This window comes from Bacillus sp. RC51, assembly GCF_044908115.1.
Taxonomy (GTDB): domain Bacteria; phylum Bacillota; class Bacilli; order Bacillales; family Bacillaceae_G; genus Bacillus_A; species Bacillus_A mycoides.
In genome coordinates, this window is record NZ_JBIYCW010000006.1 from 228,669 (window position 1) to 286,339 (window position 57,671).

Sequence of the window (57,671 nt, forward strand, 5' to 3'; positions counted from 1 at the left end):
GTGCATACATTATTATAGTTGGAGGGAAAGAATAAATGTCTACAAAATGGGAAAAATTAGAAGGTAACGTTGGCGTTTTAACAATCGAAGTTGATGCTAAAGAAGTAAATAACTCTATCGACGCTGCATTCAAAAAAGTAGTAAAAACAATTAATGTACCAGGTTTCCGTAAAGGGAAAATGCCTCGTCCATTATTCGAACAACGCTTTGGTATTGAATCTTTATACCAAGATGCTTTAGATATCATCTTACCAAAAGCATACGGTGAAGCAATCGATGAAGCTGGTATCTTCCCAGTTGCTCATCCTGAGATTGACATCGAGAAATTCGAAAAAGGCCAAAACTTAATTTTCACTGCAAAAGTTACTGTAAAACCTGAAGTTAAATTAGGTGATTACAAAGGTTTAGCAGTAGAAAAAGTTGAAACAACTGTAACTGACGAGGATGTAGAGAACGAAGTAAAAGCTTTACAAGAGCGTCAAGCTGAACTAGTTGTTAAAGAAGAAGGAACTGCTGCAGATGGTGATACAGCTGTAATCGACTTCGAAGGTTTCGTTGATGGCGAAGCATTTGAAGGCGGAAAAGGCGAAAACTATTCTCTTGCAATCGGTTCTGGTACTTTCATCCCAGGTTTCGAAGAGCAAGTAATTGGTCTTAAATCTGGTGATTCTAAAGAAGTTGAAGTATCATTCCCAGAAGAGTACCATGCTGCTGAATTAGCTGGTAAACCAGCAACATTCAAAGTAACAATTCATGAAATCAAAACAAAAGAACTTCCTGAGTTAAACGACGAGTTCGCTAAAGATGCTGACGAAGAAGTTGCAACTCTTGATGAATTAAAAACAAAACTTCGTACAAACTTAGAAGAAGGCAAAAAGCACGAAGCTGAGCACAAAGTACGTGACGAAGTAGTAGAATTAGCTGCTGCTAACGCTGAAATCGACATTCCAGAAGCTATGATCGACACTGAGTTAGATCGTATGGTTCGTGAATTCGAGCAACGTTTAAGCCAACAAGGTATGAACCTTGAGCTTTACTACCAATTCACAGGTACTGACGCTGACAAATTAAAAGAGCAAATGAAAGAGGACGCACAAAAACGTGTAAGAATCAATCTTGTTCTTGAAGCTATCATTGAAGCTGAAAACATCGAAGTTACTGAAGAAGAAGTAACTGCAGAAGTTGAAAAAATGGCTGAAATGTACGGTATGCCAGTAGACGCTATCAAGCAAGCTCTTGGAAGCGTAGACGCTTTATCTGAAGACCTTAAAGTGCGTAAAGCTGTAGACTTCTTAGTAGACAACGCTGCATAATAAAATAACAAGGCGCGATTTTAATCGTGCCTTGTTTTATAAATATAGAAATATATTTATAAAACTTTTCGATGAAGAAGGAAAAGTGCCTTTGTAAGTCGAATATACATATTTCAAAAGTTTTAAAATTTTTTTATTTGTACATAACTAGTCATATTATTTGTATTTCTCGCTACGTAGTGACATAATATGTATTTACATACGATACATTTATCGTGTACATACGAAGGCAAGAGGTTAGCACTTTGTAAGGGGTGTGAAAATATGTTTAAATTTAATGATGAAAAAGGTCAATTAAAATGTTCTTTCTGTGGTAAAACACAAACGCAAGTTCGAAAGTTAGTTGCAGGTCCAGGTGTTTACATTTGTGACGAGTGTATCGAGCTTTGTACTGAAATTGTACAAGAGGAGCTTGCGAAGGACGAAGAAGTAGAATTCAAAGATGTACCGAAACCGGTAGAAATTCGTGAAATCTTAGATGAGTATGTCATCGGACAAGATAACGCGAAAAAAGCACTAGCGGTAGCGGTATATAACCATTACAAACGCATTAATTCTAACAGCAAAATTGATGATGTAGAATTAGCGAAGAGTAATATTTCACTTATTGGGCCAACTGGTAGTGGTAAAACATTATTGGCACAAACATTAGCGCGTATTTTAAATGTTCCATTTGCAATCGCGGACGCAACATCTTTAACAGAAGCTGGATACGTTGGGGAAGATGTAGAAAACATCTTACTAAAACTAATTCAAGCGGCTGATTACGATGTAGAAAAAGCGGAAAAAGGAATTATTTATATTGATGAGATTGATAAAGTGGCACGTAAGTCCGAAAATCCATCAATTACACGTGATGTATCTGGTGAAGGTGTACAGCAGGCACTTCTGAAAATTTTAGAAGGTACTGTAGCAAGCGTTCCACCTCAAGGTGGTCGTAAGCACCCGCATCAAGAGTTTATTCAAATTGATACAACGAACATCCTATTCATTTGTGGTGGAGCGTTTGATGGCATCGAGCCTATTATTAAACGTCGCCTTGGTGAGAAAGTAATTGGATTTGGTGCTGAGAAGAAAAATGCTGATGTAAATGAGAAGCATGTTTTATCTCACGTTTTACCAGAGGATCTTTTAAGATTCGGTTTAATTCCGGAGTTTATCGGTCGTCTTCCAGTTATTGCGAACCTAGAGCCGCTTGATGAAGATGCTCTTGTAGATATTTTAACTAAACCGAAAAATGCACTTGTTAAGCAATTCCAAAAATTATTGGAGCTTGACGATGTTGAGTTAGAGTTTGAAGAAGGTGCACTAGTTGAGATTGCGAAAAAAGCAATTGAACGTAAAACAGGTGCTCGTGGACTTCGTTCTATTATTGAAGGCTTGATGCTTGATGTAATGTTCGAACTTCCATCTCGCAAAGATATCGAGAAGTGTATTCTTACGAAAGAAACAGTAGCTGATAATGAACCACCGAAATTGGTGTTACAAGACGGTACTGTACTTGATACAAAAACATCTGCATAATGCGAAGAAGAAACAGCAATTTTTATAATTGCTGTTTTTCTTTATGTTTAGCACTATTCCTCCCAGGAAATACTAAAAGGTAAAACATAGCGGGAGGAAATGAATTATGAGCTGGACAAATATATTTTTACTTGTTCAACTTGTTTTTGGCGTAATTGTCGGATTGTATTTTTGGCATTTACTTCGAAATCAGCGAACACAAAAAGTTTCAATTGATCGAGAATCTAAAAAAGAATTAGAGCAGCTTCGTAAAATGCGTGAGGTTTCTTTAACAGAGCCGCTTGCGGAAAAGGTACGTCCTACATCCTTTATAGACATTGTAGGGCAAGAAGACGGGATTAAGTCGTTAAAAGCGGCTCTTTGTGGTCCTAATCCGCAACATGTGATCATATACGGTCCGCCAGGTGTCGGAAAGACAGCGGCAGCACGCCTGGTATTAGAAGAAGCGAAACGAAATCCGAAATCTCCATTTCGTACAAATGCAACATTTATCGAACTTGATGCGACGACAGCTAGGTTTGATGAGCGTGGTATTGCGGATCCATTAATTGGTTCAGTGCATGATCCTATTTATCAAGGAGCAGGTGCAATGGGACAAGCGGGTATCCCGCAACCGAAAAAAGGGGCTGTAACAGATGCGCATGGTGGTATTTTGTTCATTGATGAGATTGGTGAATTACATCCAATTCAAATGAATAAAATGCTAAAAGTGTTAGAAGATCGGAAAGTGTTTTTGGAAAGTGCGTATTATAGTGAAGAAAATTCGATGATTCCAACGTATATACATGATATTTTTCAAAAAGGTTTACCTGCAGATTTTCGCTTAGTTGGTGCAACGACACGTTCACCAGAGGAAATTCCTCCTGCAATTAGGTCGCGTTGTTTAGAAGTGTTCTTCCGTGAGTTAGATACAGAAGAAATTCAAAAAGTAGCGAAAAATGCAGCTGACAAAGTGGAGATGCAAGTAGGTGAGAACGGTATCGAAATGATTGGAATGTATGCAAGAAATGGGCGAGAAGCAATTAATCTCGTGCAAATTTCTGCTGGTATGGCGATAAATGAAGAACGACCTTTCATTAAAGATGAAGATATTGAATGGGTTGTTCATTCTAGTCAGCTTACACCAAAGTACGAAAAACGTATTTATCCAATCCCGAGAATCGGTCTTGTGAACGGGCTTGCTGTATATGGGCCGAATACAGGTGCGTTATTAGAAATTGAGGTAACAGCTATTCCTGCGAAAGATAAAGGATCAGTAAATGTCACTGGAATTGTAGAAGAGGAAAGTATTGGAAATCAAACGAAATCGATTCGTCGCAAAAGTATGGCGAAAGGCTCTGTTGATAATGTGTTAACAGTACTTCGTTCTCTAGATGTGTTGCCAGAAGGGTATGATATACATATTAATTTTCCTGGTGGTATCCCGATTGATGGTCCTTCAGCAGGTATTGCTATGGCAACAGGTGTCTATTCAGCAGTGCATCGTACGTATGTGAATAATGAAGTAGCGATGACAGGTGAGATAAGTATCCACGGAGAAGTGAAGCCTATTGGTGGTGTGTACGCAAAAATAAAAGCTGCGAAAAAAGCGGGAGCTAAGAAAGTCATCATTCCGGCTGAAAACATGCAACCATTTTTGTATACAATAAAGGGAATTGAGATCATTCCTGTTCGCAAATTAAAAGAAGTATTTGAATTAACATTTATGCAGGAAAATATGCATCGTGAGCTTGATGCACATAATGATTTGGACGAAACAGATGCACAATCAATGTGAGAATATACAATAATAAAAATTTGCCAGACTTCGTTTAAGTTTGTATGCTTAAGCGGAGTCTTTTTTCTTTTCGTGAGGCACAAAAAAACAGGGGATTAACAATTGCGAAGAATCTCTGCAATTGCATCTAGATGTATTGTAATATAAAATAGTTGAACAGGAGTTTAATTTATTATGGAGGTGCTATGTCTAGTATGAATACGAATGAAAGAATTGTGCCCCTCCTACCATTAAGAGGCATTCTCGTATATCCAACGATGGTTCTGCATCTTGATGTAGGACGTGATAAATCGATACAAGCACTAGAGCAGGCGGCAATGGATGAAAATATCATCTTTTTAGCAATGCAAAAAGAAATGAATATCGACGATCCGAAAGAAGATGACATATATAGTGTAGGTACAGTGGCGAAAGTGAAGCAAATGTTAAAATTGCCGAACGGTACGCTTCGTGTCCTTGTAGAAGGTTTACATAGAGCAGAAGTAGTAGAGTTTATCGAAGAAGAAAATATAGTGCAAGTTTCTATTAAAACGGTAACGGAAGAAGTAGAAGATGATTTAGAAGAGAAGGCTCTTATGCGTACGTTACTGGAGCATTTCGAACAATATATTAAAGTTTCGAAAAAAGTTTCAAATGAAACATTTGCAACGGTAGCTGATGTAGAAGAACCGGGAAGACTAGCTGATTTAATTGCTTCTCACTTACCAATTAAAACGAAGCAGAAACAAGAGATTTTAGAGATTGTATCTGTGAAAGAACGACTACATACACTTATTTCAATTATTCAAGATGAACAAGAGTTACTTAGCCTAGAAAAGAAAATTGGACAAAAAGTGAAACGTTCAATGGAGCGCACGCAAAAAGAATATTTCTTACGTGAGCAAATGAAGGCAATTCAAACTGAACTTGGTGATAAAGAAGGCAAGGGCGGGGAAGTTGAAGAACTTCGTGAGAAAATTGAACAGTCGGGAATGCCTGAAGAAACAATGCAGGCTGCACTGAAAGAATTAGATCGTTATGAAAAATTACCTGTAAGTTCTGCTGAGAGTGGTGTCATTCGTAATTATATTGATTGGTTATTAGCTCTCCCATGGACAACAGCAACAGAGGATATGATTGACCTCGCTCATTCGGAAGAAATTTTAAATAAAGATCATTACGGTCTTGAAAAAGTGAAAGAACGAGTACTTGAATATTTAGCTGTACAGAAGTTAACGAATTCATTAAAAGGACCAATTCTTTGTCTAGTAGGACCTCCTGGGGTTGGGAAAACTTCGTTAGCACGTTCTATTGCAACATCGTTAAATCGTAATTTTGTACGTGTTTCTCTTGGTGGTGTGCGTGATGAATCTGAAATTCGTGGTCACCGTCGTACATATGTAGGAGCGATGCCAGGACGTATTATTCAAGGTATGAAAAAGGCGAAAACAGTTAATCCAGTCTTCTTATTAGATGAGATTGATAAAATGTCTAACGATTTCAGGGGAGACCCATCAGCGGCGTTACTTGAAGTGTTAGATCCAGAACAAAACCATAACTTCAGTGATCATTACATTGAAGAGCCATATGATTTATCGAAAGTTATGTTCGTTGCAACTGCTAATACACTTGCAAGTGTTCCGGGCCCATTGCTTGATCGTATGGAAATCATTTCAATTGCTGGTTATACAGAACTTGAAAAGGTGCATATTGCTCGTGAGCATTTATTGCCGAAACAATTAAAAGAGCACGGTTTGCGAAAAGGTAATTTGCAAGTACGTGATGAAGCGCTTCTTGAAATTATTCGTTATTATACACGCGAGGCTGGTGTTCGTACGTTAGAGCGTCAAATTGCAAAAGTTTGCCGTAAAGCAGCAAAAATTATCGTTACAGCAGAACGCAAGCGCATTGTTGTAACAGAGAAAAATATTGTTGATTTACTTGGTAAGCATATATTCCGTTATGGTCAAGCTGAAAAAACAGACCAAGTTGGTATGGCAACAGGTTTAGCTTACACAGCAGCGGGCGGCGATACACTTGCAATTGAAGTGTCTGTAGCGCCAGGAAAAGGGAAATTAATTTTAACAGGGAAACTTGGGGATGTTATGAAAGAATCCGCACAAGCCGCGTTTAGCTATATTCGTTCTCGTGCAGAAGAACTTCATATTGATCCGGATTTCCATGAGAAAAACGATATTCATATTCATGTTCCAGAAGGAGCAGTTCCAAAAGATGGACCGTCAGCAGGTATTACGATGGCAACGGCACTTATTTCTGCACTAACAGGTATTCCTGTAAGTAAAGAAGTTGGTATGACAGGTGAAATTACACTTCGTGGTCGTGTATTACCGATTGGTGGTTTGAAAGAAAAAACATTAAGTGCTCACCGCGCGGGATTAACAAAAATTATTTTACCGGCGGAAAATGAGAAAGATTTAGATGATATTCCAGAGAGCGTAAAAGAAAACCTTACGTTTGTGCTTGCATCTCATTTAGACGAAGTATTGGAGCACGCATTAGTAGGAGTGAAACAATGAAAGTAACAAAAGCAGATATTGTAATTAGTGCCGTTAAACCGGAACAATATCCAGACAGTGATTTACCAGAAATTGCCTTAGCAGGTCGTTCTAATGTCGGGAAGTCTTCCTTTATTAATAAAATTTTAAATCGTAAAAAGTTAGTACGTATTTCTTCTAAACCAGGAAAAACGCAAACGCTGAACTTTTTCTTAATCAATGAAATGATGCATTTTGTTGACGTTCCAGGTTATGGATATGCGAAAGTATCTAAAACAGAGCGCGCGGCATGGGGCAGAATGATTGAGACTTACTTTACAACACGTACGCAATTAGACGCAGCTGTATTAGTAGTTGATTTACGTCACCAACCAACAAAAGATGACATTATGATGTATGATTTCTTAAAGCATTATGAAATCCCAACAATTATTATTGCAACGAAAGCCGATAAAATTCCGAAAGGGAAATGGCAAAAGCATTTAAAAGTTGTAAAAGAAACGCTTGCTGTTGAAATTGGCGATGAAATCGTTCTATTCTCTTCTGAAACAGGACTTGGAAAAGAAGAAGCATGGAAAGCAATTCATAAAATGACAAAAACAAAAAACGCGTGACGAATGTCGCGCGTTTTTTTTTATTTACTAAACTTTTAGCGTACGTTTAATGTAACTTCAATATTTCCTCTTGTTGCTTTAGAGTAAGGACATACACCGTGAGCGGCTTCTACAAGTTCTTGTGCTTCGGCATGAGAAACACCAGCAACATGTACGTCAAGTACAGCAGATAGTCCGAAACCACCATCTGTATCTTTACCGATAGAAACGTGTGCAGTCACTTCTGTACTTTCCACCTTCATACGTTTTGTACGAATTACAAGTTGCAATGCACTATCAAAGCAAGCCGCATAACCAGCTGCAAATAATTGTTCTGGATTTGTTGCTTCTCCGCCTGCGCCACCTAGTGCTTTTGGCATTTTTACATCAAGATTTAATATGCCATCATCTGAAACTACCTTACCGTTTCTTCCACCTGTTGCTGTTACTGAAGCAGTATATAATTTATCCATGTTTATTCCCCTTTTCTGTCATTAATTTTTTTCATTGTTTCAATTAATGTGTTTAATTGGATTAATAAAGAATGATATTCTTGCTCTGTAATTCCTAAATTTGTAGCCATCGTTGTTGGTAATGAACAAGCTATTTCTTTTAAATCTTTACCTTGTTCTGTTAATTCAATACAAACTTTTCGCTCGTCTTCTTTTGAACGAACACGTTGTACAAGTTTTAATGATTCCATCCGTTTTAACATAGGTGTTAAAGTACCAGAATCTAAAAATAGACGTTCTCCAATTTCTTTCACTGTTAGTCCGTCTTGTTCCCAGAGTACGAGTAAAGTAATGTACTGGGGATACGTAATGCCCATTTCTTCTAAATAGGGGCGGTAAAAGCGGGTAACCTCTCTAGAACAAGCGTAAATAGAAAAACAAAGTTGGTTATCTAGATGCAAAGGATTTTCTTTCATAGGCAACTCCTTGTGTTTTTAAGTTGTGCGCAATTTAATTTTGTAAAACCAATATAACGAAAAAGAAATACAATGTCAAATGCATTGCATCGAGAAAGTGAGTACTATATTTTGGAACAATCATACATATTTTCCTTCATGATGAAAGAAGATAGAAAAGATGATGTTATAATTAATATGGAATAGTTTCCATCACTTGATTATGAGGACTTTTTTTGGTAACGTACAAATAGAGTTATTATTTTATAATTATTATAAAGTAGAAAGTTCTTTATTAATCTTACTGAAGCTCCTTTATTACATATGGAGAATAAATAAAAAATAATCAGTTGTTCACACGATTGTCAGATTCATAAGAGGAAAGTTGTATTATGATAGTAGATAAAGTGATAAAACGGGTGAAGGGGGACATGCTGCGTGCATATTCTTGTTGTTAGTGTAAATTATCGAACAGCCCCTGTAGAATTTCGTGAGAAACTCACATTTCAGGCAGCAGAGCTAGAGCAAGCAATGACTACATTACAAAACCAAAAGAGCGTGCTAGAAAATGTCATTGTATCAACTTGTAATCGCACTGAGATTTACGCTGTTGTCGATCAATTACACACGGGACGGTATTACATTAAGAAGTTTTTAGCTGATTGGTTTCAGCTTGAAATAGAAGAAGTCGCACCATACTTGTCTATTTTTGAACAAGATGGCGCAATAGATCATTTATTCCGCGTAACGTGCGGTTTGGATTCTATGGTTGTTGGAGAGACGCAAATTTTAGGTCAAATAAAAGATAGCTTTTTAGAAGCACAACAAGTAAAAGCGACAGGTACAATTTTTAATGAGTTGTTTAAGCAAGTGGTTACGTTAGCAAAACGTGCGCACTCAGAAACAACGATTGGTGAAAGTGCGATGTCTGTTAGTTATGCTGCTGTTGAGCTCGGAAAGAAAATATTTGGCGATTTAACAGATTGTCATGTACTTATTCTTGGTGCGGGTAAGATGGGTGAACTTGCACTGCAAAACTTATATGGAAGTGGAGCTCGTAAAGTAACGGTTATGAATAGGACGCTTACGAAAGCGGAAGTGATGGCTGAGAAATATATGGGACATGCAAAGCCTTTAAGTGAATTGCAATGTGCATTATTAGAAGCGGATATTTTAATTAGTTCAACGGGTGCGTCAGAATATGTCATTACGAAAGAAATGATGACAAAAGTAGAGAGAATGCGCTCTGGTCGTCCGTTATTTATGGTTGATATTGCAGTACCACGTGATATTGATCCGGCGATTGATGAATTAGAAGGCTCTTTCTTATATGATATCGACGATCTGCAAGGTGTAGTTGAAGCAAACCGTGCTGAACGTTTAAAAGAAGCAGAGAAAATTCAATTTATGATTGAAGAAGAAATGGTTTTATTTAAAACGTGGTTAAGTACGCTTGGTGTTGTACCGTTAATATCAGCTCTTCGTGATAAAGCGCTAGCAATTCAAAGTGATACGATGGAAAGTCTTGAGCGAAAAATACCAAACCTTAGTGATCGTGAGAAAAAAGTAATTAGTAAACATACGAAAAGTATTATTAACCAATTGTTAAAAGACCCAATTTTAGTAGCTAAAGAATTAGCTGTTGAAGAGGGAGCTGGCGAAAAATTAGCTTTATTTGCGAAGATTTTTGATTTAGAAGTGGAAGAAGCGGGAAATACGGAAGAAGTAGAACATAAAAGAGCGTGGACACCATCCGTTCCATCTTTATAACTTGGAAGGATGATCGGATGAGTTTTTTAAATAACAGTATTATTTATCATATTGCAATTATTTTATATGCTTGTAGCATTAGTTTATATTTTATAGATTATTTCCAAAGTAACCGAAAGGCGAACCGCTTTGCTTTTTGGTTACTTTCGATTGTATGGGTTCTGCAGTCTATCTTTATGTTGCTTAGGGCTACAGATTCAGAAACGAATCCTATTTTAACTTTATTATCAGGGATTTATTTTTATGTTTGGTTATTGATTACGATGTCATTAGTCATTAATCGATTTATGCGTATTGACTTTTTAGTCTTTTTTACAAATGTTGTAGCATTTGGCGTAAGCGCTTTTTCTATTTTTACACCGCTCGGGAAGATGTCGCCAGTACTTGCAGAGCAATTAGTTTCAGAACTTGTATACGTGCATGTCGGTATGGCGATTATTTCTTATGCAACGTTTACTGTATCGTTTATTTTTTCTATTATGTATTTATTGCAATACCGACTATTAAAAAAGAAAAAGTGGAATGCGAGATTAAGAAGATTAGGAAATTTGCCGAAGCTTGAATCTATGTCTTACGGATTAAATTTATTTTCTGTTCCGTTTTTCTTATTAGCAATTATATTAGGATGCATATGGGGATATACAAAATTGGATAATTTCCATTGGTATGATACGAAAGTAATTGGGTCTTTTGTCGTTCTATTTGTATATTGCGTGGGCTTATATTTACGAGCAGCAGATGTGTTGCAAGGTAAGAAAATTGTGCAGTGGAATATCGGGGCATTTCTCGTAATGCTAGTTAACATTTTTCTATTAAGCAGTTTATCTAATTTCCACTTTTGGTATTTATAATGAGGAGAGAGAATTATGCGCAAAATTATTGTAGGTTCACGAAAGAGTAAACTAGCATTAACACAAACTAATTGGTTTATTGATCAATTAAAAGCGCTTGGTTTACCATATGAATTTGAAGTGAAAGAAATCGTCACAAAAGGTGATGTTATTTTAGATGTTACTCTTTCAAAAGTAGGCGGAAAAGGTTTATTTGTAAAGGAAATTGAACATGCGTTACTTACGAAAGAAATTGATATGGCTGTACATAGTATGAAAGATATGCCAGCTGTACTTCCAGATGGATTAACGATTGGTTGTACGCCAAAGCGCGTTGACCCTCGTGATGCTTTTATTTCTAAAAACGGAGAATCGTTTAAAGACTTAGCAGAAGGCGCGATCTTAGGAACGAGTAGTTTGAGACGTAGTGCACAACTACTAGCTGCGAGACCAGATTTACAAGTGAAATGGATTCGTGGGAATATCGATACACGCTTACGTAAGTTAAAAGATGAAGATTACGATGCAATTATTTTAGCGACAGCTGGATTACAGAGAATGGGCTGGGACGGAGAAGTTATTACAGAACATTTAGATGAAACGTTATGTGTACCAGCCGTAGGACAAGGTGCATTAGCGATTGAATGTCGTGAGGATGATACGGATTTACTTCAGTTGTTAGCGCATATTAATGATGCAGTAACAGAAAGAACAGTGGCTGCTGAACGAGTATTTCTTCATAAACTTGAAGGTGGATGCCAAGTTCCAATCGCTGGATATGCAACTCTTAAAGAAAATGATGCAATCGAATTAACAGCGCTTGTCGGTTCTATGGACGGTTCTGTTTTATTGAAAGAGATAGTAGTAGGCAATGATCCGAAGCAAGTTGGATTAGAGGCTGCGGACCGTTTAATTAAACAAGGAGCAAAAGAGCTCATCCTTGCTGCAAATAAGGAGCAACAATAAATATGAACGCTCTCGCTGGCAAAACAGTATTGATTACACGTGCCCAGCATCAAGCGAAACAAATGAGTGTAGCAGTGAAAGAAAGGAGCGGAATTCCATTGGAAATTCCGCTTTTGCGTATGGAAGGCACATCTCATAGGCAAATTCAACGTATAACAAGGCAACTACATTCGTATGACTGGGTTATTTTTACGAGTAAAAATGGTGTAGCTTTTTTTCTAGATGGTTTAGAAACAAAAATACCATTAACTATTAAAATCGCTGCGGTAGGCGTGAAAACAAAATTAGAGTTAGAAAAAAGGGGCTATCAAGTTCATTTTGTTCCGACCTCATTTGTTGCAGAAACATTTGCCGAAGAGTTTCTAAAAGAATTAAGTGGAAACGATCGTATTTTATTTCCGAAAGGGAATTTAGCAAGAGATGTAATCCCGGTTAAACTTAGGGAGTTTGGTGTTTTTCTAGATGAGTTAATTGTATATGGTACGAAGGTGAATGTAGAGAAAAAACAAGAACTTATAACAGCATTGAAATTAGGAGAAGTAAATATTATTACATTTACGAGCCCTTCAACTGTTGATAGTTTTGTTCGTTTACTTGAGGGTACAAACTGGAGAGAATGGACGAAAAAATGTACAATTGCTTGTATAGGGCCTATTACGGAAAAAGAGGCGAACCTCTATTTTCCACATGTTATTGTGCCAAAAGAGTACACTGTAGAAGCATTACTGCAATGCATTTGTGAATCTATAAAATAAAAGAATGGGGATAGAAATCTATGAATTCTTTACAATTTAATCGTCATCGTCGTTTAAGACAAAGCGGGGGCATGCGTGCGCTTGTACGTGAAACATTTTTACATACAGAAGATTTTATTTACCCTATTTTTGTATTAGAAGGAGAAAATATTCGTAATGAAGTTCCTTCTATGCCAGGCGTATATCAAATGTCTTTAGATTTATTGCAAGCTGAAATGCAAGAGGTCGTTGATTTAGGTATTCGTTCTGTTATTGTATTTGGTTTACCTGCTGAAAAGGACGAAGTTGGATCATCGGCATATTGTGAGCATGGAATTGTACAGCGTGCAATTAAGCAAATTAAAGATGAGTTCCCAGAGCTAGTGGTAGTTGCAGATACATGTTTATGTCAATTTACAAGCCATGGTCATTGCGGTGTTATTGAAGATGGCGTTATTTTAAATGATGAGTCTCTTGCAGCTCTTGCAAAAACAGCTGTAAGTCAAGCGAAAGCAGGAGCGGACATTATTGCACCATCTAACATGATGGACGGATTCGTAACGGCGATTCGCCATGCATTAGATGAAAATGGTTTCGCGCACGTACCAGTTATGTCGTACGCTGTGAAATATTCATCAGCATTTTACGGACCGTTCCGTGATGCAGCACATGGTGCACCGCAGTTTGGTGACCGTAAAACATATCAAATGGACCCAGCGAACCGTATGGAAGCATTCCGTGAAGCAGAATCAGATGTAATGGAAGGGGCCGACTTCTTAATTGTAAAGCCAGCTCTTTCTTATCTAGATATCGTTCGTGATGTGAAAAATAACTTTAACTTACCAGTCGTTGCTTATAACGTAAGTGGTGAATATTCGATGATTAAAGCAGCAGCGCAAAATGGTTGGATTAATGAAAAAGAAGTTGTACTTGAGAAATTAATTAGCATGAAACGCGCAGGAGCAGACTTGATTATTACGTATCATGCAAAAGATGCAGCAAGATGGTTACAAGAAGGAGGCGCTAAATAATGAAAAAATTTGATAAGTCGATTGCGGCGTTTGAAGAGGCTCAAAATTTAATGCCTGGAGGCGTAAACAGCCCTGTTCGTGCTTTTAAGTCTGTTGGTATGAATCCGCTGTTTATGGAGCGCGGAAAAGGCTCTAAAGTATATGATATCGATGGGAATGAATACATCGATTACGTATTATCGTGGGGACCTTTAATTCATGGTCATGCGAATGATCGTGTTGTTGAGGCTTTAAAAGCTGTTGCTGAAAAAGGAACAAGCTTTGGTGCACCAACAGAAATTGAAAATAAATTAGCGCAGCTTGTTATTGAGCGTGTACCATCAATTGAGATTGTGCGTATGGTTAACTCTGGAACAGAGGCGACAATGAGTGCACTACGTTTAGCTCGTGGTTACACTGGACGTAACAAAATTTTGAAATTCATTGGTTGTTATCACGGTCATGGTGATTCTTTATTGATTAAAGCAGGTTCGGGCGTAGCAACGCTAGGTTTACCAGATAGCCCTGGTGTACCAGAAGGTGTAGCGAAAAATACGATTACAGTAGCGTATAACGATTTAGAAAGTGTAAAATATGCTTTCGAACAATTCGGTGATGATATCGCTTGTATAATTGTAGAACCAGTGGCAGGGAATATGGGTGTTGTTCCCCCGCAACCAGGGTTTTTAGAAGGACTTCGTGAAGTGACAGAGCAAAACGGTGCACTACTTATTTTTGATGAAGTAATGACAGGATTCCGTGTTGCTTATAATTGTGGACAAGGTTATTACGGTGTAACTCCTGACTTAACTTGTTTAGGTAAAGTAATCGGTGGTGGCTTGCCGGTAGGAGCATACGGTGGGAAGGCAGAGATTATGCGTCAAGTTGCACCAAGTGGACCGATTTACCAAGCTGGAACATTATCGGGTAATCCACTTGCAATGACAGCAGGTTATGAAACGTTAGTGCAGTTAACGCCAGAATCATATGTGGAATTTGAGCGTAAAGCAGAAATATTAGAGGCTGGACTACGTAAGGCAGCTGAAAAGCATAATATCCCGCATCACATTAATCGTGCAGGTTCTATGATTGGTATTTTCTTTACGGATGAGCAAGTTATTAATTATGATGCAGCAAAATCTTCAAACTTAGAATTCTTTGCAGCTTACTATCGTGAAATGGTAGAACAAGGTGTATTTTTACCACCTTCTCAATTTGAAGGTTTATTCTTATCGACAGCACATAGTGATGCAGATATTGAGGCGACAATTGCAGCGGCCGAAATTGCAATGTCAAAATTAAAAGCATAATTTCTTAGAGAAAATCGCTTTCCATTAGGGGAGCGATTTTTTTTATTCATAAAGTAGCCTTAGGGAACATAAATCTGTAATGACATATAGTTTGGGAGGGGGAAAAGAAGTGGCAACAGATCATTCATTACGATTTTCATTAAAAGAATCTGTTTGGTTCCAGAAGGGACAGGAAGTCGAAGAACTTTTGTCAATTTCGTTAGATCCAGACGTTGAGATAGAGGAGCTCGATCATGAAGTTATCGTGAGGGGGCAATTAGATTTAACGGGAGAGTACGTTGCAAGGCAAGATGATTCAGCTTATTCATTAAGAGAGCTATCACCAGCAAAGGCAATTGATTATGTAGAAACAAGGGGAGACGGGGTTAATGAGCTTGTCCATTCCTTTCCACTCGAAATATCAATTCCAAGAAATCGAGTGAAAGTAATTGAAGAATTATATGTATCAATCGAGGAATTTGATTATGAATTAAAGGAAAATGGTTGCTTACAACTATTAGCGGATATATCTATTACAGGCTTATGCGATGAGGAAAGAACCGAGGATGAAGAGGAAGAGGAAGAGACGGTGTATGCTGAGTTGGAAGCTGATTCAGCTGAAGAGGATGAAAGTAGACCTGTGCTGCACGAAGAGGTACCAGTCTATAAAGAATCAGATGGATGGGAAGATTATGCATTTGAACCGTTTCAGCTAGAGGAAAGAAAAGAGCAAGAAATAGAAGAAGAGGCATTAGAAGAACATGAACTTGTGGAGCGTGAAGAGGAGCAAGAAAAGACGCCACAATTTGAATTATTCGGGCGGAAAAATTTCAAGAAAGAAAAAGCGAAAAAGCAGGAAGAGCCAGAGGAAGAAGCATATTCACAGCGAGATGAAAATGCACTTTATTTAACGAAATTATTTACGAAAGAACCAGAAGAAGAATTTACGAAGTTAAGAATGTACTTCGTACAAGAAGGAGATACAATTGAATCGGTTGCAGAACGTTATGAAACGACTGTACAAAGCTTATATCGTGTAAATCAATCAGAAGATATATATTTAACTACAGGGCAAATTATATATATTCCTGTTTCAAAAGCAACAGTGAAATAAGTGAGTGAGTTTTTTTACTCACCTCTTTTCTTTTCCTAGAAGCTATGTTTTGAATAAGAAAGGGTTATTCGTATGGATATTGAATTACGAAATCGCTATGAACCCATTGTGAGGCAATATAGATTGGACACTCAGCATATGGAAGAGCACGGAAGTGTAATGAAAATTTATACGAATCAAGGTCCGTATGCGTTAAAGAAAATACAAGATAGAAAATTAGAGCGGAATAATTTTTTGCACCATATTCAATATTTGAAGGAGAAAGGTTTTTCGAATTATGTACCTATCTATCATGCGACGGACGGGAATTATGTTTTAAGTGATGGGACGTATAGTTATTATTTAATGCCTTGGTTAGAACGTGCGGAAGGAAATGGCGAAGATAATGATCAATACCATAAGATGTTTCAAACACTCGGGACGTTGCATCAAAAAACGGTGAAAGAGGAGACTTATACAGAAGAAGATTTAGAAAAACATTATACAAATATATCCGACCGTTGGGAAAATGATGGTGAGATATTAGAAGAGTTTCTTGTAGAATCTGAAGCTAAGTGGTATATGTCTCCATTTGAATTACAATATTGTACGTATTATCACCACGTTATGAGAGCACGTGAGTTCGCAACGAAACAATTAAGTGAATGGCATGATGCAATGAAAGAAAAGGAAAAAACACGTACTACTTTCGTTCATGGAAATGTATCACTTAATCACTTTTTATTTGATTATGAACGAAACGGTTATTTTATTAGTTTAGAAAAGTCTCAGTTTGCTACACCGGTACAGGATATCGTCGGCTTTTATTCAAGGTCTTTGAACACATATCCAATTGCGCGGAGCGACCGCTTTGAATGGTATCAAATGTATCAAAAAAATTTCCCATTTACGAAAGAGGAGCAGCTTCTTATGTTTGCGTATATGACGTACCCGTCGCATTTTATTCGGCAAATTCAGTCGTATACGAAAAGAAGAAAGAGTCGTAATGAAGAAAATGAGCTTCGCGGGGTGAAAATTCTGCAGCAATCGCATTGGCTCATTAGTAATACAGAATATTTCCTTTCGCAATTACAAGCTGCCCAGCAAGGGAACGGATAAAGAAGATAAGTAGGGAGAACCCTGCTTATCTTTTTTTATTAGTTCCATAAAGAGATAAAAGCCGTAGTTTCAAATTTATCTTGACGAATAAGGTTTCGTTTTTTACACTATTGTATATAATAATTAACAATCACATAAATGCATTGAAGGGGAAGAGTATAACATGAAACGTCTTCAGAGAGGGGAACCATTGGCTGGGAGGTTCTCTAGATAGTTATGTTAGAAGGTAGCCCTGGAGCATCTTTTCTGAACGGAATGATTCTTATTAGGAAAAGACGGATTTGTCCGTTATCAAATTAAGAGTATAAGCAAATTCTGAATTTGTTTGTAAATAAAGGTGGTACCGCGATGTCCCTCGTCCTTTTTTGGATGAGGGGCATTTTTTATTTTAAGGAGGGAAAATAATGTCAAACACGGAAAATAATTTACCAACTAAATATGATCATATGTCCGTTGAAGAAGGCCTTTACAAGTGGTGGCTTGAAGGCAAATATTTCGAAGCAACAGGAGATGAGAAGAAACAACCATATACAATTGTAATTCCACCTCCGAACGTAACTGGTAAGTTACACTTAGGTCACGCTTGGGATACGACGCTTCAAGATATTTTAACTCGTACAAAGCGTATGCAAGGTTACGATGTATTATGGCTTCCAGGAATGGATCATGCTGGTATCGCAACGCAAGCGAAAGTAGAAGGGAAACTTCGTGAAGAAGGTATTTCACGTTACGATCTTGGTCGTGAGAAATTCCTTGAAAAAGCTTGGGAATGGAAAGAAGAATACGCTTCTCACATTCGTCAACAATGGGGGAAAGTTGGTTTAGGACTAGACTATTCTCGTGAACGCTTCACATTAGACGAAGGTTTATCTAACGCTGTTAATAAAGTATTCGTTCAATTATATGAAAAAGGCTTAATTTACCGCGGTGAGTATATCATCAACTGGGATCCAGCAACACGCACAGCTCTTTCTGATATTGAAGTAATTCATAAAGAAGTTCAAGGTGCATTCTACCATATGAACTATCCGTTAACAGACGGTTCTGGTCACATTCGCCTTGCAACTACTCGTCCAGAAACAATGCTTGGTGATACAGCGGTAGCAGTTCATCCAGAAGATGATCGCTACAAACATTTAATCGGAAAAACAGTTACACTTCCAATCGTAGGCCGAGAGATTCCGATTATTGCTGATGAATACGTAGAAAAAGACTTCGGAACAGGCGTTGTGAAAATTACACCAGCTCATGACCCGAATGACTTTGAAGTAGGTAACCGTCATGACTTACCACGTATTTTAGTAATGAACGAAGATGGAACGATGAACGAAAAAGCTGGTAAGTATAACGGTATGGATCGTTTCGAATGCCGTAAAGAGTTAGTGAAAGACTTACAAGAAGCTGGCGTATTAGTAGAAATCGAGCCTCATATGCACTCAGTAGGTCATAGTGAGCGTAGCGGTGCAGTTGTTGAGCCTTATTTATCAACACAATGGTTCGTAAAAATGGCTCCACTTGCAGAAAAAGCGGTAGAACTTCAACAAAAAGAAGAAGAAAAAGTAACGTTCGTACCAGAGCGTTTTGAAAACACATACTTACGCTGGATGGAAAACATTCATGACTGGTGTATTTCTCGTCAATTATGGTGGGGACACCGCATTCCAGCTTGGTATCATAAAGAAACTGGTGAAGTATACGTAGGTACAGAAGCGCCAGCAGATCTTGAAAACTGGAATCAAGATAATGACGTGCTTGATACATGGTTCAGTTCAGCATTATGGCCATTCTCAACACTTGGCTGGCCGAATGAAGATGCAGCAGACTTTAAAAAGTTCTATTCAACAGATGCTTTAGTAACTGGTTATGACATCATCTTCTTCTGGGTATCTCGTATGATTTTCCAAGGTTTAGAGTTTACAGGAGAGCGTCCATTTAAAGATGTATTAATTCACGGTTTAGTTCGTGATGAGCAAGGACGTAAAATGAGTAAATCTCTTGGTAACGGTATTGATCCGATGGATGTTATCGAGAAGTACGGTGCAGATGCGATGCGTTACTTCTTATCAACAGGAAGTGCACCAGGTCAAGATTTACGTTTCAGCATGGAAAAAGTAGAATCTACTTGGAACTTCATTAATAAAATTTGGAACGCATCACGTTTCGTATTAATGAACATGGATGACATGAAGTATGAAGAAATCGATTTAACTGGTGAAAAATCAGTTGCAGATAAGTGGATTTTAACTCGCTTAAACGAAACAATCGAAAGTGTAACACGTAACATGGATAAATATGAGTTCGGTGAAGCTGGTCGTTCATTATACAACTTCATTTGGGATGATTTCTGTGACTGGTACATTGAGATGGCGAAACTTCCACTATACGGTGAAGATGAAGCAGCTAAGAAAACAACTCGTTCGATTTTAGCTTACGTATTAGACCAAACAATGCGTCTATTACATCCATTCATGCCATTTGTAACAGAGAAAATTTGGCAGCATTTACCGCATGAAGGCGAATCTATTACAGTAGCAGCATGGCCAACAGTTCGCGAAGATTTACAAGATAAAGAAGCGGCAGCGGAAATGCACCTTCTAGTTGATATCATTCGCTCTGTTCGTAACATCCGTGCGGAAGTAAATACGCCAATGAGCAAAAAAGTTCAAATGCAAATTAAAGCAAAAGACGAGGCAGTACTAGCCCAGCTTACGAAAAACAGCTCTTACATTGAGCGTTTCTGTAACCCAAGTGAACTAACAATTAAGATTGATTTACAAGCGCCAGAAAAAGCGATGACTGCAATCGTATCAGGTGCAGAGTTATTCTTACCTTTAGCTGATCTTATCAATCTTGATGAAGAGAAAGCGCGTCTTGAAAAAGAACTTGAGAAGTTCGGTAAAGAAGTAGAACGTGTACAGAAGAAACTTTCAAACCAAGGATTCGTAGCGAAAGCTCCTGCAGAAGTTATTGACGGAGAGCGTGCGAAAGAGCAAGATTATCTAGAAAAACGCGAAGCGGTTCGTCAACGTCTAGCTGATCTTGAGAAATAAAAATGTTTTTCAGAGACTCACTATATTGGTGAGTCTCTTTTCTTTGCGTATAATAGAATTATGAAGTTTGTCTTTTGAAAGGGGAAATAGCAAACGTGATACATACATACGAAGAAGCGATAAACTGGATTCATAGCCGATTGAAATTTGGGATAAAACCAGGGCTAGAAAGAATGCAATGGATGTTAGAAGAACTCGGAAATCCAGAGCGTCATATAAAATGTGTTCATCTAGCCGGCACAAATGGAAAAGGTTCAACTTTAACATACATGCGCTACATGTTAGAAGGTGCGAAATATAAAGTAGGATCGTTTACATCGCCTTACATAGAAACATTCAATGAACGTATTAGTGTAAACGGAATACCGATTGCAGATGAAGAGATTGCAGAACTTGTAAATATGGTAAAGCCAGTCGTTGAAAAATTAGATGAGACGGATTTAGGAGAAGCGACTGAGTTTGAAATTATTACAGTAATGGCAATTTATTATTTCGGTAAAGTCAATTTCTGTGATGTCGTTTTATTTGAAACGGGGCTTGGGGGAAGATTTGATTCTACAAATGTTATTCATCCGGTTCTCACGATTATTACGAATATCGGTCACGATCATATGCATATTTTAGGCAATACACTAGGAGAAATTGCATATGAAAAGGCAGGGATTATTAAGTCTGGTGTTCCAGTTATTACTGGTGTGAAAAATGAAGAAGCATTGCAAGTAATTCAAAAGGTTGCTAAGGAAAATCATGCAAGCTTATATGAACTTGGAAAACAGTTTACAACACTACAAAAACATTCTAATAAAGATGGGGAACACTTTGATTTTGCTTGTCCATTTGCCTCGTTTGAAAATGTTCGGATTTCAATGAAAGGTATTCACCAAGTAGGCAATGCAGCACTAGCGCTTATGGCAGTAATGTATTTAAAAACATATTTATCATTTTTAATTGATGAAGAGGAAATAAAAGTTGGCTTACAAGAAGCATACTGGATTGGTCGATTTGAAAAGTTACAAAGTAATCCAGATATTATAATAGATGGTGCTCATAATCCAGAAGGTATTGAAAGTCTTGTAAAAACAGTAGAGGCACATTATAAAAAGAAGAATGTAATAGTTTTATTTACTGCTCTTGGTGACAAACAGTTACATAACATGGTAGGGCAATTAGAAAAAGTTGCTGATGAAATAATATTTACGACGTTTGCCTTTGATCGTGCCATTTCTGCTGACAAGCTTGCATCGTATTCACAACAAGAGTCAAAATTAGTTTTTGAAGATTGGAAAGAGGCAATTGATACAAAGGTTGACATGATAGGAGAACATGATGTTTTTATCATAACAGGTTCTTTGTATTTCATTTCCGAAGTTAGAAAATATATTCGCGAGAAAAACTAGATAGTCTTTGCTATCTAGTTTTTTGTTCTACAAATGAAGTCAAATGCATACATATAAGATAATAATATAGGGTTATTTGACGAATTCCTCTGACAAATATCTCGTTTTTTTGTGGAATGAATATGATATGATGCGGACAATGACAAGAGGTGAGGTGTGAGTGTATGGACAAGCAATCACGAACGATCTCGGTGAAAGTAAATGGAACAGAAGCGAAGTATGAGGAAAAAAAGAAGGATGAGTTTGACTGGATGGTAGCAGAAAGTGAGAGACCGAAAAATGTCGTTCCGTTTCAAAAAGCGAAATCAGTATCTATGGAAAAATATCGAAAGAAGTGGAGCAATACAATAATCGCAATCGTTGCAACTGCAATAATTATTGGTACTGCATTTGGGATGGGTATGATTCATTTATTAACTGGACAAGGGACGACAGGAGAAGGTAAGGTAACGGCTTCGAAGCAGGCAGGTAATGAGGAACAAAAGGTGGGTGGAACGGCAGAACAAACACCAACACCAAAGGAGGAAAAACAAAAAGCGCAAGTAGGAGCTGCATTAGAACCAATGAAACTATTTTTTGTTCAAGGAGGGCTTTATTCCTCTGAAGAAAAAGGACAGGCTGCTATTGAAGAGTGGAAAAGTAATGGGGGCGTGGCTACTTTGAAACCGAGTGGTGATAAGTATGCGTTAGTTGTTGCTATTACGAGCGATGAACAGGCTGTTAATCAATTAATAGATCAGTATAAGCAAGATGGTGTTTCAGTTTTGAAAAAAAATTGGGATATTACAGATAAAGCATTGCTCAAAAATGATAAAGAAGTAGGAATGTTTTTAGCGAAAGTGCAGCCATTATATACTCATTTAGCAAAATATGTGTCCAGCGTACAAACTAGTGGAAAAAGTAATCCAAAAGATATAGAAGCGATTCAAAAAGAGTGGAAAGCTATTGAAAAGGAAGGGAAGAGTATGAAGCGTGAAGATGCAAAGAAGCTTTATACGTATACGTCAATAGCGGTGCAAACGATTAAGGAAGGGAAGAGCGATAAGGAATCTGTAGCTAAATTAAATCAAGTTATTATTGATGGATTACTTTCGTACGAAAAAATGGTTTCACAAAAAGTAAAATAATAAGATAATGATGAAGGGGAAAGAAGTACATATACTTCTTTCTTTTCTTTTGAATTTAGAGCAAAGTGCTTTCTGTATGGGCAGAATATAATCGTATTTAAAAAGAACTATTATTTTGTTTAGAGAAAATGATATTTCTAGAATTTGTGGGGAAACTATTCCTTTGATACGATTGATTTGAATTATTCTGCTTCATGCGAGAAGGGAAGGAGAAAATATGAGGAAAATTATTTTAGCTTCAGGATCACCTAGGAGGAAGGAACTGCTTGAATTAGCTGATGTGCCATTTGAAATCGTTGTTAGTGAAGTAGAAGAGACGATTGGTGCATATTCATCGCCTTCTGATATTGTTATGTCGCTTGCTTTGCAAAAAGCATCTGCTGTGGCAGAAAACCATAGTAATCAAGTTGTACTAGGTGCAGATACAATTGTTACATATGATTCGCGTATTCTTGGAAAGCCGTCTAATGGGGCTGAGGCGAAAGAAATGCTACAATTATTATCAGGGAAAACACACGAAGTATACACAGGTGTTGCAATTATATCGAAAGAAAAAACGGTAACTTTTTATGAACGTACAGAAGTAACATTTTGGGAATTGACAGAAGAGGAAATAGACGTATACGTTGCATCGAAGGAACCACTTGATAAAGCAGGGAGTTACGGAATTCAAGGTAAAGGGTCTATTTTTGTTCAACATATTCAAGGGGACTACTACAGTGTAGTTGGCTTGCCAATTGCGCGTGTTGTCCGTGAATTAAAACAGTTTGATAGCGATGTAACCCATGCGTAAAATTGCATGGGGTTTTCTTTAGGAGAAATCTTAAAAAAGGGGTGGAGAGATGAACGGTATTCGTGATGTTGTGAGAGAAGAACAGCCACGGGAGCGTTTATTGTTAGAAGGAGCAGGAAGTTTATCGAATCGAGAACTTCTTGCAGTTTTACTCAGAACGGGTTCTAAAGAAGAAACGGTGTTAACGTTATCAGATAATATTCTACATCATTTTGACGGCTTACGAATGTTAAAGGATGCAACGTTAGAAGAGATGATGAGTATTCATGGTGTTGGGATTGCAAAGGCGTCGCAGCTTATGGCTGCTTTTGAATTAGGTAGAAGAATGGTACGTTTAGAATATCAAAATAGATATAGTATTCGAAGTCCAGAAGATTGTGCGAGTTATATGATGGAAGAGATGCGTTTTTTGCAACAGGAGCATTTTGTTTGTTTATATTTGAATACGAAAAATCAAGTTATACATAGGCAAACTATTTTTATTGGAAGTTTAAATACGTCGATTGTGCACCCAAGGGAAGTTTTTAAAGAAGCGTTCCGTCGGGCAGCAGCCTCTATTATATGTTTCCAAATAGGTAAGCAATATATTGGGCGAAATGAAATTTTATTGTGAACTAGAGCTTTTTTTTATTTCGCCCAATAATTTGGGGCAGAATTAAAAAGTACACATTTATATACACTTCTCGAGTTCGAGAACGAACAAGATGATACATTGCTATCCAAAACTACAAAACGAAGTCAAAAGAGCTTATGAGGAGCTTGACGGTTGCCAGAAAGGACGTTTTGTAAAACAGGTTTCGTTATGCGTGAAAATGTTGTACGAAAACAAAGGTGTACTATGATTTAATTTCATCGTAAAAGAAACTATCTCCATTTTCTGGAGTTTAAATTTCACGTGATCTTACCAATTTATCCAATGAGGGCTACGGCTCTCTTTTTTTATTACTTTTTGATAAAATATAGAAATATACGAATAATTTGTTTGCTATCATGGGGTGAGAAATCTTATCCTTTGGAAGGGGAAACATAATGGCAGTAAAAAATAACAAACTTGATGAACGATTCGGAGTTATTGAATACCCAGTTATACTTGCAGAAATATCAAAAGAACTTCCGACAACAGAGCCTAAATACTATGAGTATGCTTTTGATGCTTTAAAAAAGGTTATCAAGCCTAAGAAAAATATTCATTACTTTGAAGTTGCTAATCCTAAGCTAACAAAAACAGGATTTATCGTGGTAGGGGAACATAATGTATACCTGGTAACTATGAAAGGCGAATTATTCGGTGGCGCTGAAGTTGAAGTAGTGAAGTATAAAGATATTTGAGCAGTTGATTTTGGTATTATCGAGGGCATTTTTGGAATCTCTTTTATGAATATAGGAGGCATTTATTTTGAAAATAAGGTGTCTGTACTAAATAAAAGTGATTAGGTTGTTGAGTCTGAAGTTTTTATAGTGAGAAAGTCACTAGATTATGTGGGGATAGAGGATCGTAGTCAAGTGAACCGTAGACTAAAAAGCAGGATGGATCAAGGAAAGGGGAAAACAAATATTTTAGGTGATTTTTAATGTTATATTTATTAATAAGAAAATTTTAATATATTAAAAAAGTTATATTTAGATAAAATGATGTTATACTATTTTTTGGTAAGGGAACTAGAAGGGAAGAATTTTAAATGAAAAAAATTAAAAAATTATGTATGTTAGGTCTTTCTTTTGCAGTTCTTGGTTCTGCAGTTCCTACATTAGCGGCTAATACAGGAGATACACCTTGGTCAAATGTTTATCAATGGAATAGCCCGAATGATCATACTCCAGCTAGAAAGAAAGAAAATAGAACAGCTTATTATAATTATGTTCAAAAAACAACTGATATTGGTTATATGAATATTTGGGCTGCTTTATATGATGGTCGAGATGTTTCTGATAATCATTCATATAAAGTGCAAAAAGGTGATAAAACAAAATTATATAATAAAGCTGTAGAATGGAATGCGCCTGGTATTGCTGTGAGAATTGAATCATCAAGATATTGGAACGGAACATCATCTGGTGTTTGGAGTCCTGACAGTATTTAATATTATTTGCTATTATTTTATTAATGATTAATTAATTTTAATGGTTCCCTTACCTTATGATTTTAGAAAGGATATAAAAATAATGATACAATTTTGGTTTTTGCGTGTAAAAAGAAGTTATTTTTATTATGCTCTTTTTATAGGTTTGATTCTTTCGTTTACACATTTAATAATAAATGTTATTCCATTGATGAAACTTAATAATATTATATTTACACCTTATACTTCGTGGATGTCTGCAAGTTTTACAAGTGTTATTCCTATTTTATTTTTCTTAGTTTTACCATTAATTTCAAGTTTGCCTGTATCAACTCTTTTTAAAGATGATAAAGAAAGTGGTCTTCTTAATATTATTTTAATAAAGACTACTAAGAAAAAATATTTTTCGGGGTTATTTGTAGTAACTTTTTTTATTGGATCTATTGTTATAGCTATTTCATTATTAATAAATGCTTTAGGAAGTTTTTTATTTTTACCTAATTTGTTACCTGATGAAATTGTGAATAGAAATATTGGAATGAATAGTGGTGCTACAATATTAGTTGGTTTGTATTATAATCATCCTTTTATTCATATGATGTTAAATATCTTAATTTGTTCTATATTTGGAGGGATTTTTGCTGTTTTTTCTTTGAGTATTTCCTTTTGGGTTAAGAATAAGTTTATTGTTCTTGTAGGTGGATTTATAGTACAAATTGGGTTATTAGTTATAAATATGCTTATCTTTTCTGAAAAAGCAATAACTCCTTTCTTCTTTTTACCGGAAAATGCGAATGTTTTACCTATTAATATATGGATTATTTTTGGTGTTGGAATTATTTTATTTTTGGTGTCTTGTGTAATATATTTTGTTGGAGTTAAATCTTATGATGTTAATTAATCGTTTGTTTATAAATCAGTTTATAAAGTTTTGGTCTTCTTGGAAGATGAATCTTTTTTGTTTTTTATTATTAAGTGGTTTTATTGAGTATTCTTTTTTTCATCAAATAGAATTACATGAGACAATAAATTTTTTCAATGTTATAGGAATAATTCAAGATAGGTATATGTATTTATATATTTTTATTCCTATAGTATTGTTGCAATTAGGTATTTTTCAATCATCTGGTTTAAATGAGATTGTTGCATATAGAAGAAAAAGTTATGAGTTTGTAATAGGATTAATAAATACTTTTTTAGTGTTATTAACTTTTCTTTTGTCTTTTATAGTGGTTATAAGTTTGACTAATATTTTTTATATTTATAATGATATGTATATAGATGATGTTTATGTGTTCTTTATTAGTCAATTATATATATCTATCTTTTTAGGATTAGTATGTATATGTTTAATATGGTTAATTGTAAAAGTATTAACAAATAATCGTTTTGTAGCTTTCATAATTACATTATTTATTTCATTTATTGAAAATTATTTAAGTAGTAAATTTAATTTATCTTTATTTTGGGGTAAATCTTTTGAAGTGAATATGGATCAGTCTATATTATCTCATTATCTTGGGATTTTTTCTTTAATTGGAGTAGTTTTAATATTAGTTAGTGGATTTTATTTATTTTCTATGAAAAAGGAATATTTATCATGACATTTCTGAATTTAATAAAAAGAGATATTCAATTTATTGTTAGTCATATATATAAAAGATTTTTGATTGTTATATCTATATTATTTTTGCTAGTTTTTATTTTGCATTATCAATTTGATAAATTATCTTCACTAGATATTATGTTGTATTTTTTTAAAGGTATATCGAAAGAACAATTGGATAATAAAATTTTTATTTTTCCAATTTGTTGGTTAGTATTTCATTTATCTAGTTCTTTTATTTTAAGTGATGTTTTAAAGAATGATATTTTTAATTTCTCTCCGTATATATTAATAAAAAGAGTTTCTAGGAAAAAAATATGGATTAGTAAAGTAGTTGTTTTACTAGTCTTTTCTTTATTTTTTAATCTTTTATTTTTTGGGATATCAACAATATCTATTTCAATCATTACTAAATGTATAGGGAATATTAATGATATGGTATTTTTACCTGATATGTTTAATGGTTCTCTTAGTTTTCTTTATATGTATTTGTTTATCATTCAATTTTTAGTAACTGTTTTGTTAAATATGATTTATTTTTTATGTAATTTAATATTACCGGCGATTTATTCGTTTTTAGTAAATATATCATTGCTTGTATTTATTATGATGGTTTATATACCATTGAACCCATTGAATTATAGTATGGTAAGTAGAATTAATTTATCATCTAATTTATTGATTTGGGAACCAATTTTAGGAGTTTTTATTATAATAATTATTTTCTTAGGTATTAGTTATTATATCTTTAATCATTTGGAATTTTTGGATTCGAAAGAAGGTACTTAATTATGAAATATATAGAAATTAGTCATATTACTAAATGTTTGAAAAAAAATATTGTATTAAATGATATTTCTTTATCTTTAGATGAAGGGAATATTTATGGGTTCCAGGGAATTAATGGTTCAGGGAAAACAATGTTGTTTAGAGCTATATTAGGTTTAATAAAGTTGGATAAAGGTGAAATCCATATAAATCAAAAAAAATTGCAGACTGATGAGATTTTCCCTGTATCTGCTGGAGTATTAATTGAAAATCCAGGGTTTATTGAAGAATTTTCTGCATTTAAGAATTTAAAATTATTAGCATCTATTCAAGGGATTTCCAATAAAGAGAGTATTAATGCTGTTTTGGAAATAGTTGGTTTAAATCCTAATGATGAACGAAAAGTAAAAAAATATTCATTAGGAATGAAACAAAAACTAGGAATTGCTCAAGCTATATTAGGATCTCCTGAATTGTTAATTTTAGATGAACCTACTAATGCTTTAGATGAAGAAAGTGTAAAAAAAATATGTGATTTATTACTTAAATATAAATTAGAAGGTAAAACAATTTTAGTATCAAGTCATGACAAGGACTTTTTGAATAGAATTTCAGATCAAATAATAAAGATCAACCAAGGACAGATTGTCATTTAAGTTTTGAAAGAAGGTTTTTTCGTGAAAAAAAAATATTGGTTACTATTATTATTTCCTTTGATATTTATGATTGTATTTCAATATAATCATGTGAATAATAAATTTAAAGATTTTGAAGTTGTGGTAGAAAAAATACATTTTAATCAAGAAGTAAAAACAGATAAATTTAAGTTTACGGTGAAATCATTTGTTAAAAGGGAAAAATCTGAAGAATATGCATATGATGTTAAAATGAAAATTGAAAAATTAACCCGTGGAGATGATGATTTCTTTTATTATTTATATATAAATCCACATCTTCAAGGAGCAAATCAAACGGATGGAATAAAAACGACAGAGTTTCAAAAGCCTGTTTCTAATTTGATTCCTTTAAAAGTCTATGATGGTGTTGTAGAAATGACATTACCAAAAGAAAGAGTTTCTAATAATAATGGTGAAGTTGAATTAGTATGGATAGAAAAAAAAGGTAATAAGGTGAAGAAATATATACTTCCTCTAAAATAGTTTTTAAATTTGGGAGTTGTCGAGAATATTATCTTTTTCTTCTTTGTTAATCCCAATGTATTTTAGGGTAATTTGTGGTGTGCTGTAATTTAATATTTCTTGTAACATAGCTACATTTTTTGTTTATAGAGAACCAATAGCCGAAGATTTTGTGCATGATGTGGGTGTACCACTGGATTCTACAATTGCAAAATCTCCGGCTTTTTGTAATTGTCGATAAGCCTGTATCTTACTAATAGGGGGCACTATACGTTACCATGAAGCTACGATTTTTAAGTTCAGCCTAAATGAAAGTTATATGTATGGTATCAAGATAGTCTTTATTTAGCGGCTTAAATCCAAAAAATGAAACTCGATAGGGTTTATTTGGTATACAAATCTTTTTTACTATATGTAGTTTTTAGAAAAAAGGAACGTTCCCTACTATAAATGACATTTTATAAGCTTAGTTTGATGGTGATTTGGTAGCGTTAACAAAATGCGAATTTCGTATGCTAAGCATATATAGAATGACCCTAGAGTGATGAAATTTATTACTTGTATAGTTGTTGTTTTAATTATTATTACTATGGGTTATCAAAGTCATATAAAAAAGAAAATGTGGCTCATTGTGGGGTATCAAGAAGATGATTTTATTGATGATAAAGATAAACCAGCTAAGCGATTTGGTATATCCTTTTACATAATAGCTATTGCTACTACCTTTTGGACTGAAATGTTTTGGTATAATTATCGGTATTATATATGCAGTTTGTATATGTATAGGTATCGTAGTTGTTTTGATACGAAAACAAATAATTAATAAATTAATTTGAAAAAGAGCCGTCATTTGACGGTTCTTTTTTTCTTTATGTATACATAGGATTCATTAGTTGTCACATAGTATGTTTTCCCTATGCTTTCATGTAGCCTTTAAATATAATATTATATTTAAAGGGAATTTAGTATACAAAAAACTTAATTAAACTTATCTCTAAATCGATTTGATAATTTCTGTTCTGTTTTATGATTGTCAATCGAAACTACATTTTCAGATGAATTATTTATAAGACTGATTTTTTTGAATTCTTGAAAAAAGTTAGTCGGATTAGTAAATAATTCTTCCATAGCTTTTATAGCTGTTTCTTTTGTTTTATTGGTCGATTCCATCAATATGTAATGGAATAACTCGAATAAAAGTAATTGAAACTGATCTTGCTTTTTTTGTAATTTGTTATATTCGTGTTTTTGGATAGAGAGCTGTTTTTTATAGTCTTCATTTTTTTGTTTTAGCTCGTTTTCTTTTTTTTGTCCGTTAATAAGTAGTTTTTCTAAGGGGAGTAAACTATTAATTAAATCCTCTTTATTGGTATGTTTTTTGTCAATTAAATCTACTATGTTTGGAATTGCTTTCTTTGTATCATTTGAACTAGAGAGTCGATGAGTAAATAAAGTATTTGCTTCATCTACCAATTCTCTTCCTAAGCGACCTTGTTTTCTCCAAAAGGATTCTGAAGTAGTTGTACCTAAACGACCTTGTTCGACTAAATAATTAGAAAAACAATGGATGTCGGAATATTTAATCTGACCTGATACGTTTTTTTCCGTTTTATACAAATAGATTATTTCTTTCACTTGAGTCTCTGTTAATTTTACTTTACGCCCCACTTTATTCATCAAAAATACCCCCTTTTGAATTTAGAGTTTGTAGCGTTGTTAAATTACTTATCTCAGCTTGAATTTGTTTTGAGGTAGTTTTTAGCCGTCCTAATATATTAGGATTTATTCTTGTCAATTCGTCTTTTAAAATATTCGAATGTAAATTTTTTACAAAAGCAAAGAGTTCATGAATATGCTTTCTTTTTTTTAACAATATTTCTTTAATTAGTTCCTCTTTTTCCAGAAGCTCTTTTGTGTTAATTCTCCAATGAGAACAAAGCATACATTCTTCAGACTCGCATTTTTGTAAGGCGTCTGTACAATAACCTACTTTTAATTTTCCTTGAAAAGAAGAGGTAGGAGGAGCGAATGCTTTTAGTTGAATTTCTTTAGGGATAAAAGAATCATTTATAGTATCTGAAGGCTGTCCTTTATGTTGATTTTCTTGCAAGTATTTAAACTTGGAGAATAATTTGAATACTTCACTATCAATCCAATATTCTATATGAGATGAATAGTGGTATTGTGCATTAATTGTTTGATGTCCACCGAGTCTTGCGATTTCAACTGGAGAAATTCCTTGCATCATGAGAGAAACGAAAGCAAGGTGTCTAGTATCATTAGGGCTGAGATGATATTCTTTAGGAATATCACAATTATACGTTTTATTAAGTATATCTTTGTAAAATTTTGTAATTAATCTTTGCAGATTCTCACGATTAAAATCAGTACTAACCCTTTTCTGTCGTTTTCTTCGATTAGATGAATCTGTCCATATTAAAGAAGGATACGAAACTAGGGTATTAGAATAACCATATGATTGAGTATCGTTAATATAATTATTTATGAGATCATATATATCTTTTGATATAGCGACAGTATCAAGTATTTGGATGTTGCGTTTATTGTTTGATTGTATCTTTCTTCTTGGAAGATGTATGTAGTACTCATTATTTTTGACTGATAAACAATTTCTTTTTATGGCAGCAAATTCTACGCTTCTTATAGGTATAACATTGGTAAGCTTCCACCAGATTAAAAGGGGGTAATACAAAATCTTTTCTTTTTGTACTGTTATATCTAAACTGCCTTTTGCTTCTAGCTGTTTAATTGTTTCAAAATGTCTTTCTAGGTAATAAGAAAATTTCAGTATTTCCTTTGAGGGAGGAAGTTGCCTAACACTGTGAATAAAATTAAGTTTAGAGTTTACTTCATGAAGTTTAGGGATGAAAATCTCTCCAACCTCAAGGTCACTATAGTCAAAAAAATTTAACATTGAAGTTATTAAGTAGATTTTAGTGTTGTTTTCAATGTTTGGTTTATGTAACCATTCTATGAATTGATTAACAGTTTCTTTTTGGAAGCCATGGGTTTCTTTAAATGCTAGTAAGAAGTGATAATATTGGTTTACTACGGTTGCGATCTTGAATTTATTTAATAACTCTGAAATCCAACACTTAACTATGAGTTTAAACTCATTTGGTAAATCAGTACTAAACATATGTGTGTTTAACTCGTTGAAGTCAATTTTATGTGTTCTGCCTTTAGAGTTAGGATTTGCCAATAACCATAAATCATCATCGAATTCACCAGATATCAATAAATCTAATTTCTTTAATTGCTTTAACGTGCTTTTGGATTCTTCAATGGTGGTCAGTAGAGAAAATGATGATTCTGATAGAGCTTCTATTATCTCTTCATTTATTTCTAGTTTAATAATATTCATATATCCTCCTATAATTCGTACTGTGTTGTAGGGACATAGGTGAGATATTCTTCGATGTCTTTTTCGAGTTCTAGATTATCTAATAAAGCCAATAACTCAAAATAGCCTTCTTGTTTTTTTTCGAAAAACTGAAATACTTCTTCTTTTCCAAATGAAGCACAAGCATCGTGTAATATATCCATCTCCATGTATAAAAGATTAGCTAACTTTATCCGCTCAGTATTATAGGGAGTGTTTTCAAATTGTTCTTTAAATCTTTTTAAATGGGAACTAATACTTTCTGTAATTGCGGAAAGTGCATAAAAATTAGGGATGGCATATACACATTGTTTGCAGCTCTTTGCTGGGTAGATACAGCCTGTTTCTGATACTAAGCATTGGATATGTTCCTCTCGGCTAGGAAGTACATTAGAATTTAGTTTGAATAAATAATCTATGACAGCTTCCTTTCCCATGTTTAAAATCATGTCACCAATTAATTTTTTTTCTGATAGAACACTATTAATAAATTCAGATGTAGCTTCTATCTGGTAAATATCCTTAAATTTTTTATTTAATACAGTAATTTCATGTGTTCTCTGTTCGCGATTATTTGATTCTCCTAAAAGTACTTCGGCAAAAAGGTTAGTAATATATCCAAAGTGTTTTCTTTGAAACAGCTGACGAGATAAGTAATCTAATTCTTTTTCTGGGATGTGTATATAAATATTAGTAGTTTCAAAGTCTGCATGTGCACGTAGTCTTTGAGCGACTTCAAGTGCAGCTCCTCCATGTCCTTTTTGAAGAAGTAAAATATACATAAATGATAATAAGGTTCTATTCATTTTCCTATTTTCAAAAATAAACTGTGAATCACTAAAATTTTTAAAGAAAGCTTTTTGAGCCGTCTCAGTAAAGTATTGATGTTTATTTCCGAAATCAATAATATGATTACGTATTGGAAAACACTCATTTGCTACAAGTTGACATATAATTACTGCCGTTGCTAAAGAAATTGTAAGATCTCTTGAGCAAAAAAAACGGTTAGTCACTTGTGTTTTTGAGACGGTTAAATCTTTTGTAATAAGTTGGTTGATAACCTTTTGAGCATCTTCGATGCTCAATTCTTGATCTTTGAATTGTTCTAGAGATGTTATATGAATTAGTTTTAAATCAACACTGGGGATTTCACATACATCTTTGTGTCGCCAAGCATTGTTTAAGTGAATTAGTATATATAACCATGAAGAGGCGTAATGTTTACTTAATGTGTTGTGCTTCCTTTGGTATTTATAGTCATGGATTTTATTAATAGCGTCATTGATCGCCTTAGTTTTGTGTAATGTTATGTTATTTGTATAATGGAATAAAAGTTGGTATTGTTCATATTCATAAATATCTTTATCTTTCTTTGTTGATTTTGTGGCATATGGATTTTTTATCATTTTTAAGTTGAACGTTGGTAAGCTGTTAACTTTTAATTCATGATAATAGCTATTTATAAATGCATATAAAACAAACTGATGTGTAATAGGGATTTGCTCATTAAATAATAAAAGGTTAATTTCTTTAGAAGATTTGAGATAGAGTTCTTGATTTCCTAGCGAATTAATGAGGTGCTTTGTACACTTTACTAGTTGAGATACATTTGCTTCAACTGTTAGTTTGTGTGCCTTAGATAGTTTCAATTTATTGATACAATAGCTCATCCACTGATTCTTTGTATACCAACAATTTGTAGGGAATGTGAGCTCATATATATCTAGTTGAGTTAAGAAGGAATCAGTTGGTTTACTATAGTTTAATTGAGCGATTTGTTGCTTAATTGTATCTTCTTTAATAAAGGCGTCTACTTCGGATTTTAAATAAACAAAGCTACGACGATTTTTGCTATTTAAAGCTACTTTAATTAAATAAGATGTTTTATACCTAGTGAAATACTTATCAACATGCTGAGAATAGCCTTTATTTCGAAGGTATTGTGGAGTGCAATATTTTATTTTTGCTTCTTCTTGAAGTAGCTTTAATTGGTTAATATCTGTTTTTAGATATATTGTGGTGTCTTTATAATAAAGGAAATCTAGATTTTCTTCCTTTCGAATTTGTTGGAGTTCTGTATCATTCGCATTTAAAATGTCTTTGACTTCTTTTAATGTATAATAGCTATTAATCTTAAAGGGCGCTCTGGGTTCGGTGCTGCTAAGTGAAAGCTGGGGAGTATGAACGAATAGGTGTTCAATATCTTGTTTGAAATAATAGGATAATGTGTAGTGAAATGTTAATTTTTTTATATTGTTTTTTCCAATCCAATGGTTAAGGTCTCTGTGAGTTATTTGATACTCCTGTATTACGTCATTGTTTGAAATATATTTTTCAAAGAATAGATCCAACCCGGTACGTTCAATAAATATAAACTCCCTCTCAATTGGTATTTCGAATTTTTTGTATTTAATTCCTATAGATTTACATATATGAAGAAGATTTGGGATGAAATTAACTTGTAGCTGAGAAATTTTAAATTGTTTTATACCAAATAATCTAGTAACTTTGGTGAGTTTATAATAATGTTGTTGTAGTTCACCTACTAATTTAGCGTACTTTATGAAGGATTTCTCTTCAACGAAGAACTTATTATCGGTATCAAAGAAGTACTTAAAATGCCCCAATTGCGCTATCTTGATTAAGGTCTCTACTTTTTTTGCTACATGACTATACTTAACATCCTTTACTAGCCTAGCCCCAATCAACCATGTAGATTCATTTGAGTTGGTATTGTATTTTACAGTAGCTTGTTTGAGTGTGTTGAAATCACTGATTGAAATGAATGGGTTTTTAATAGTTATCTTTACCTCGTTTATATCTGTTTTTCTTAAAATCATATGATAATCGTGTAGTGATAGATTAAGTTGTTTTAATATATCATCTCTGTGTATAAATTCTTTTAAAAAACGTAGCATGTCAATTTTTTTTATATACTCTTTGTTTCTAAATACTTTAAAATCAATTAACAATTGCTCTTTATTTTTAATAAGTCCTTCTTTATAGTGGGTAATTTTCGCATTTTTTTTTACGTGAAATACTTGTTCAATAAATGAACGAATGGATAAGTAGTTTTCGTGTATTTCACTTTCAATTTTTATATATTCTTTTATCTCTAATATTGATACGAAAGAGGTATTGTTCTCGTTCTTTATAGTAATAAACCCTTCTTTTTCAAGTTGTTGTAATTTGAATCGACTCATGTTCAAGCATTTAAATTCAGGATCAATTGCTACTGAGTTAATAGGAACCAAATCTTTTTTCACGTTTGAGCACACCATCTTTCCAGATTTTTTTAACAAGATTATCTTCAATAAATCCAATACGTTCAATAGGGATGTTTTTAATTTCGTCCATTGCTTCTTTTATAGATTCTATTGTTAGTTTTTCATCTACATAGTCCATTGCGGAGTGGATACTTCTATCACCACGCCCGATAGCAATTTGAGTAATGCTTAATCCCATATCCATCAAAAAATTTGTGAAAATACCTCTTCCTATATGTGTCCCCCAGTAAGAGTCGCTAAATAGCCTGTAATCATCATATCGTTCGGCTGTTAATAAAGATTTAAGAAAATGCTTTTTTATCTTTTTGAATCTTTTTTCGTATACTTTTCCAGACATGGCGTTCCCATCTTTATTAATGAAGAAAGCAAAAGGATTTTTTATTTCCTTTTGTTTTATTTCGAGCATCTTTCTATGTTCTTCATACACTTCCCATACCAGATCATTATCTAATATGCTTTGTCTAGTTAAATGGGTTTTAAGGTAATTTAATCGTTTTGGATACTCATTTTTTGTATCTTTTAAGTGTGAGAATAATTTATTTCGGTTATCCTGAATTTGTACAGATAGACTTTCTCTTGTAGAAGCAAAGATATCTCCTCTAGTGATGTTTACAACTTCTCCTTTTCGTAGGCCGCCATAGAACTGTAAGCAAACACCAAAGGCAATGTCAGGCGCTACTTTTCGTGCTACTTGAATAAAGTGCGCAGTAAGAGAGTATCTGTTTACACCGAAATCTTTTAACTTTGCAGTTCTTTTCTTCATGGTATCTTTTGAAGGGAATCTAGTTTGGAGGCTCGCATGTCTAAATAACGATTCAATTATAGGATTACCATTAGCATTCGTTCTTGATTTTACTTCAAAGTGTTGGTCAATTAAATCTAGTTCTTGTAAATATAGATAAAACTTAGTTAATATCCCTTCGTGCTGTAGTACTGTAGCACGTTTAAGTCCACATAATGTTAAGTGTGAAATATATTTACTTCCATGACTAAGGGTGAGGCCCCTAATCCCATCACTTTGAAGTGATGGGAAAATGTCGTTCTGCTCTTTTATCTCATTGTATATAAAATTCAGAAAACGACAAACGATATAGGCTGGTATTGTTTGTGAGTTTAATGATTTTCCCATGTATGCATATTTAATTCTTATAAAATCTGTTAGTGGATGAGGTATTGTAATGCCCGTTTGTTTATCCTGGATTCCAATAGCAATAATTCTATTTGTAACAATTATGTCTCGTATCGTTTCCTTTATAGGTATTTCTTTGACGACAAATCGGTAATTTGTTAAATTGCTGTTCATCTGAATACCCCCTTAAAAATATATTACATTAATTGAACCGGTTATAAAATACTACGTAGTAAACTATTTTGCCCTTGGGGATAAATGGATGGTCGAAATGGTTTTACCTATAAACCCTTGGTAAATAGGGAGTTATATAATAAAGGTAGGGATAAAATTTATTTTGGCCAAAACTGTACCTATATGTCTTCATAACCATCCCTCAGGAGATCCGGCGCCGAGCCGTGAAGATATTGAAGTTACAAAACGATTAGTAGAATGTGGCCAGATTATCGGAATTGAAGTACTTGATCATATCATAATAGGTGACCATAAATTCGTGAGTTTAAAGGAAAAAGGTCATATTTAAGACTATTCTTTTTACTTATTTTGTTTTATAATGTGATTTATGAGTTTTTTGTAGAAAATTATCTACAAAAAGGATGCAGATATAAAAAAACGTACTGTTTTTATAAATATAAAGTAAGAAAAATGAGTCCGTGAAAATAAGAAGGGAAGATAAATGATATGTTTGGATTTGGTGGATTTACTCGCGATCTTGGAATAGACTTAGGAACGGCGAACACGCTTGTATATGTGAAAGGGAAAGGTGTAGTTTTACGTGAACCTTCAGTAGTAGCATTACAAACTGATACGAAACAAATCGTTGCGGTAGGTAGCGATGCAAAACAAATGATTGGTCGTACACCAGGAAACGTAGTGGCACTTCGCCCTATGAAAGATGGTGTAATTGCTGATTACGAAACAACAGCAATAATGATGAAATACTACATTCAACAAGCTCAAAAATCAAATGGATTCTTCTCACGTAAACCATATGTAATGGTATGTGTACCATCTGGTATTACAGCTGTAGAAAGACGTGCAGTAATCGATGCGACTCGTCAAGCTGGTGCTCGTGATGCTTATCCAATCGAAGAGCCATTTGCAGCAGCAATTGGTGCAAACTTACCTGTTTGGGAGCCGACTGGTAGTATGGTTGTTGATATCGGTGGTGGTACAACAGAAGTTGCAATTATTTCTTTAGGTGGTATCGTAACAAGTCAATCAGTTCGTGTTGCTGGTGATGATATGGACGATTCAATCATTCAGTACATTAAGAAAAGCTACAACTTAATGATTGGTGAAAGAACAGCAGAAGCACTAAAATTAGAAATCGGTTCTGCAGGCGAGCCAGAAGGTATTGAGCCTATGGAAATTCGCGGTCGTGATTTAGTAAGTGGTTTACCTAAAACAGTACTAATTCAACCAGAAGAAATTGCAGATGCATTAAAAGATACAGTAGATGCAATTGTAGAATCAGTTAAAAATACGTTAGAAAAAACTCCACCTGAATTAGCAGCGGATATTATGGACCGCGGTATCGTATTAACGGGTGGCGGGGCATTACTACGTAACTTAGATAAAGTTATTAGTGAAGAAACAAATATGCCAGTTCTTGTTGCAGAGGATCCATTAGATTGCGTAGCAATTGGAACGGGTAAAGCATTAGACAATATCGACCTTTTCAAAACTGCTGCTCGATAATATTGCAAAATAAAAATCAATGAAATTAAGAGGGTGTGAACGTGCCACAGTTTTTCTTAAACAAAAGATTAATTGTTTTGTTAGTTAGTATTATTCTTCTCGTGGCATTGATTGGAATCTCATTGAAAGAACGGAACAGTTTATCATGGCCAGAGCAGTTTATAAAAGATACTGTCGGTGTTGTAGAACGTGTATTCCAAAAGCCAGCGAATTATGTTGCCGGATTCTTCGAGAACGTAGAAGATGTAAAGCGCACGTATGAAGAGAATAAAAAGCTGAAAGCAAAATTAGATTCTACCGCAGATTTATCTGCAGTAGTGAAAAATTTAGACGATGAGAATAAAAAACTACGAGAATTAACTGGTAAAGAAAAGTCCCGTGGTGATTATACGGAAGTACAAGCTAGTGTCGTTTCTCGTAATCCCGATAAATGGTACGATTTAGTTGGAATTGATAAAGGAGCACAGCAGGGAATCAAAAAAGATATGGCTGTTGTAACTCCGAAAGGTTTAGTTGGACGCGTAAAAAGTGTATCTCAGTTTACATCTTCAGTAGAGTTGTTAAGTTCGATGAGCCGAACAAACCGTGTTTCTGCTATTGTACAAGGACAAGAAAATATCTTTGGATTAATTGAAGGTTACGATAAAGAAAAACAACTACTTCTTTTCACAAAGATTAGCTCTGATGCAAAAGTAGAAAAAGATCAACTAGTTGTAACATCTGGACTTGGTGATATCTTCCCAAAAGGTCTTGCGATTGGGAAAATTGTTGATGTTCAGCCAGATCCATACGGTTTAACAAAAACAGCTTATGTAAAACCATCCGCTGATTTGAATGATGTAGAGCATATTATAGTTGCAAAACGTGATATGCCTACAGCGCCGTTAGAATAGGAGGGAGAGAAGAGATGATGACGATTTTAAAAAGAGCAGCTCTTCCTCTTTTGCTCCTTTTTGTTTTTTTATTTGAAAATATGTTCTCTACTGTTGTTCCAACAGACGTCTTTTGGAAAGGCAGTATAGCAGCACCGCATTTCTTTATAATTGTGTTATGTTTTATTACAGTGTACTATAGTCCGGTTCAAGGGATTTACTACGGACTATTATTTGGTTTCTTATTTGATACCGTATACACGGAACTTGTCGGTATATATATATTTGCTTATCCGATTTTAGCTTATTTAGTTTATAGTGTGATGAAAGTATTACAATTGAATTTATTTATTGTCGCTTCTATCGTACTGGCTGGCATTGCAGCATTAGAGTATTATGTGTATGGGTTTTTAACTTTGTTAGGACGTACTCACATGTCAGCATCTGTCTTTTTCACAGATCGTCTCCTTGCTACTTTATTGCTAAATGGAATTTTCTTATTAATAGTTTGTTTCCCACTGAGACGATATTTAGTGCGTCTTTCAAAAGCGATAGAAGAAAAAGAAAAAAGGATTTTCTAATTTTATGTCGAATTGAATCGGTGGGGTGAACTTTAGTGGAAGAAAAAAAGCAACAAAATGTAACGATAAAAGGGACAAAAGATGGAATAACACTTCATTTAGATGATTGCTGTTCATTCTCTGAGCTATTAAAAGAATTGGATGAAAAGCTTTCTACACATTACTATGAGAGTGACGGACGTTCTTTAATTGAAGTGCGTGTTAAAGTAGGAAATCGCTATTTAACAGAAGTACAACAAGAAGAGATTCGTACGTTAATTCGCAATAAGAAAAACCTTGTTGTAGAATCAATCGAAAGTGATGTTATAACAAAAGCAGAAGCAATAGCTTGGAAAGAAGAAACAGAAATTGTCCCTATTTCCAAAATTGTTCGCTCTGGACAAGTGTTACATGTAAAAGGCAATTTATTATTAATTGGAGATGTTAATCCAGGCGGAACGGTTATCGCTGGGGGGAATATTTTTGTCTTGGGATCATTAAGAGGAATTGCACATGCGGGGTATGATGGAGATTCAGAAGCTGTTATTGCTGCATCTATTATGAACCCTATGCAACTCCGAATTAGTGATGTGACAATGCGGGCTCCGGAAGAGAAAGAAGACGGAGCAGAGGCGGCAGAATGTGCGTACATTAATGAGAATAATCACATTGTTGTCGATCGCCTGCAACTTCTCACTCATCTTAGACCTAATTTAACAAAGTTAGAAAGGGGAATTGTATAGCTGTGGGAGAGGCAATAGTAATTACATCTGGAAAAGGCGGAGTAGGTAAAACTACAACGTCTGCGAACATTGGTACAGCCCTTGCGTTATCTGGAAAAAAAGTGTGTTTAATTGATACAGATATCGGTTTACGCAATTTAGACGTAGTAATGGGGCTAGAAAATCGTATTGTATTTGATCTTGTTGATGTCGTTGAAGGGCGTTGTCGTTTACCTCAGGCTCTTATTAAAGATAAGCGTTTTGATGATCTTTATTTATTACCTGCAGCACAAACGAGCGATAAATCGGCGGTAACACCTGAACAAATGGATGAATTAATACAAGTATTACGTCAAGATTATGATTACATATTAATTGATTGTCCTGCGGGGATTGAGCAGGGGTTTAAAAATGCAGTAGCAGGTGCGGATAAAGCAATCGTTGTAACAACACCAGAAGTATCCTCAATGCGTGATGCGGATCGTATTATCGGGCTTTTAGAGAAAGAGGATATTGAACCACCGAAACTTGTCATTAACCGTGTGCGTAGTCATATGCTTCATGAACAGGATATGTTAGACGTTGATGAAATCGTACGTACACTGTCAATCGAGCTTCTTGGAGTTGTCGAGGATGATGATGAAGTTATTCGTGCTACGAATACAGGTGAACCTGTAGCGCTGCAACCTAGTGGGAAAGCAGCAATAGCTTATCGTAATATTGCAAGACGCTTGTTAGGTGAGAATGTACCATTACAAGCATTTGAACAAGAAAAAGTATCGGTATTTACAAAGATGAAAAATTTCTTTGGAATCCGTTAAAAGCACTTCGCATAAATGCGGAGTGCTTTCTTTTTTCTTCGCATGAATATCTTCCTTCTATAACTCATACATATGTACAAACTGTATATAACTGTTTCTATTTGAATAAGGCTAACGAAAGAAAGGAGACAGTATGAAGAATAGACGTGTGGAAGAAATTAAAAAGCGGATTGCGAAAAGGAAAGCAGAGCAAGAATTGCTAGAAGAAGAGCGGTATTTTGCGGGAGGAGATTTTGATAGCGAAACGGTCTTTATTGAAGAGGGGGAGAAGGAAATTCATCCTCTATTTCGAAAAGAAGTTTTTCTCTTCAAAGTTTTGCTATCAGCAATATTAGTTCTTTCGGTTGCTATTTTATTTAAGAACGCACCTTCTTCTTTTGATGGTACTAGAGCTGTTACAGAAAAAGTTATGCAAGAAGAATTTCAATTTGCTACTATATCGAAATGGTATGAAAATCAGTTTGGAAAACCTCTCGTGTTTTTTTCTCCAAATGAGAAAAAAGAAGAGGCTATTCAGCAAAAGGATTATGCGATTCCTGCCTCTGGAAAGGTGATGCAAGGATTTCAAAAAAACGGCCAGGGTGTATTTGTTCAAACGGCTACAAATGCAACGGTGGAGTCAGTAAATGAAGGTATAGTTGTTTTTGCGGGCAAGAAAGAGGAACTTGGAAATACAGTTCAAATTCAGCACGCTGATGGCACGGAGTCATGGTATGCAAATTTAAATGATATGTCAGTAAAATTATATGATTACGTTTCAAAGAAACAAAAAATTGGGATAGTGAGTAATGATGAAAATAATAAAAATGGCAAATTTTATTTTGCAATAAAAAAGAATGAAAAATTTATTGATCCAATTCAGGTGATTTCATTTGATTAAATATAGGGATGTTTTCACGAAAATTTCTGTGCATCCGTTGTTTTGGGTTATTATTGTCATTGGTATTTTTACAGCACGTTTTAAAGAGTTACTATTACTATTTTGTATCGTTTTAGTTCATGAACTTGGGCATGCATTCGCCGCAGCGTATTATAATTGGCGTATTAAACAAATTCAGCTTTTGCCGTTTGGTGGCGTAGTTGAGATGGAAGAACATGGGAACAAATCGTTAAAAGAAGAATTAATTGTCGTTATGGCGGGGCCAATTCAGCATATATGGATGATTGCGGTCGCTTACATTTTGTATAAAGCAGGCTGGGTAACTGACGATTTGTACCATTTCTTTGTATGGAATAATGTCATTATTTTAGGGTTTAATTTATTGCCTATTTGGCCACTTGATGGTGGAAAAGTATTATTTAATGTATTATCATATCGTTTTCCCTATTTACAAGCACATGAAAAGATGATGAAATTGTCATGTGTTTTTTTTAGTGTAATATTAGGATGGCAGTTACTTTGGAATAGTAATAACATTATGATGTGGGTATTACTCGTTTTTCTAGCGATTTCTTTATATCAAGAATGGAAACAAAGACGGTACGCATTTATGCGTTTTTTATTAGAGCGTTATTATGGGAATAAAAGAGATATTGAAAAAATAGCACCTATTGAGGTGAAAACGGAAGATCATTTATATACGATTTTCACAAAATTTCGCAGAGGATATAAACACTCTATTATCGTCCATGGAAAATATAAAGAGCATTACACATTGGACGAAAATGAATTGTTGTATGCGTATTTTGCTGAAAAACGAACAACTTCATCTGTTGAAGAATTAATTGGTTAGTGTTGACGACGACACTAACCTTTTACCGCGCATTAACGGGCAGTAAAACTCCCACCTCAAAATGTGGCTGGAGCAAAGAAGTTAGGTGGGAGATTAACTGCCCGTAAACGCCCGATTGGTTCAACTAATAATCAGTGGGGGATGAACAAAACCCCCACTGATTAAAGTTTCACTTTATATTGTAAGGAAAAGAAATGAAAAGTGAGGAAAGAATTTTGAAGACGTTATATATTAACTACACTGGTTCGGAAAAGCGTGTTGCGATAGAAGAGAAACAAAAAATTGTAGAGCTTTTATGGAAACGGAATGAAGAGCAGGAGATTGTCGGACATATTTATGTTGGGCGTATCGTAAGAACAATTGCTGGAATGAACGCAGCCTTTGTAAATATCGGATTAGAAAAACATGCATATCTTTCATTTGATGATGTACCATCTTCATATCGCATACATGAAGGACAGGCGATACTTGTACAAGTTGTGAAAGAGGCAATTGATACGAAGGGGCCAAAATTAACGGCGAAGATAGAATTTACCGGAAAATATGTCGTTTACATGCCCTATGATGACATGCGCGCTGTTTCTCGAAAAATAAAAAATAATAAAAGAAGACAACAGTTACTGGGAATTGAAGTAGAAGGAACAGGTGGATACATTTTCCGTTCTGCTTCTGAAAAAGGAACAATCGATGAAATACAAGCTGAAATGCAAAGGTTGCAGCAGTTATATGAAGAGTTAAAAAGAAAAGAAGATCAAGGGAAGGCGCCCTTACTACTTCATCAACCAGCGACGTTTTTAGATCGTGTATTTCAGGAGAACCCAATTGAAACAATTGAAAAAATAGTTGTAGATACGAGAAGTATAGTAAAAGAATTAGAAGAAAAAGTAGGGAAAGAAAGAGTATCCTTTTATAATGAAAAATCTTCGATGTTTAACCATTTTGGAATAGATCGTGAAATCGAGAAAGCACTTCAAAAAATTGTGTGGCTACCAAATGGTGCCTATCTAATTGTAGAACAAATGGAGACGATGACTGTAATTGATGTGAATACAGGTAAATTTACTGGAAAACAAAATTTACAAGATACCGTATTTCGCACAAATGAAATGGCTGCTGAAGAGATTGCTCGCCAATTAAGACTTCGTGATATTGGCGGGATGATATTAATTGATTTTATTAATATGAAAAGACGGGAAGATAAAGAGAAGGTAAGAGAGCGTTTAATGATAGCTTTACAAGATGATCGCACATATACAAGAGTGCTTGGGTTTACAGAGTTAGGTATTTTAGAGATGACGCGTAAGCGCAAGAAACATTCGTTACGTGACGTATTATTAGAAGAGTGTGCGCCTTGTAAAGCGACAGGTTACGTTATATCTAATGAAACAATTGCGTATGAGCTAGAGAGAGAGCTTATTACTTATGGTAATATAGAGGATGAAGCTGTATTGATTGGTGCTTCAAAAAAAGTACAAAAACATTTTTCACAAAAAGAATTACAAAAAAATATTCCATTTGAAATTTATTTCAAAGATGATATTATCGAAAAGTACGCTATTATCCGTTTTGGAAGTAAGAAAGAAATTGTAGAACGGAAAAAATAGTTAGCAGAACATTCATTGACAACAGTCAATGAGTCATGGTAATATTTTTATGTTATAGTTTATAGCACCTAAACTGCTATATGCTACAACCGCACAAGACAGGTTCCCTAAAGACATTTTATGTCTACCTCGTTTTTGGCGAGTCTTAGTAATTAAGAGGAGGTGCAAGTATGTACGCAATTATCGAAACAGGTGGAAAACAAATTAAAGTTGAAGCTGGTCAAGCAATCTACATTGAAAAATTAGATGTTGAAGCTGGTGAAACTGTTACTTTTGACAAAGTTCTTTTCGTTGGTGGCGAAAACGTGAAAGTTGGTAGCCCAGTTGTAGAGGGTGCAACAGTTACTGCGAAAGTTGAAAAACAAGGTCGCGCTAAGAAAATCATCGTTTTCAAATACAAAGCGAAAAAGAACAATCGTAAGAAACAAGGTCATCGTCAACCTTACACTAAGCTAGTAGTTGAAGCTATCAACGCTTAATTCTGGTTAAGATGATTAAGATTACGATAAGTCGCACGAAACTAGGAAGTATCCGATCATTTAAAATGACTGGACATGCCAATTATGCGCCACATGGACAAGATCTTGTCTGTGCTGGAACTACAGCGGTTGTGTTTGGTTCTATAAATGCAGTGGAAGAACTTTGTAATGTGCAGGCAACTATTGAACTCGGAAGTGATGGCGGATTCTTGACGTATGAATTGCCTAATGATTTAGATGTTCATACAGCAGAAAAAGCACAAATACTTTTAGAAGGATTGGTTGTTTCACTTAAGACGATTGAACTTGATTACGGAAAGTATATCCGTTTAATAGAAAAAGTGCAGGAGGTGTAACGTATGTTAAGATTAGATCTTCAGTTTTTCGCATCTAAGAAAGGTGTAGGTAGTACAAAGAACGGTCGTGACTCTCAGTCAAAACGTCTTGGTGCTAAACGCGCAGATGGTCAAACGGTTTCAGGTGGTTCAATTCTTTACCGTCAACGCGGTACAAAAATTTATCCAGGTGTTAACGTTGGTCGTGGTGGCGATGACACTTTATACGCGAAAGTTGACGGCGTAGTACGCTTTGAGCGTCTTGGTCGTGACCGCAAACAAGTGAGCGTATATCCTGTTGCTCAAGAAGCATAAGAACTCACGGAAAACTCTAACCTGAGTGCAGGTTAGAGTTTTTCTATATTAAGGGGTATCTAAATGAATGAAAAATGGACAATTATAGATGCGTTGAGCCACTCGAGACATGATTGGCTCAATCGTTTGCAGATGGTTAAAGGAAATCTTTCCCTTGGAAAAGTGGAAGAGATTCATAGGCTCATCGATCGTTTTGTCCAAGAAGCGAGACAAGAATCCAATCTGATGGGGCTATCAATGCCTTTATTTTCAGAGTGGATTTTAACATATAATTGGAAACAGCAGCCGTGCTTATTGGAGTACGAAGTATTAGGGAAATTACATAACTTATCTCATCTAGATGAGACTGTATGTACATGGACGAATCAGTTTTTCTTAATGCTTCAGCATAGTTTAGACGTATATGTTGAAAATTATGTTTGTATCACAATTGAAAGTGACGCGGAGAATGCTCGTTTCTTTTTTGATTTTCGTGGAAAGCTAACGAATGTAGAAGAACTACAAACGTGGCTTGCGAACGAAAATGATAAATGGTATTCCATTTCTTATACAGTACGAGACGAAGAAGTCTCAGTTATATTACAACTAATCGAAAAAAGTGTGGTGAAATAATGTTTGTAGATCAGGTCAAGATATATGTAAAAGGCGGCGACGGTGGTAACGGAATGGTTGCGTATCGTCGTGAGAAGTATGTACCTAAAGGTGGCCCAGCAGGTGGCGACGGTGGTAAAGGTGCAGATGTTGTTTTTGTTGTTGAGGAAGGCTTACGTACATTAATGGACTTCCGCTACCAACGTCATTTCAAAGCTGATCGCGGTCAGCACGGAATGAGTAAAGGTCAGCACGGTCGTAAATCTGAAGATTTAATCGTAAAGGTTCCACCAGGAACAATAGTGAAAGATGAAAAAACAGGTGAAATTCTTGCCGATTTAGTAACGCATGAACAAACAGCTGTAATCGCAAGAGGTGGCCGTGGTGGCCGTGGTAATTCACGTTTCGCAACAGCGACGAACCCAGCGCCAGAAATCGCTGAGAACGGGGAACCAGGTCAAGAACGTGATGTCACGCTAGAACTTAAAGTGCTAGCAGATGTTGGACTTGTTGGATTCCCAAGTGTAGGTAAATCTACATTATTATCTGTTGTATCATCAGCGCGTCCGAAAATTGCAGAATATCACTTTACAACAATCGTTCCGAATCTTGGTGTTGTTGAAACTGGTGATAACCGCAGCTTCGTTATGGCTGACCTTCCTGGACTAATTGAAGGCGCACACTCCGGCGTTGGACTTGGACACCAATTCTTACGTCATATCGAACGTACACGTGTAATTGTGCACGTTATCGATATGTCTGGTTTAGAAGGACGTGAGCCATATGAAGATTATGTCACAATCAATAATGAACTAAAAGAATACAATATGCGTTTAACTGAGCGTCCACAAGTTGTTGTTGCAAACAAAATGGATATGCCAGATGCAGAAGAAAACTTACAAGCATTTAAAGAGAAATTGGGAGACGAAGTGAAAATTTTCCCAATCTCAGCTGTAACGAAACAAGGTGTTCGTGACTTACTATTTGAAGTAGCGAACTTATTAGAAACAACACCAGAATTCCCAATGTACGATGATGTAGAAGAATCTGAAGCAAGTGTAATGTACAAATTTGAATCTGAATCTAATTTTGAAATTACACGCGAAAGTGATGGCACATTTGTTATTTCTGGTTATGACATTGAGAAAACATTCAAGATGACAGACTTCTCACGTGATGAATCTGTACGCCGATTTGCTCGTCAAATGCGTGGAATGGGTATTGATGAAGCCCTTCGTGCACGTGGTGCAACAGACGGAGATATTGTAAAAATTCTTGAATATCAATTTGAATTTATCGATTAAGACTGCCGAAATATGGCGGTCTTTTTTTTTCGTTATTTGAGTCCAGTAAAAACCCAATTCATATAGGTGAACCATAAGTCGATATAGGAAAAAATCCCCATTGATTAAAGTTTCAATTTATAATAGAAAAAGGAGTGATTTTAGAAGAATATTTTATGGGGAGAAAAGGAATATGTATAAAATATTAATTGTAGAAGATGATGAAAAAATTGCAGAGATATTAGAGGAGCATTTAGAAAGGTATGGATATCAATCTTTCAGAGTGAGCGATTTACGGCATATAAAAGATGAGTTTGTAAAAGTAAGTCCTCATCTTGTGTTACTTGATATTAATTTACCATACTTTGATGGCTTCTACTGGTGCCGCCAAATCCGCACTGTATCGAATGCGCCGATTATTTTTGTTTCTGCAAGAACAGGGGAAATGGATCAAGTAATGGCGATTGAAAATGGCGGAGATGATTACATTACGAAGCCATTCCATTTAGATATCGTAATGGCAAAGGTGAAAAGTGCACTCCGCCGCGGGTATGGTGAGTATGCTTTGGCCGCAGAAAGTGACTGCTTAGGTGTTAATGGATTGTTATTATTCCCATCACAGCACACAGTAGAGTGGAAAGGTCAACAAACGGAACTTACAAAAAATGAGTTTTATTTATTAGAATGTTTAATGAAACAAGCAAATCAATACGTGACACGTGAAGAGCTGTTAGAGGCTTTATGGGATGAAGTAGCTTTTGTTGATGATAATACATTAACCGTGAATGTAAAGCGTGTAAGGAAGAAACTTGAGGAGTTAGGCATTAAAAATGCAATTGTAACGAAACGCGGATATGGTTATGCACTTCTTACAGAGTGGGGCGAAGGGCATGAAGGTTAAAAATTACCTCATGGACCGTTTTTCTTTACTTCTTTCTTATATTATTAGCCTTTGTTTATTTGGGCTCGTTTTGCAGTTGCAAAGTCTTTTAGAAAAAAGATCCATTGATTGGAGTACGTGGTTATATGGGCTTTTATTAGGGACAGTTGTATTTACTGTATACCTCATTTACGATTATCGAAAACGAAGTGTATTTTTAAAAAGAATCGAAAAATATGTTGCTAGCGGAAATACATTACACGACTCTTTACTTATTGATACTTCTTATACGTCAGAGCAAGAAATGGTTGTTGAAGCGTTTACGCTATTAAGGCAGCAATATATGAATGAAGTTCATAAGCAGCATGCAAAAGAGCAACAGCAAATGATTTTTATGAACCAGTGGATCCATCAAATGAAAACACCAGTATCCGTTATTGAATTATTGTTACAGAAATATGGTAAGGAGCATCGTGAAGCAAGGGGAACGATTGAAAGTATTCGTGAAGAAAATAACCGTATTTTAAATGGGTTAGATTTAGCGTTACATATGGCAAGGTTAGATCAATTTTCGAAAGATTATAAAGTAGAAGTAGTAAATGTGATAGATATCATCAGGGGTATTATTAATGAAAATCGAAAATCTTTCATTCAATCGTCGGTATTTCCGAAAGTAATGTTTGATGAAGATACTTGTATGGTTGCATCTGATAGAAAATGGCTAAGTATTGCTATAGGGCAAATTGTTGTAAATGCAATTAAGTATACGAAAATTTCAGAAGCAGAGAAAAAGGAAATTCAATTTCAAATTGAAGAGAAAGACCAAAAGGTGTTACTACATATTAAGGACAATGGAATTGGTATTCCAGAGCAAGATGTAAAGCGTATATTTGACCCATTCTTTACGGGAATAAATGGCCGTAAAACGAGAGAAGCAACTGGAATGGGCTTATATATTACGAAGGAAATTTGTGATAATTTACATCACGGTATGTATGTGCAATCGGGTGAAGGGGAAGGAACAACATTCACGTTCCAATTTGCAAAAGATGAAGAATATCATACATTAATGAGAAAAATGACAAAACTGTAAGATAACAAAACGTTTTGTAAGGGAAATCACTCGTTTCTTTTTCTTATTTTTCTTATAGTAAATGTAAGAAGAAAACACATAGGGGGATTAGAAATGAGTGTTCTTGAAGTAAAAGGATTAACAAAAGTGTACCAATCAAAAGGTTCAGTAGCGACGACTGCTTTAAACGATATAAATTTTAAAATAGAAGAAGGCGAATTTGTAGGAATTATGGGGCCTTCAGGGAGCGGGAAAACAACGCTTTTAAATTTATTAGCAACAATTGATAAGCAAACTTCAGGTCATGTGCTTGTAAATGGTGAAGAAATTAATCAAATGCGTGCTGCAAAATTAGCGGAGTTTCGCCGTACACATCTAGGATTCATTTTCCAAGATTTCAACTTACTTGATACATTATCGATTAAAGAAAATATTATTTTGCCGCTTGTAATGGCGAAGAAATCTGTAAAAGAAATTGATGCGAAAGTACTTGAAATTGCGAGGTTTTTAAACATCGAAGAAATTTTAAATAAAAAAGTATACGAAGTATCAGGTGGACAACAACAACGTGCAGCAGCTGCAAGGGCGATTATTCATGAACCAACATTAATTTTAGCGGATGAGCCAACAGGAAACTTAGATTCTAAGTCAGCGAAATCATTAATGGGAGCACTTCAAGATTTGCATGAGCAAAAGAAAGTAACGATTGCAATGGTAACACATGATCCAGTAGCCGCTAGTTATTGCGAACGTATCCTTTTCATACGTGATGGAGAGATTTTTTCAGAAATACATAAAGGAAGAACGAAGCAAGCCTTTTTCCAAGAAATTTTAGACGTACTTGCGATGCTAGGAGGAGAATATCATGAACTTTCGCCAGCTCGCGCTTAATAACGTAAAAGGAAATTGGCATAATTATAAAGCGTTTCTTATTAGTAGTTGTTTATCGATTGTCGTATTTTTCATGTATGCTTCCTTCATTTATCATCCAGATGTCGTAAGCGGTAATATTAGTATGAAGACGATGATTACAAAAGGATTAGAATCGATGAATTATATTGTGGTCATCTTCTCAGCACTCTTTATTTTATATGCGAATTCAACATTTTTACGAGCAAGAAAAAAAGAATTCGGTTTATTAACATTAATAGGCGGAACGAAGTCTCAACTTGGCCGAATGATTATATTAGAGCAATTGATGTTAGGGAGCATTGCCATTGTAGTAGGTATTGGGATTGGAATGCTTTGTTCAAAACTATTTTTCCAAGCATTAAGCGTATTATTGAAAATAGATAAAACACTTCCGCTTGTGTGGAATAGTAAAGCAGTTTTGATTACAGCTGGCATATACTTTATCCTCTTTATAATCCTATCATTGTTTAGCGTTTGGACAGTAGGACGCTTGCAAATTATTGACTTATTAAGAGAGGCAAGAAAGCAAAAAGTAGAGCCTTTTGCATTTACATCGTTATGTGTAGTTGGTATAGGCTGTATTATTGCTGCATATGTTCTTTGTTTCCAAGTAACAATTATGAATTTTATGATGTATTTCTTACCGATTGTAGGACTGACAATTGGCGGAACATATTTACTATTTACACAAGGTAGTACAGTCATATTAAAAGCGTTGCAAAAAAGAAAACAATCATTTTATACATATCCAAACATGTTAGTCCTTAGCAATCTTATTTATAAAATGAAAGATAATGCTCGTTTTCTATTTGTAATTTCTATCATTACGGCGGTTGTATCTTCAGCAGTTGGTACACTGTACGTATATTTTGAAAATATGAGTGCGAAAACGATAGATATTACGCCTCATGCTATTTCATATGAGGAAAAGGGACTAAATACACATAACATTATTAATGAAGATACAGTACAAGAAATTATAAAAAAACATGGATTTGAAGATGCACGAGAATTAACTTTTGTAAAACTACCTGCAACGCAGAAGGTAACGTTTTTTAACAGTGAGCATGAAGTACCAACTGCAATTATTTCAGAGAAAGTATATAATGCGGAAGTGAGTAAACAAAAAAGGGAAGAAATTAGAGAAGTTCATAATGCACCAGGTAGTGCGACGATGATCATGAGTGATATGACAAATGATATGGTGAAGATAGATCGTACGAAGCCATATGAAGTTACAATGAATGGCCAAAAACAGTTTGTTCAGCTAAATGAACCAACTTCATATTCGGTGTTTAATGATGACGATTATCTCATTGTGAATGATCAAGATTTTGAGAAATATGCAAAGCTCGTACCAGATGAAGAAAAGACGAAATATTACGGCTATTATATTGAAGATTGGAAAAGTACAGAAGAACTTGTGCTAGATTTGAAAAAGGGAATTGCACCAGAAAAACAAGGAGAATTGAAAAGCTCAGTGCTTGCTTATAAAAATATAAGAGAAGCAGGAGCAATTACAATGTTCATCGGCTTCTTCGTAGCAGTACTGTTCTTCTTCTTTGCTTGTAGCATGACATACTTTAAATGGTTTAATGATAAAGAACAAGATCGTATTCAATTTAAGTCATTAAAAAGAATTGGTATGACAGATAAAGAAATTCGTAAAATTGCAATTCGTCAGATGGGTGTTATCTTCTTTATCCCAATTTTAATCGGTACAATTCATAGTGGGTTTGCTCTTCATACGTTAGGGAAAATGCTTTATATCGATTTATGGAAATCAGGTGCGATTGTAATAGGGGCTTATATTTTAGCTTCTGCCATTTACTTTATGATCGCGCAAAGAGGATATTTAAAACACGTGAAAAGCTAGGGAAACCTCTAGCTTTTTGCCTATGTAGTAAGGTACAGGAGGACGATAGATGAACATTCGGCAACTAGCGCTACAAAATATAAAGGGAAATTGGCGTAATTATAAAGTGTTTTTCTTAAGTAGTTGTTTTGCAATATTTGCTTCTTATGCATACATGTCTGTCATTGTACATCCGTATATGCAAGAGACGATGTGGTATCAAAATGTACGCTGGGGACTTATCATATGTAACGTTATAATTATTTCTTTTTTCGTCATATTTATTTTGTACTCTACTTCTATTTTCATAGAAGCACGTAAGAAAGAATTAGGGTTATATATGTTAATGGGAGCGACGAAGTCTAACGTAATAGGAGTGATTATGACCGAGCAAATATTGATCGGAATTTTCGCTAATATTTTCGGTATTGGGCTGGGCATGATTTCTTTAAAACTCTTTTTTATGGTATTTAGTATGTTACTTCATCTTCCGAAAGAACTCCCTGTCATATTTGACATGAGAGCGATTGGTGTAACGTTTGTTACATATATGCTTGTCTTTGTTCTGTTATCTTTTATAAGTGCTTTACGTATATGGAATATAAAAATCATACGGTTATTAAAAGAATTTCGAACAGATAAACGAGAGAGGAAAACATCAAAGTGGCTTTGTTTATTCGGTTTTGCTTGTTTAGGGACGGGATATGCGTTAGCGCTACAAGTGACGATGACAACGATAGCATTATACTTTTTTCCGGTTGTTATACTCATTTCTTTTGGGACGTATTTCTCATTTACACATGGCGCTACACAAATATTAGAAGTGATAAAAAGAAATAAAAGGATTATGTATACATATCCGTATTTATTTATAGTGAATCAATTGTCACATCGAATGAAGGAAAATAGTCGCTTTTTCTTTCTATTGTCTATGGCAACAACGTTTGTCGTTACGGCGACAGGTACGGTGTTCTTATATTTTTCTAGCATGCAAGATATGTGGCGTGGCGGAGGAGTACACTCATTTTCATACATAGAAAAAGGCACTTCTGCTCATGAAGTTTTCGAGAAAGACAAGGTTGAAAACTTATTACATCAATATGGATATGATGATTTTCAATCTATGAGTTTTGTTGGAGTGTATGCATCCTTTCAGTCCAATAAGGGAGAAACAGAGGTAGCACCGCTTATAAAGGAAAGTGAATACAATCAAGAGGCAAGAAAACAAAAACAGAAAATGTATTATCCTAAAAAAGGAACAGTTACACTTGTCTATTATAATAAACGCAATTATCCAAATGTATATAATCAAAAAGAGATTCAATTGCAAGTAATGAATCAAGCGTATCCATTCGCATTTAACGGTCAGAAAGAAGGGGTACAATTTAACTATCACCCTTCATACATTAATGGTCTGTTTTTTGTCATGAATGATGAAGATTTTAACAGTATAGCAAATACAATTCCGGATTCTGAAAAAATGATATATAGAGGGTATACATTACCAAATATCGAAAATACGAAGGAATTAAACGAAGCTTTACGGAAACATATGAAACATGATACAAATGATGCGTTTCGAAGTAATATGGAATTATATGTGAATATGAAAGAAGGTGGTGATATTACTCTATTTATAGGCTCATTCATTAGCATATTATTCTTCCTTACGTCATGTAGCATCGTATATTTTAAATGGTTTCATAATATTGCATCCGATCGAAAGCAGTACGGGGCGCTCTCTAAACTTGGAATGACGAAGGAAGAAGTGTGGAAGATTTCTCGTTGGCAATTGTGTATGCTATTTTTTGCGCCAATTATAGTAGGGAGTATGCATAGTGCAGTTGCGTTATATACGTTTCATAATACTCTTTTTATGGACGGATCATTAAGAAAAGTGGGATTGTTTATTCTGTTTTACATTGCTGCATGTATCATCTATTTCTTCTTCGCTCAAAGAGAATACAAGAAACATTTAGACTAGCGAATGCTAGTCTTTTTTTAATATTCGAAATTCTCATAGAAGAATATTAAAAAGTATGGTATAACAGTAAGAAAACGAAAAAGAGGGAAAAGACGATGATTCGAGTAGGATATTTAGGACCAGAAGCGACATTTACAAATATGGCGGTGAGTCGTTTTTTTCCGGAAGCAGAGCATGTACCGTATCGAACGATTCCGGATTGTATTGATGCAGCTGCAAATGAAAATGTAGATTATGCGGTCGTACCGTTAGAGAATGCCATAGAAGGTTCAGTTAATATAACGGTTGATTATCTCGTACATGAGCAGCCACTTTCCATTGTAGGAGAAATTACAGTGCCAATTCAGCAGCATTTACTCGTACACCCGCAGTACGAAGAAGTGTGGAAAGAAGTATACGCTGTACATTCTCATCCGCATGCCATTGCACAGTGCCATAAATTTTTAAATGAGGAATTAAAAGGGGTAACCGTTCGCGATATGACATCAACAAGCGCTGCTGCGCAATATGTGAAAGAACATCCTGAAGAAAAAATTGCAGCTATTGCAAATGAAGCAGCGGCAGAAAAATACGGATTAACAATTGTAAGGCGTGATATTCATACGCATAAAAACAATCATACACGTTTCCTTGTTCTCCATAAGAAAAAGAAAGCAGTACTCCCAAATAACGGAGAAAACCGAGGAGAGAAAACGACGCTTATGATAACGTTACCTGCTGATTACGCAGGGGCACTATATCAAGTGTTATCAGCTTTCGCATGGAGAAAATTAAACTTATCAAAAATCGAATCTCGCCCGATGAAAACAGGTCTTGGAAATTACTTTTTCTTAATCGACGTAGATAAAGCATATGATGACGTATTATTGCCAGGCGTAATGATGGAACTTGAAGCACTCGGGTTTTCTGTTACTGTGCTGGGGAGTTATTCTTCTTATTGGTTGTAAGGGGAGTGTTTGTCTTATTTTGTAGTTAAGTCGATATAATTTCGGTCACTAGTATACCGTATGATAGATAAATAGAGTCCCACCTATAAAAGGTGGGATTTATTATTTTAACTTCGCAAGACGATCCTCTAACTGACCACGCCAAATCTCGGCTAGTTCTGGAACAGCAAGAACCTTCTCAATGCCATCTTTATCTTTCCTATTATGAAAATAAATTTCGTTAGAGAACAAAACAGATACATTGTTTGATGGACGCTCTAATAATGTAATTTTAGAATCTTGACGTACAGTACCTTCTTGAAGAACGCGGCATAAATAACCAGTATATCCAGTTGCTACAATGCGTGGCAAAATGCCAGGAATACCAAGGCGTTTTGAAATTGTACTACAAGGTACTCTCGCTTGTGTTACTTGAATGATTGCTTCACCTAGTTGATATGTATCTCCGATGCAAACATCACGCTCTAACATATTTGTTACCGTAATGTTTTCGCCAAATGTGGAAGCTGGAAGCGTAGTTTGAAATTCTTCTTCCCATAGTGCGTAATGCTCGTGTGGGTACACACAAACTGCGCGGTCAGGTCCCCCGTGATGTTTTAAATCTGCTACATCATCACCACGGAATCCGTCTTTTGAGAGGAAGGCCTCTTCTGTAGGATCTTTACATATACCTGTTATCATTTCTTTATCTTCGCCATATTTCATTTGTTTCGGTTTACCGGTGCTAAAGTGAACGAGTTCAATTCCCATATTTGACCCCCTTTACAATTGATTACAATATTATATCACTAAAAAAGCACAGAGAATGATAAAAAACTCTGTGCTTTACATTAATAAACGAGAAATCCAGCGCGGTCTAGTGCCTCGCAAGCGGCATCTAATTTCTCTTTAGAATCTGCTTCAATTGTATGTAAGTGAATACCATCTGTTAGTTGCGAAAGATAGGAAGCGTTTGTGTTTTCGATTTTTTGTAAATATTGCTCTACATCAAAGCGATTACTTACCATAATTGATGCTGTTAAATCGCCGTATACAGGATGCTCAACTTTTACGTCTTTAATCGTAATGCCGTGGTCAACTAACATAGTAAGTTCTTGACGTACTTCTGCCGGTTTATGTTGGCATACGATTACGCGTTCAAAAGCTTGTTGTCTTGTTTGTGGTTTTAAATATAAATACCCTTGTGCAGTCGCAATAATTGGTTCATTTCGTGCTTTTAGTAAGGAAATGTCTTGAACGATAACTTGCCTACTTACGTTTGTCTTTTTAGATAGCTCATTCCCCGATAACGGTTCATTTGCAGCAAGAAGCCACTCAAGGATGAGTTGTCGTCTTTCTTCGCCTAAAATCTTTTTTTGATCATTTTGTTTCATTATGATTTAACACCTCTATAAAATTGATTTCCAATTGTGTGTAGTGCATGAATAGTTGTATCAATTTGTTCTTTCGTTGTGTGATGTCCGAAAGAAAAGCGGACATATTGTTTTGCCTCTTCATACGTTTTTCCAATTGCAAGCATTGTTTTTGAAGGGTCTTGTTTACCGACTTGGCAAGCACTTCCAGTTGAAATGGCTATACCATGACGGTTACATTCTAACATTGTATACTGACCTTCTATTCCTTTTATTGTAACCCCAATAATATGTGGTAAACAAGAAGTAGAATGTCCTTTCACTTCAATTTCTAGAGGAAGTGTTTGTAATTGCTCTAAAAAATAAGATCGTAATTGTTTAAAACGGAAGCTCTCTTCCTTTTGATTCTTTAATATATGCTCTGCGGCTGTTAAAAAAGCAGCAATTCCAGGAACGTTCACTGTACCAGGGCGA

The 57,671-nt window shown here is 35.1% G+C and carries 53 protein-coding genes, 3 pseudogenes and 2 other annotated features (1 of these 58 only partly in view); of the genes and pseudogenes, 46 read left to right on the forward strand and 10 right to left on the reverse strand.

The window, feature by feature from the left end:
- Positions 1 to 35: 35 nt before the first annotated feature.
- From tig to yihA, 5 genes are all read left to right on the forward strand, one after another.
- The gene (tig, locus tag ABH959_RS15110; protein WP_002034203.1) at positions 36 to 1,313 is read left to right on the forward strand and encodes a trigger factor; all 1,278 of its coding nucleotides are present in this window, start codon (positions 36 to 38) and stop codon (positions 1,311 to 1,313) included.
- A gap of 264 nt (positions 1,314 to 1,577) precedes the next feature.
- A complete protein-coding gene (clpX, locus tag ABH959_RS15115; protein WP_000472285.1) occupies positions 1,578 to 2,837 on the forward strand; it encodes an ATP-dependent protease ATP-binding subunit ClpX in 1,260 nt (419 codons plus the stop codon).
- Between the two features lie 106 nt (positions 2,838 to 2,943).
- Positions 2,944 to 4,614 (forward strand): ATP-dependent protease LonB, encoded by a 1,671-nt coding sequence (gene lonB / locus ABH959_RS15120; protein ID WP_002034202.1) that lies wholly within the window; start codon positions 2,944 to 2,946, stop codon positions 4,612 to 4,614.
- A gap of 185 nt (positions 4,615 to 4,799) precedes the next feature.
- Positions 4,800 to 7,130 carry an endopeptidase La gene (gene lon, locus ABH959_RS15125; RefSeq protein WP_219303602.1) on the forward strand — a complete coding sequence of 777 codons (2,331 nt, stop codon included), beginning with the start codon at positions 4,800 to 4,802 and terminating at the stop codon, positions 7,128 to 7,130.
- Positions 7,127 to 7,723, forward strand: a complete 597-nt coding sequence (gene yihA / locus ABH959_RS15130) for a ribosome biogenesis GTP-binding protein YihA/YsxC (RefSeq protein WP_002088829.1) — start codon at positions 7,127 to 7,129, stop codon at positions 7,721 to 7,723. Before lon ends, yihA begins: the two co-directional genes overlap by 4 nt.
- 35 nt (positions 7,724 to 7,758) lie before the next feature.
- Here yihA and ABH959_RS15135 read toward each other — a convergent pair whose 3' ends face one another.
- Both ABH959_RS15135 and ABH959_RS15140 read right to left on the reverse strand, forming a co-directional pair.
- The gene (locus tag ABH959_RS15135) at positions 7,759 to 8,175 is read right to left on the reverse strand and encodes an organic hydroperoxide resistance protein (protein ID WP_002015349.1); all 417 of its coding nucleotides are present in this window, start codon (positions 8,173 to 8,175) and stop codon (positions 7,759 to 7,761) included.
- Between the two features lie 2 nt (positions 8,176 to 8,177).
- Positions 8,178 to 8,630, reverse strand: a complete 453-nt coding sequence (locus ABH959_RS15140) for a MarR family winged helix-turn-helix transcriptional regulator (RefSeq protein WP_002015350.1) — start codon at positions 8,628 to 8,630, stop codon at positions 8,178 to 8,180.
- Positions 8,631 to 9,047: 417 nt separating this feature from the next.
- Between ABH959_RS15140 and hemA the strand changes: the two genes are divergently transcribed.
- From hemA to ABH959_RS15240, 20 genes and pseudogenes are all read left to right on the forward strand, one after another.
- On the forward strand, positions 9,048 to 10,379 hold the full coding sequence (hemA, locus tag ABH959_RS15145; protein WP_002034196.1) for a glutamyl-tRNA reductase: 1,332 nt from the start codon (positions 9,048 to 9,050) through the stop codon (positions 10,377 to 10,379).
- A gap of 17 nt (positions 10,380 to 10,396) precedes the next feature.
- Positions 10,397 to 11,230, forward strand: a complete 834-nt coding sequence (locus tag ABH959_RS15150; protein ID WP_002015354.1) for a cytochrome c biogenesis protein — start codon at positions 10,397 to 10,399, stop codon at positions 11,228 to 11,230.
- Between the two features lie 15 nt (positions 11,231 to 11,245).
- The gene (gene hemC / locus ABH959_RS15155) at positions 11,246 to 12,175 is read left to right on the forward strand and encodes a hydroxymethylbilane synthase (protein WP_002034194.1); all 930 of its coding nucleotides are present in this window, start codon (positions 11,246 to 11,248) and stop codon (positions 12,173 to 12,175) included.
- A 2-nt stretch (positions 12,176 to 12,177) separates the two neighbouring features.
- On the forward strand, positions 12,178 to 12,930 hold the full coding sequence (gene hemD / locus ABH959_RS15160) for a uroporphyrinogen-III synthase (protein WP_404492785.1): 753 nt from the start codon (positions 12,178 to 12,180) through the stop codon (positions 12,928 to 12,930).
- A gap of 20 nt (positions 12,931 to 12,950) precedes the next feature.
- Complete coding sequence (hemB, locus tag ABH959_RS15165) at positions 12,951 to 13,940, forward strand: porphobilinogen synthase (protein WP_002138493.1); 990 nt, start codon at positions 12,951 to 12,953, stop codon at positions 13,938 to 13,940.
- Positions 13,940 to 15,229 carry a glutamate-1-semialdehyde 2,1-aminomutase gene (gene hemL / locus ABH959_RS15170; RefSeq protein WP_002138492.1) on the forward strand — a complete coding sequence of 430 codons (1,290 nt, stop codon included), beginning with the start codon at positions 13,940 to 13,942 and terminating at the stop codon, positions 15,227 to 15,229. The genes hemB and hemL overlap by 1 nt, the downstream gene beginning before the upstream one ends.
- A gap of 109 nt (positions 15,230 to 15,338) precedes the next feature.
- Positions 15,339 to 16,322: a stage VI sporulation protein D gene (spoVID, locus tag ABH959_RS15175; protein ID WP_404492786.1), complete on the forward strand. Its 984-nt coding sequence runs from the start codon at positions 15,339 to 15,341 to the stop codon at positions 16,320 to 16,322.
- Between the two features lie 72 nt (positions 16,323 to 16,394).
- On the forward strand, positions 16,395 to 17,420 hold the full coding sequence (ysxE, locus tag ABH959_RS15180; RefSeq protein WP_404492787.1) for a spore coat protein YsxE: 1,026 nt from the start codon (positions 16,395 to 16,397) through the stop codon (positions 17,418 to 17,420).
- A 134-nt stretch (positions 17,421 to 17,554) separates the two neighbouring features.
- Positions 17,555 to 17,786 (forward strand) — a binding site (T-box leader).
- Between the two features lie 38 nt (positions 17,787 to 17,824).
- Positions 17,825 to 20,470 carry a valine--tRNA ligase gene (locus tag ABH959_RS15185; protein ID WP_002143265.1) on the forward strand — a complete coding sequence of 882 codons (2,646 nt, stop codon included), beginning with the start codon at positions 17,825 to 17,827 and terminating at the stop codon, positions 20,468 to 20,470.
- Positions 20,471 to 20,565: 95 nt separating this feature from the next.
- Positions 20,566 to 21,867: a bifunctional folylpolyglutamate synthase/dihydrofolate synthase gene (locus tag ABH959_RS15190; RefSeq protein WP_404492788.1), complete on the forward strand. Its 1,302-nt coding sequence runs from the start codon at positions 20,566 to 20,568 to the stop codon at positions 21,865 to 21,867.
- A 164-nt stretch (positions 21,868 to 22,031) separates the two neighbouring features.
- Positions 22,032 to 22,994, forward strand: a complete 963-nt coding sequence (locus tag ABH959_RS15195) for a stage II sporulation protein B (protein WP_219303594.1) — start codon at positions 22,032 to 22,034, stop codon at positions 22,992 to 22,994.
- A 217-nt stretch (positions 22,995 to 23,211) separates the two neighbouring features.
- A complete protein-coding gene (locus tag ABH959_RS15200) occupies positions 23,212 to 23,787 on the forward strand; it encodes a Maf family protein (RefSeq protein ID WP_242307511.1) in 576 nt (191 codons plus the stop codon).
- 49 nt (positions 23,788 to 23,836) lie between these two features.
- Positions 23,837 to 24,400: a RadC family protein gene (radC, locus tag ABH959_RS15205; protein ID WP_404492789.1), complete on the forward strand. Its 564-nt coding sequence runs from the start codon at positions 23,837 to 23,839 to the stop codon at positions 24,398 to 24,400.
- 416 nt (positions 24,401 to 24,816) lie between these two features.
- A pseudogene (locus ABH959_RS15210) lies at positions 24,817 to 25,194 on the forward strand (PH domain-containing protein); the annotation flags it as partial.
- Between the two features lie 272 nt (positions 25,195 to 25,466).
- Positions 25,467 to 25,868, forward strand: a complete 402-nt coding sequence (locus ABH959_RS15215; RefSeq protein WP_404492790.1) for a hypothetical protein — start codon at positions 25,467 to 25,469, stop codon at positions 25,866 to 25,868.
- Between the two features lie 82 nt (positions 25,869 to 25,950).
- A complete protein-coding gene (locus tag ABH959_RS15220; RefSeq protein ID WP_404492791.1) occupies positions 25,951 to 26,748 on the forward strand; it encodes a hypothetical protein in 798 nt (265 codons plus the stop codon).
- Positions 26,735 to 27,451: a hypothetical protein gene (locus ABH959_RS15225; RefSeq protein ID WP_404492792.1), complete on the forward strand. Its 717-nt coding sequence runs from the start codon at positions 26,735 to 26,737 to the stop codon at positions 27,449 to 27,451. The genes ABH959_RS15220 and ABH959_RS15225 overlap by 14 nt, the downstream gene beginning before the upstream one ends.
- Positions 27,448 to 28,242: a hypothetical protein gene (locus ABH959_RS15230; RefSeq protein WP_404492793.1), complete on the forward strand. Its 795-nt coding sequence runs from the start codon at positions 27,448 to 27,450 to the stop codon at positions 28,240 to 28,242. Before ABH959_RS15225 ends, ABH959_RS15230 begins: the two co-directional genes overlap by 4 nt.
- A gap of 2 nt (positions 28,243 to 28,244) precedes the next feature.
- Positions 28,245 to 28,877 carry an ATP-binding cassette domain-containing protein gene (locus ABH959_RS15235; protein WP_404492794.1) on the forward strand — a complete coding sequence of 211 codons (633 nt, stop codon included), beginning with the start codon at positions 28,245 to 28,247 and terminating at the stop codon, positions 28,875 to 28,877.
- 21 nt (positions 28,878 to 28,898) lie between these two features.
- A complete protein-coding gene (locus tag ABH959_RS15240; protein WP_404492795.1) occupies positions 28,899 to 29,381 on the forward strand; it encodes a hypothetical protein in 483 nt (160 codons plus the stop codon).
- A gap of 3 nt (positions 29,382 to 29,384) precedes the next feature.
- Here the strand turns inward: ABH959_RS15240 and ABH959_RS15245 are convergent.
- Positions 29,385 to 29,621, reverse strand: a pseudogene (locus ABH959_RS15245) (site-specific integrase); the annotation flags it as partial.
- A gap of 370 nt (positions 29,622 to 29,991) precedes the next feature.
- Between ABH959_RS15245 and ABH959_RS15250 the strand changes: the two are divergent.
- The gene (locus tag ABH959_RS15250) at positions 29,992 to 30,183 is read left to right on the forward strand and encodes a hypothetical protein (protein WP_404492796.1); all 192 of its coding nucleotides are present in this window, start codon (positions 29,992 to 29,994) and stop codon (positions 30,181 to 30,183) included.
- Positions 30,184 to 30,338: 155 nt separating this feature from the next.
- Here the strand turns inward: ABH959_RS15250 and ABH959_RS15255 are convergent, their stop codons facing one another.
- Genes ABH959_RS15255 through ABH959_RS15270 form a run of 4 tightly spaced genes read right to left on the reverse strand, consistent with a single transcriptional unit; the run spans position 30,339 to position 37,353 of the window.
- Entirely contained in the window at positions 30,339 to 31,037 is a 699-nt protein-coding gene (locus ABH959_RS15255) for a hypothetical protein (RefSeq protein WP_404492797.1), read from the reverse strand.
- On the reverse strand, positions 31,030 to 32,745 hold the full coding sequence (locus ABH959_RS15260) for a site-specific integrase (protein ID WP_404492798.1): 1,716 nt from the start codon (positions 32,743 to 32,745) through the stop codon (positions 31,030 to 31,032). Before ABH959_RS15260 ends, ABH959_RS15255 begins: the two co-directional genes overlap by 8 nt.
- Before the next feature lie 8 nt (positions 32,746 to 32,753).
- The gene (locus ABH959_RS15265) at positions 32,754 to 36,029 is read right to left on the reverse strand and encodes a hypothetical protein (protein WP_404492799.1); all 3,276 of its coding nucleotides are present in this window, start codon (positions 36,027 to 36,029) and stop codon (positions 32,754 to 32,756) included.
- The gene (locus tag ABH959_RS15270; protein ID WP_404492800.1) at positions 36,004 to 37,353 is read right to left on the reverse strand and encodes a site-specific integrase; all 1,350 of its coding nucleotides are present in this window, start codon (positions 37,351 to 37,353) and stop codon (positions 36,004 to 36,006) included. Before ABH959_RS15270 ends, ABH959_RS15265 begins: the two co-directional genes overlap by 26 nt.
- Before the next feature lie 181 nt (positions 37,354 to 37,534).
- On the opposite strand from ABH959_RS15270, the pseudogene ABH959_RS15275 reads away from it, so the two are divergent.
- The 20 genes and pseudogenes from ABH959_RS15275 to pheA all read left to right on the forward strand — a co-directional run.
- A pseudogene (locus ABH959_RS15275) lies at positions 37,535 to 37,702 on the forward strand (JAB domain-containing protein); the annotation flags it as partial.
- A 158-nt stretch (positions 37,703 to 37,860) separates the two neighbouring features.
- Positions 37,861 to 38,880, forward strand: a complete 1,020-nt coding sequence (mreB, locus tag ABH959_RS15280; protein ID WP_002015369.1) for a cell shape-determining protein MreB — start codon at positions 37,861 to 37,863, stop codon at positions 38,878 to 38,880.
- A gap of 41 nt (positions 38,881 to 38,921) precedes the next feature.
- Positions 38,922 to 39,773, forward strand: a complete 852-nt coding sequence (mreC, locus tag ABH959_RS15285; protein WP_002138478.1) for a rod shape-determining protein MreC — start codon at positions 38,922 to 38,924, stop codon at positions 39,771 to 39,773.
- Positions 39,774 to 39,787: 14 nt separating this feature from the next.
- Positions 39,788 to 40,333 carry a rod shape-determining protein MreD gene (gene mreD, locus ABH959_RS15290; RefSeq protein ID WP_002015371.1) on the forward strand — a complete coding sequence of 182 codons (546 nt, stop codon included), beginning with the start codon at positions 39,788 to 39,790 and terminating at the stop codon, positions 40,331 to 40,333.
- Between the two features lie 35 nt (positions 40,334 to 40,368).
- On the forward strand, positions 40,369 to 41,055 hold the full coding sequence (gene minC / locus ABH959_RS15295; protein WP_002015372.1) for a septum site-determining protein MinC: 687 nt from the start codon (positions 40,369 to 40,371) through the stop codon (positions 41,053 to 41,055).
- Between the two features lie 2 nt (positions 41,056 to 41,057).
- Positions 41,058 to 41,855, forward strand: a complete 798-nt coding sequence (minD, locus tag ABH959_RS15300) for a septum site-determining protein MinD (protein WP_000503308.1) — start codon at positions 41,058 to 41,060, stop codon at positions 41,853 to 41,855.
- Positions 41,856 to 41,988: 133 nt separating this feature from the next.
- Entirely contained in the window at positions 41,989 to 42,735 is a 747-nt protein-coding gene (locus ABH959_RS15305) for a M23 family metallopeptidase (RefSeq protein ID WP_002143261.1), read from the forward strand.
- Complete coding sequence (locus tag ABH959_RS15310; protein WP_002088816.1) at positions 42,728 to 43,588, forward strand: M50 family metallopeptidase; 861 nt, start codon at positions 42,728 to 42,730, stop codon at positions 43,586 to 43,588. The genes ABH959_RS15305 and ABH959_RS15310 overlap by 8 nt, the downstream gene beginning before the upstream one ends.
- 194 nt (positions 43,589 to 43,782) lie before the next feature.
- The gene (locus tag ABH959_RS15315) at positions 43,783 to 45,192 is read left to right on the forward strand and encodes an Rne/Rng family ribonuclease (RefSeq protein ID WP_404492801.1); all 1,410 of its coding nucleotides are present in this window, start codon (positions 43,783 to 43,785) and stop codon (positions 45,190 to 45,192) included.
- A 77-nt stretch (positions 45,193 to 45,269) separates the two neighbouring features.
- Positions 45,270 to 45,348, forward strand: a sequence feature (ribosomal protein L21 leader region).
- Between the two features lie 14 nt (positions 45,349 to 45,362).
- Positions 45,363 to 45,671 (forward strand): 50S ribosomal protein L21, encoded by a 309-nt coding sequence (rplU, locus tag ABH959_RS15320; RefSeq protein WP_000270907.1) that lies wholly within the window; start codon positions 45,363 to 45,365, stop codon positions 45,669 to 45,671.
- Between the two features lie 11 nt (positions 45,672 to 45,682).
- On the forward strand, positions 45,683 to 46,027 hold the full coding sequence (locus tag ABH959_RS15325) for a ribosomal-processing cysteine protease Prp (RefSeq protein ID WP_002138477.1): 345 nt from the start codon (positions 45,683 to 45,685) through the stop codon (positions 46,025 to 46,027).
- A 3-nt stretch (positions 46,028 to 46,030) separates the two neighbouring features.
- Positions 46,031 to 46,321: a 50S ribosomal protein L27 gene (gene rpmA / locus ABH959_RS15330; protein ID WP_000944957.1), complete on the forward strand. Its 291-nt coding sequence runs from the start codon at positions 46,031 to 46,033 to the stop codon at positions 46,319 to 46,321.
- Between the two features lie 63 nt (positions 46,322 to 46,384).
- Positions 46,385 to 46,933 carry a sporulation initiation phosphotransferase B gene (locus ABH959_RS15335; protein WP_242307572.1) on the forward strand — a complete coding sequence of 183 codons (549 nt, stop codon included), beginning with the start codon at positions 46,385 to 46,387 and terminating at the stop codon, positions 46,931 to 46,933.
- A complete protein-coding gene (obgE, locus tag ABH959_RS15340) occupies positions 46,933 to 48,216 on the forward strand; it encodes a GTPase ObgE (RefSeq protein ID WP_002015378.1) in 1,284 nt (427 codons plus the stop codon). The genes ABH959_RS15335 and obgE overlap by 1 nt, the downstream gene beginning before the upstream one ends.
- A 172-nt stretch (positions 48,217 to 48,388) precedes the next feature.
- Positions 48,389 to 49,096: a response regulator transcription factor gene (locus ABH959_RS15345; protein WP_002034150.1), complete on the forward strand. Its 708-nt coding sequence runs from the start codon at positions 48,389 to 48,391 to the stop codon at positions 49,094 to 49,096.
- On the forward strand, positions 49,086 to 50,168 hold the full coding sequence (locus ABH959_RS15350; RefSeq protein WP_404492802.1) for a HAMP domain-containing histidine kinase: 1,083 nt from the start codon (positions 49,086 to 49,088) through the stop codon (positions 50,166 to 50,168). Before ABH959_RS15345 ends, ABH959_RS15350 begins: the two co-directional genes overlap by 11 nt.
- Positions 50,169 to 50,261: 93 nt before the next feature.
- Entirely contained in the window at positions 50,262 to 51,038 is a 777-nt protein-coding gene (locus ABH959_RS15355; RefSeq protein ID WP_002015381.1) for an ABC transporter ATP-binding protein, read from the forward strand.
- Positions 51,013 to 52,935 carry an FtsX-like permease family protein gene (locus ABH959_RS15360; RefSeq protein WP_404492803.1) on the forward strand — a complete coding sequence of 641 codons (1,923 nt, stop codon included), beginning with the start codon at positions 51,013 to 51,015 and terminating at the stop codon, positions 52,933 to 52,935. The genes ABH959_RS15355 and ABH959_RS15360 overlap by 26 nt, the downstream gene beginning before the upstream one ends.
- Before the next feature lie 49 nt (positions 52,936 to 52,984).
- Positions 52,985 to 54,898 (forward strand): ABC transporter permease, encoded by a 1,914-nt coding sequence (locus ABH959_RS15365; protein ID WP_113935646.1) that lies wholly within the window; start codon positions 52,985 to 52,987, stop codon positions 54,896 to 54,898.
- A 95-nt stretch (positions 54,899 to 54,993) separates the two neighbouring features.
- Complete coding sequence (gene pheA / locus ABH959_RS15370) at positions 54,994 to 55,845, forward strand: prephenate dehydratase (RefSeq protein WP_002015384.1); 852 nt, start codon at positions 54,994 to 54,996, stop codon at positions 55,843 to 55,845.
- Between the two features lie 102 nt (positions 55,846 to 55,947).
- On the opposite strand, the gene ABH959_RS15375 is transcribed toward pheA, so the two are convergent.
- The 3 genes from ABH959_RS15375 to ABH959_RS15385 form a co-directional block, all read right to left on the reverse strand.
- Entirely contained in the window at positions 55,948 to 56,595 is a 648-nt protein-coding gene (locus ABH959_RS15375) for an MOSC domain-containing protein (protein ID WP_002088802.1), read from the reverse strand.
- Positions 56,596 to 56,675: 80 nt separating this feature from the next.
- Positions 56,676 to 57,218, reverse strand: coding sequence for a transcription repressor NadR (locus ABH959_RS15380; RefSeq protein WP_113935644.1), 543 nt, complete (start codon positions 57,216 to 57,218; stop codon positions 56,676 to 56,678).
- Positions 57,218 to 57,671, reverse strand: partial view of an IscS subfamily cysteine desulfurase gene (locus tag ABH959_RS15385; RefSeq protein ID WP_002034158.1) — the 3' portion only. The gene runs 689 nt beyond the window's last position; 454 of the gene's 1,143 nt are visible here — the last part of the coding sequence; its start codon lies beyond the right edge, outside the window; its stop codon occupies positions 57,218 to 57,220. Before ABH959_RS15385 ends, ABH959_RS15380 begins: the two co-directional genes overlap by 1 nt.

Excerpts from the sequence above, each read along its gene's own strand:
- tig (WP_002034203.1), top strand. The coding sequence starts at position 36 with ATGTCTACAAAATGGGAAAAATTAGAAGGTAACGTTGGCGTTTTAACA.
- clpX (WP_000472285.1), top strand. The coding sequence starts at position 1,578 with ATGTTTAAATTTAATGATGAAAAAGGTCAATTAAAATGTTCTTTCTGT.
- lonB (WP_002034202.1), top strand. The coding sequence starts at position 2,944 with ATGAGCTGGACAAATATATTTTTACTTGTTCAACTTGTTTTTGGCGTA.
- lon (WP_219303602.1), top strand. The coding sequence starts at position 4,800 with ATGTCTAGTATGAATACGAATGAAAGAATTGTGCCCCTCCTACCATTA.
- yihA (WP_002088829.1), top strand. The coding sequence starts at position 7,127 with ATGAAAGTAACAAAAGCAGATATTGTAATTAGTGCCGTTAAACCGGAA.
- ABH959_RS15135 (WP_002015349.1), bottom strand. The coding sequence starts at position 8,175 with ATGGATAAATTATATACTGCTTCAGTAACAGCAACAGGTGGAAGAAAC.
- ABH959_RS15140 (WP_002015350.1), bottom strand. The coding sequence starts at position 8,630 with ATGAAAGAAAATCCTTTGCATCTAGATAACCAACTTTGTTTTTCTATT.
- ABH959_RS15150 (WP_002015354.1), top strand. The coding sequence starts at position 10,397 with ATGAGTTTTTTAAATAACAGTATTATTTATCATATTGCAATTATTTTA.
- hemC (WP_002034194.1), top strand. The coding sequence starts at position 11,246 with ATGCGCAAAATTATTGTAGGTTCACGAAAGAGTAAACTAGCATTAACA.
- hemD (WP_404492785.1), top strand. The coding sequence starts at position 12,178 with ATGAACGCTCTCGCTGGCAAAACAGTATTGATTACACGTGCCCAGCAT.
- hemB (WP_002138493.1), top strand. The coding sequence starts at position 12,951 with ATGAATTCTTTACAATTTAATCGTCATCGTCGTTTAAGACAAAGCGGG.
- hemL (WP_002138492.1), top strand. The coding sequence starts at position 13,940 with ATGAAAAAATTTGATAAGTCGATTGCGGCGTTTGAAGAGGCTCAAAAT.
- ysxE (WP_404492787.1), top strand. The coding sequence starts at position 16,395 with ATGGATATTGAATTACGAAATCGCTATGAACCCATTGTGAGGCAATAT.
- ABH959_RS15185 (WP_002143265.1), top strand. The coding sequence starts at position 17,825 with ATGTCAAACACGGAAAATAATTTACCAACTAAATATGATCATATGTCC.
- ABH959_RS15195 (WP_219303594.1), top strand. The coding sequence starts at position 22,032 with ATGGACAAGCAATCACGAACGATCTCGGTGAAAGTAAATGGAACAGAA.
- ABH959_RS15200 (WP_242307511.1), top strand. The coding sequence starts at position 23,212 with ATGAGGAAAATTATTTTAGCTTCAGGATCACCTAGGAGGAAGGAACTG.
- radC (WP_404492789.1), top strand. The coding sequence starts at position 23,837 with ATGAACGGTATTCGTGATGTTGTGAGAGAAGAACAGCCACGGGAGCGT.
- ABH959_RS15215 (WP_404492790.1), top strand. The coding sequence starts at position 25,467 with ATGAAAAAAATTAAAAAATTATGTATGTTAGGTCTTTCTTTTGCAGTT.
- ABH959_RS15220 (WP_404492791.1), top strand. The coding sequence starts at position 25,951 with ATGATACAATTTTGGTTTTTGCGTGTAAAAAGAAGTTATTTTTATTAT.
- ABH959_RS15225 (WP_404492792.1), top strand. The coding sequence starts at position 26,735 with ATGATGTTAATTAATCGTTTGTTTATAAATCAGTTTATAAAGTTTTGG.
- ABH959_RS15230 (WP_404492793.1), top strand. The coding sequence starts at position 27,448 with ATGACATTTCTGAATTTAATAAAAAGAGATATTCAATTTATTGTTAGT.
- ABH959_RS15235 (WP_404492794.1), top strand. The coding sequence starts at position 28,245 with ATGAAATATATAGAAATTAGTCATATTACTAAATGTTTGAAAAAAAAT.
- ABH959_RS15255 (WP_404492797.1), bottom strand. The coding sequence starts at position 31,037 with ATGAATAAAGTGGGGCGTAAAGTAAAATTAACAGAGACTCAAGTGAAA.
- ABH959_RS15260 (WP_404492798.1), bottom strand. The coding sequence starts at position 32,745 with ATGAATATTATTAAACTAGAAATAAATGAAGAGATAATAGAAGCTCTA.
- ABH959_RS15270 (WP_404492800.1), bottom strand. The coding sequence starts at position 37,353 with ATGAACAGCAATTTAACAAATTACCGATTTGTCGTCAAAGAAATACCT.
- mreB (WP_002015369.1), top strand. The coding sequence starts at position 37,861 with ATGTTTGGATTTGGTGGATTTACTCGCGATCTTGGAATAGACTTAGGA.
- mreD (WP_002015371.1), top strand. The coding sequence starts at position 39,788 with ATGATGACGATTTTAAAAAGAGCAGCTCTTCCTCTTTTGCTCCTTTTT.
- ABH959_RS15305 (WP_002143261.1), top strand. The coding sequence starts at position 41,989 with ATGAAGAATAGACGTGTGGAAGAAATTAAAAAGCGGATTGCGAAAAGG.
- ABH959_RS15315 (WP_404492801.1), top strand. The coding sequence starts at position 43,783 with ATGAAAAGTGAGGAAAGAATTTTGAAGACGTTATATATTAACTACACT.
- rplU (WP_000270907.1), top strand. The coding sequence starts at position 45,363 with ATGTACGCAATTATCGAAACAGGTGGAAAACAAATTAAAGTTGAAGCT.
- ABH959_RS15325 (WP_002138477.1), top strand. The coding sequence starts at position 45,683 with ATGATTAAGATTACGATAAGTCGCACGAAACTAGGAAGTATCCGATCA.
- rpmA (WP_000944957.1), top strand. The coding sequence starts at position 46,031 with ATGTTAAGATTAGATCTTCAGTTTTTCGCATCTAAGAAAGGTGTAGGT.
- ABH959_RS15335 (WP_242307572.1), top strand. The coding sequence starts at position 46,385 with ATGAATGAAAAATGGACAATTATAGATGCGTTGAGCCACTCGAGACAT.
- obgE (WP_002015378.1), top strand. The coding sequence starts at position 46,933 with ATGTTTGTAGATCAGGTCAAGATATATGTAAAAGGCGGCGACGGTGGT.
- ABH959_RS15345 (WP_002034150.1), top strand. The coding sequence starts at position 48,389 with ATGTATAAAATATTAATTGTAGAAGATGATGAAAAAATTGCAGAGATA.
- ABH959_RS15350 (WP_404492802.1), top strand. The coding sequence starts at position 49,086 with ATGAAGGTTAAAAATTACCTCATGGACCGTTTTTCTTTACTTCTTTCT.
- ABH959_RS15355 (WP_002015381.1), top strand. The coding sequence starts at position 50,262 with ATGAGTGTTCTTGAAGTAAAAGGATTAACAAAAGTGTACCAATCAAAA.
- ABH959_RS15360 (WP_404492803.1), top strand. The coding sequence starts at position 51,013 with ATGAACTTTCGCCAGCTCGCGCTTAATAACGTAAAAGGAAATTGGCAT.
- ABH959_RS15365 (WP_113935646.1), top strand. The coding sequence starts at position 52,985 with ATGAACATTCGGCAACTAGCGCTACAAAATATAAAGGGAAATTGGCGT.
- pheA (WP_002015384.1), top strand. The coding sequence starts at position 54,994 with ATGATTCGAGTAGGATATTTAGGACCAGAAGCGACATTTACAAATATG.
- ABH959_RS15375 (WP_002088802.1), bottom strand. The coding sequence starts at position 56,595 with ATGGGAATTGAACTCGTTCACTTTAGCACCGGTAAACCGAAACAAATG.
- ABH959_RS15380 (WP_113935644.1), bottom strand. The coding sequence starts at position 57,218 with ATGAAACAAAATGATCAAAAAAAGATTTTAGGCGAAGAAAGACGACAA.